Origin of the sequence: Kluyvera huaxiensis (genome assembly GCF_040149365.1) — a bacterium.
GTDB lineage: Bacteria > Pseudomonadota > Gammaproteobacteria > Enterobacterales > Enterobacteriaceae > Kluyvera > Kluyvera intermedia_A.
Genome location: NZ_JBEFLV010000003.1, coordinates 1 through 56,996, shown reverse-complemented (window position 1 = coordinate 56,996; position 56,996 = coordinate 1). Strand labels below are relative to the sequence as shown.

The following is a 56,996-nucleotide window of genomic DNA, read 5'->3' as shown; positions in this document are numbered from 1 at the left end:
TGAAGTCGCACCAAACCGCGCGCGCAATGAACGTCCATTCCGTCTGGCCGTTATTCAGCTCGGTACCTATGACGGCACCATTTATAACGCTCGTCAGGTCGTCGATAAAATTGGTCATCTGTGCGACTACATCCTGTTTGACTCCGCCTGGGTGGGATACGAACAGTTTATTCCGATGATGGCCGATTGCTCGCCGCTGCTGCTTGAGCTGAACGAAAATGACCCTGGTATCCTGGTCACTCAGTCAGTGCATAAACAGCAGGCCGGTTTCTCACAGACTTCGCAGATTCATAAAAAAGACAGCCATATTAAAGGCCAACAGCGTTACGTTCCGCATAAGCGTCTTAACAACGCCTTTATGATGCATGCCTCCACCAGCCCGTTCTATCCGCTGTTTGCGGCACTGGATATCAACGCCAAAATGCACGAAGGGCAAGCGGGTCGCAACATGTGGATGGACTGCGTCTCTAACGGTATCGAAGCACGTAAGCTGATTCTCGATAACTGCCACCATATTCGCCCATTTGTTCCTGAGCAGATTGACGGCAAATCATGGCAGTCGTTTGAAACCAAACAGATCGCCAACGACCTGCGCTTCTTCCACTTTGTACCGGGCGAACGCTGGCACGGCTTTGAAGGCTATGCCGAGCATCAGTACTTTGTCGACCCATGCAAACTGCTGCTGACCACCCCAGGCATTGATGGTAACGGTGAGTACGATACCTTCGGCGTACCGGCAACTATTCTGGCGAACTTCCTGCGTGAGCATGGCGTGGTCCCGGAAAAATGCGACCTGAACTCCATCCTGTTCCTGCTGACCCCGGCCGAAGATATGGCCAAACTGCAGCAACTGGTTGCCCTGCTGGTCCGTTTCGAAACGCTGCTAGAAGCGGATGCGCCGCTGAAAGAGGTTCTGCCATCACTCTACGGTCAGTACAAAGATCGCTATGCGGATTACACCCTGCGCCAGCTGTGCCAGGAGATGCATAACCTGTATGCCCGTCATAACGTGAAACAACTGCAAAAAGAGATGTTCCGCAAATCACACTTCCCACGCGTCAGCATGAACCCGCAGGATGCCAACTACGCCTATCTGCGCGGCGAAGTTGAGCTGGTTCCGCTGTCACAGGCGGAAGGTCGAATCGCCGCCGAAGGCGCTCTGCCATATCCTCCAGGAGTGCTGTGCGTAGTCCCTGGCGAAATCTGGGGCGATTCCGTACTGCGCTACTTCACCGCGCTGGAAGAAGGGATCAACCTGCTACCGGGCTTTGCGCCTGAGCTGCAGGGGGTTTATATCCAGGAGCATGATGGGCGCAAACAGGTGTGGTGCTACGTGATTCAGTCTCAGCTGCCGCAACCTGCGCTGCTGAAAGGGGAGAAATTATGAGCAAAGCCAACAATAAAATGGGTGTTGTTCAGCTCACCATCCTGACGATGGTGAACATGATGGGCTCCGGTATTATCATGCTGCCCACCAAACTGGCTGAAGTCGGCACCATTTCGATTATCTCCTGGCTCGTCACCGCCGTCGGTTCGATGGCGTTAGCCTGGGCCTTCGCCAAATGCGGGATGTTCAGTAAGAAATCTGGTGGTATGGGCGGTTATGCCGAGTATGCCTTTGGTAAGTCGGGCAACTTTATGGCCAACTATACCTACGGTGTTTCATTGCTGATTGCCAACGTGGCCATCGCCATCTCCGCCGTCGGTTACGGCACCGAGCTTTTCGGTGCCGCACTAAGTCCGGTGCAAATCGGGATCGCCACCATCTGCGTGCTGTGGATCTGTACCGTTGCTAACTTCGGCGGTGCGCGTATTACCGGTCAGATCAGCAGCATTACGGTATGGGGGGTAATCATTCCAGTAGTCGGCCTGTGCGTTATTGGCTGGTTCTGGTTCAGCCCAACCATGTACGCAGAGTCCTGGAACCCACATCACGTGCCGTTCTTCACTGCGGTAGGTTCATCCATTGCCATGACGCTGTGGGCCTTCCTTGGTCTGGAATCCGCTTGTGCTAACGCCGAAGTAGTTGAGAACCCAGAACGTAACGTACCTATCGCCGTACTGGGTGGGACCCTGGGGGCGGCGGTGATTTACATCATCTCCACCAACGTCATTGCCGGTATCGTACCAAACATGGATCTGGCGAACTCCACCGCGCCGTTTGGTCTTGCCTTCGCGCAGATGTTCACTCCGGAAGTCGGGAAAGTGATCATGGCGCTGATGGTGATGTCCTGCTGCGGTTCACTGCTCGGCTGGCAGTTCACCATTGCGCAGGTGTTTAAATCCTCTGCGGATGAAGGCTACTTCCCGAAAGTGTTCTCTCAGGTCAGTAAAGCCGATGCGCCGGTGAAAGGGATGCTAGTGATTGTGGTCATTCAGTCTGGGTTGTCATTAATGACCATCAGCCCATCGCTGAATAATCAGTTCAACGTGCTGGTTAACCTGGCGGTCGTGACCAACATCATTCCGTACATCCTGTCGATGGCGGCTCTGGTGATTATCCAGCGGATGGCGAATGTGCCAGCAGGCAAAGCCCGTATGGCCAACATCGTGGCATTCATTGGTGCGATGTATAGCTTCTACGCCCTGTTCTCTTCCGGCCAGGAAGCTATGTTGTACGGTTCAATCGTGACCTTCCTCGGCTGGACGCTGTACGGCCTGGTATCACCACGTTTTGAATTGAAAAACAAACACGGTTAAGACCTTCGCGGGTTGCTGGCAACGGCAACCCGCTTCCTTATTACTTCCCTTCTTAAGACAATCATCATGAGCAACCCAGAGCGCATCGTTTCCGATATCGACACTATGCTTGCCATTATTCAGCGCCACCATATCTGCCGTATCGCGCTTAACGACGAAAGCAGCCCGTATATCGTGCCGGTCAATTTCGGTTATCACTACCAGGACGGACGCTGGACGTTCTATTTTCACGGCGCGCGCTGCGGCAAAAAAATGCGCCTGTTACGCAAAAATCCGGCGATTAGCGTGGAGATCGATGGCGACCATCGTTTAATTCAGGCGGAAGATGCCTGCGATTATAGCTACGGCTACACCAGTATTACCGCTAAAGGGCGGGCGACCATTTTGCAGCAACCTGAAGAGATGAAACAGGGCCTCGACGCCATCATGCGCCAGGCCGTACCGGGAAAAATCTTCAACTACCGTGACGACATGATGAAAGCGGTTTGCGTAGTGCGTATCGACTGTGAGGAGTTAACCTGCCGCCGAAATCAGGCGGAATAGCGGGCCAGAACAATCTTCATGGGGAGAGAGCGAAATCTATGCCTGCCAGTATCCCCAACCCACCACTACCAATACATTTAACACCACGCTCAGCATAAACCAGGTACGGAACGGCTGTTTCTGGGTTTTGTGGCGGAACAACTGCTGAGCCACCAGTGCCCCGACCCAACCACCAACGATCCCGAACACCAGCAGCGTCATTTCAGGTACCCGCTGCCAGCTTTTACGGGCCGCAAATTTATCGATACCGTACACCAACAGGGTGGCGATATTGACCATCACCAGCCATGCCCAGAACGAATGAAAATGGAAATAGCTGGTTGCCGCTAAGAGGGCCAACAGGCCATAACAAAACGGGTTAAATCTCATCGCGCTATACATCCTTTGGTAATCGGCTCATTCCTGGATACACCGAAAGTGAGCCGTAAACGTCTTTCAGCCATAAAAAAATCCGTAATCCCGAAGGGACTACGGATTCTTGCATCACCGAACTTTCAGGAACCCCTTAATCGTTCGGCATTAAACCTTACGACACTTTCGCTATCAGGCGTTTTTCAGCACTTCGCTAACAATCTCTACCGCTTCTTTCTCGATCTGCTGACGATGTTCAGCGCCGAGGAAGCTTTCACAGTAGATTTTGTAGGCATCTTCGGTGCCAGACGGACGCGCGGCGAACCAGCCGTTGTCGGTCATCACTTTCAGACCACCAATCGATGCGCCGTTACCCGGTGCTGCCGTCAGACGTGCGGTGATAGGGTCGCCCGCCAGCGTGCTGGCGCTGACCATTTCTGGAGACAGTTTGGACAACGCCGCTTTCTGCGCGGAGGTTGCGCTCGCCTGCAGACGGTTGTAGCTCGGCGCACCAAAGCGTGCGGCCAGCTCATTGTAGTGCTCCTGAGGGTTCTTACCGGTGACAGCGGTAATTTCTGCCGCCAGCAGGCACATGATGATGCCGTCTTTATCGGTAGACCATGGCGTACCGTCAAAGCGCAGGAAAGAAGCCCCCGCGCTCTCTTCGCCGCCGAAGCCGAAGCTGCCGTCGAACAGACCGTCAACAAACCATTTAAAGCCAACCGGGACTTCCACCAGCTTACGGCCCAGATCGTTGACCACGCGGTCAATCATCGCGGAGGAGACGAGGGTCTTGCCGACCGCCACATCTTTGCCCCACTGCGGACGATGCTGGAACAGGTAGTTGATAGCCACTGCCAGATAATGGTTCGGGTTCATCAAACCAGCCGGAGTTACGATACCGTGACGGTCGTAATCCGGGTCGTTGGCAAACGCCAGGTCGAACTTATCACGCAGCGCCAGCAGGCCCGCCATCGCGCACTCGGAGGAACAGTCCATACGGATTGCGCCGTCTTTATCGAGGTGCATAAAGCGGAAAGTCTGGTCAACGTGATCGTTCACGATGGTCAGGTTCAGGTTGTAGTGTTTGGCAATACGTTTCCAGTATTCAATACCGGAGCCGCCCAGCGGATCGACGCCCAGCGTCAGGCCCGCTTTCTGGATAGCCGCCATATCGACGATATCCGCCAGCCCTTCAATAAACGGCTGCACCAGATCCACTTCCTGAACGTGGCCGGAAGCCAGCGCCGCAGCGTAGGAAATACGCTTCACGCCGTTAAGGTCGGCTGCCAGCAGCGCGTTGGCGCGATCTTCAACCACTTTGGTGACGTTGGTATCAGCCGGGCCACCATTTGGTGGGTTGTACTTGATACCGCCATCGTCCGGCGGGTTATGGGATGGCGTAATCACGATCCCATCAGCCAGCGGGCCGCCTTTTTTGTTATGCACAAGAATGGCATTGGAGATAGCCGGCGTCGGCGTAAAACCATTGTTTTCCTGCACAATGACATCAACCCCATTCGCCGCCAACACTTCAAGAACGGAAATAAACGCAGGCTCAGAAAGCGCGTGAGTATCTTTCCCGACGTAGCATGGGCCCGTAATTCCATTTTTCGCGCGCTCTTCAGCGATTGCCTGAGCAATGGCTAAAATATGCTTTTCGTTGAAGCTGTGACGACCTGCGCTCCCGCGGTGACCGGAAGTCCCGAATTTCACCGCATGTTCCGCATTGCCCACTTCCGGCTGCAGCACGTAGTACTGAGATGTCAGTTGAGCAACGTTGATCAAATCACTTTGCTGTGCAGGCTGACCCGCACGGGTATGGATTGCCATTGCCTGGTCCTTCTTATGCAAGGGTTAGATTGTCAGTATGAGATGGTACCGCAAACCTTTTCAATCAGTTCCACCGGGAACTGCATTGACTGCATGATATGTTCGACCATGCTGCATTTACGGCCTGTATTGGTGTTGGTAATGACCCAGTATGGCGTATCCGGCACCTGTTTAGGTTTCGTCTGGTTACCGTTTTTCAGCAGCGTCTGCTCATCGGCGGCGAAATAGACGCGGGTGCGACCATGGAGCGATTCGGTGGCTTCAGCAAAGGCTTTGTTGTCCAGCGAATAGAGCGTGGTCAGGATCAGCATAAAGCGGTTAACCGCTTTTTTCTGCTCGGCGTATTCGTCGGAGAGCAGCAGTTCACGCATCACGCGAACTTTGTCTTTCGTCGTTTTAACCGTTTTAACTTCAGCAACGGGAGCAGCAGCTGGCGCAGGGGCCGGTTCTGCTTTGACGACCGGCGCTGCGGCAACAGCAGGCTGTGAAGCGGCGGTGAATTTCAGCATACGCCGTAAAATGTCGGACGCGCTCTCACCAATGTGCAGAGTGTGAGCCGCAATATAGCGATAGAGCTCGTCATCAACTTCGATCGTTTTCATCTTAATCCGGTGCAATAATTTTTCTGAATACAATTCATTGGGATTATAAAGTCAAAACCCAACAGCGGGTAGCGCCAAACCAGGAACGCGGCAAAATTCGGATGAGTTCCTTACTTGCCCCTGAGCGTTAGAATGTCCAACATGATACCCTAACCCGACAACGCGAAAAAAAGAACTTTGCTATGAAATTGAATGTCCGAGCGCAATCTGCACAAAACCTGCACAATAATTCCCCCATCGTCCTCGTCCACGGCCTGTTTGGCAGTCTGGACAATCTCGGTATCCTGGCGCGCGACCTGATTGCTGACCACGATATTATCCAGGTTGATATGCGTAACCATGGACTGTCGCCGCGTTCTGAAGAGATGAACTACCCGGCCATGGCCCAGGATCTTCTCGATACGCTCGACGAGCATAATATTGAAACGGCGACGCTTATCGGCCACTCCATGGGCGGTAAAGCGGTGATGGCGCTGACCGCACTGGCACCGGAGCGTATCGACCGTCTGGTTGCGATTGATATTGCGCCGGTGGATTATCATGTTCGCCGTCATGATGAAATTTTTGCTGCGATCAATGCAGTGACCAACGCCGGTGTTGCCACGCGCCAGCAAGCGGCTACCGTCATGCGTGAATTCCTTCATGAAGAAGGGGTCATCCAGTTCCTGCTGAAATCCTTCGTTGACGGCGCCTGGCGCTTCAACGTGCCGGTGCTGTGGGAACAATACCCGCACATTGTTGGCTGGGAAACTATCCCCGCGTGGGATAAGCCTGCCCTGTTTATTCCCGGCGGCAATTCGCCGTACGTTACCGAAGCCTATCGAGACAGCCTTTTAGCCCAGTTCCCGCAGGCCAAAGCGCACGTTATTGCCGGTGCCGGTCACTGGGTGCATGCGGAAAAACCAGACGCTGTACTGCGCGCTATCCGCCGTTACCTCGCAGAGTGATTAAAAATGCATCGACCGCGCGCCAGAATGGCCGCGGTCGTTGGCGTGCGGGTTCCACTGATGTATGATTGCGCGCTGTCTGCGCTGGGCACTGCCCGGTAGCTTGTTTTCCCCGAAGTCACTCAGAATCATGGCAAAAGAACAAACGGACCGTACGACACTAGATTTGTTCGCAAATGAGCGTCGCCCGGGAAGACCAAAAACCAATCCGCTTTCGCGTGACGAACAGCTCCGCATCAATAAGCGCAATCAGCTAAAACGCGACAAGGTTCGCGGGCTTAAGCGTGTCGAACTGAAGCTGAATAACGAAGCCGTTGACGCGCTCAACGAGCTGGCGACTGCCCGTGATATGAGCCGCAGCGAACTCATCGAAGAGATGTTGATGAACCAGCTTGCGCTGCTGCACGGACAGGGGAAAGTCTGAAAAATCCCCCCAAAACACGCTTTCATGTAGCAGAGTGTGCAGTCCGGCACGATTGCTGTTTCCGCACACTGCGCTGTTCTGCTATGATTGCCCTTATCTGTGGGCAATAAGCCACCACCATATCATTAAGTTTCAAGAGGTTATTTTACTCATGGCAATCGTTGGCATCTTCTTCGGTAGCGATACCGGAAACACCGAAAATATCGCAAAAATGATTCAAAAACAGCTTGGTAAAGATGTCGCTGACGTGCATGACATCGCCAAGAGCAGCAAAGAAGATCTGGCTGCGTTCGATATCCTGCTGCTGGGTATCCCAACCTGGTACTACGGTGAAGCACAGTGCGATTGGGATGATTTCTTCCCAACGCTGGAAGAAGTAGATTTCAACGGTAAACTGGTTGCGCTGTTCGGCTGTGGCGACCAGGAAGATTACGCGGAATATTTCTGTGATGCCCTGGGCACCATTCGCGATATTATTGAACCACGTGGCGCAACCATCGTGGGTCACTGGCCAACCGCAGGCTACCATTTTGAAGCGTCTAAGGGACTTGCCGATGACGATCACTTCGTGGGTCTGGCGATTGACGAAGACCGTCAGCCAGAACTGACCGCGGAGCGCGTTGAGAAATGGGTTAAGCAGGTGGCTGAAGAACTGCACCTGGACGAAATCAAAAACGCCTAATCGCAATAATGAGGTGTAATTATCAAATTGCACCTCATTAATAGGTAAAAGCAATTAAAATAATAGCTACAAATTTTTAACTTTTTATCGCATACCTGTACAATATCTTCTGATTTAGCGCAGGTTCATCGCTCAGTTTGTCGGTGAAGCCTCGTTTTTGAAAGCTTAGCTTACCCGGGCCTTGCTGTTTTCATTTTGATAGGGCCATTCTATAATGAGACGCATTAATTCGGGTGCATTCTCTGTGAAACTTTCGCTGATGGAAGTTAATCGTTTAGCAACAGGACAGATTCCGCATGACTGACAATAATACCGCATTAAAGAAGGCTGGCCTGAAAGTCACACTTCCACGGTTAAAGATTCTGGAAGTTCTTCAGGAACCTCATAACCACCATGTCAGCGCGGAAGACTTATACAAACGCCTGATCGACATGGGTGAAGAGATCGGTTTAGCCACGGTTTACCGCGTACTGAACCAGTTTGATGACGCTGGCATTGTGACTCGCCATAATTTTGAAGGCGGCAAATCCGTATTCGAACTGACTCAGCAGCATCACCACGATCACCTGATCTGCCTCGACTGCGGCAAAGTTATCGAGTTCAGCGATGATTCGATTGAAGCGCGCCAGCGTGAAATCGCGACCAAGTACGGGATTCGCTTAACCAACCATAGCCTGTATCTTTACGGTCACTGCGCTGAAGGCGACTGCCGCGAAGATGAACACGCTCACGACGGCATCGAAAAATAACGACCGCCGCTCGTCAAAAAACCAGCCATTGTGTGCTGGTTTTTTTTTGCCTATCGGTCTGGTATCGACATAAAAAAACCGCTGCAAGCAGCGGTTTTCAGTTCTTAACACGACATTATTTTTGTGGCGTATTGTTGCTGCGAATTTCCTGCCAAATCTTATCGCACTTGCTGGCCACGGCCTGGTCGTTACCCGTTTTTCTCGCCAGAATACACTGCTGATAATCCAGCACGCGTACGCTTTCCTGGTTCGCGAACTGCTCGTGCTTCTTATCTTGTTTCAGCACGTTCAATACGCTCTGGCAGGCCTGGATTTTATCCGGATTACCTTCCGCCGTATTGATACAGGCGCTATAGGCATCTTTCAGTTTGGTGTCTTCTTTCGGCGCAGGTGACTGCGCACAAGCGGTAAGGCCGACAGCCATTAAGGCAACAATAATCAATTTTTTCATGCGATGAACCTCTTAGCGGCGGCAGAGGTTTCCCCCTGCCGCGTCATGCATCAGAAAATAGTGAACGGTGCGATAACCATGAATTTCACGTCACGCTCGTCCTGGAAGATGTTGCCGTAACCACCGCCCCAGCTTGGAATGTCGGAGTGGTTGTCATACTGGGTGAAGTGCAGTTTGAACAGAGTCCCTTTCGCGCGGCCATCCTGTACGGTGTAAGCCACATCGAGGCTGTAAGCAGACTCTTTGATTTTGTTGTTTTTGTCGTAGTAAGCATCTGGGTTCATCTGCCAGGTCGATGGCTTAGCATCCCATGCGTAGACGTAAGACGCGCCCACTGCCCAGCCCGGGAGATCCCAGTTTTTCAGGTCATACATCGAACCGAAGAACACCGCTTTTTCGCCGTTGGCGTTGAAGTCAGAGCGGTTATCCCACCAGATATCCAGACGACCGTTGGAGGAAGCGTAGGTTGGCGTCATACGCTGCAGGAAGAAGCCCTGCTGACCTTCAGCTTTAACCCAGGTCCCTTCCAGGCGGAAGTCGAAGACCTCTTTCAGCTTGTAGCCGAAGGTTAACGCTTGCAGCCACGCGGTGCCGTCGTAAATATCGTTCACACCGTGATCGCTCACTTTGTCACGGGTACCGTAGAACTGATAGCTGGTGGTCAGAGGGCCGCCAGGGATATCGAATTTGTAGCTACCTTTGGCGAAGTACTGATCAACATAGCCTTCTGCCTGACCAAATGCCGCTTCCAGCACCAGGTCATTTTTGAAATCGTATTTAGCGCCGATGGAGTGCAGGTAGTCGACCTTGGTCTTCTTATCGTTCTGATAGAAGTTATCCATTTCCAGATGCCAAGGTGCCTTGTACTCATTGGTCCACATGTAGGAGAAGCTCAGTGCACCGTTGTCGCCGTAGTCGAAGTTCGCCCCGGCTTCAGCGCCCTGGTAAGTACCAGGCATAAAGCTCCAGTGTGGTGCCAGCAGAGTTTGACCGGTTGGCTGAATGTAACCGGCACGTGCCCAGGTTGGCCCAAGCTTGAATTTAGCTGCCGCTTTATACAGGCTGATACCAGACTTATCACCGCTGTAATCTTCGCTATAACCTTTGTTTTTTGAAGAGAACGCGATTTCGTTCGGGTGACCACTTTCGCTGCTTTCGTTCATTTCAATCGCGGTAAATGCAGCGATATCAAGACCGAACATATCGGCGGCATAGCCAGACTGGAAGTCGAGATTGGCGTTCCAGGTGGAGTGAGAAAGGTTGGTTTTATATTTATCGTGATCGGTAACATCTTTACGGTCACGCTCACGCTGCCAGTAATAGATGCCGCCAGTTAATGATGAGTCGTCAATGAACCCTTCAGCTTTTGCATCCGGTGCCATTGTAAAGCCCGACAGTGCTGTCACACCGGCGATAGCCAGCGCCAGCGTACTACGTTTGCCACTAAACGTACGCATAGTTAAATCCTCTTTGACTTTTAAAATGCCGCCGCAAAGCAGAGGCAAAAAAATAAAAACTTTAAAAAAAATGAACTTCTGGAAAAAGGTGTTTCGCTACACCGATAGACTATTTTTCGCGACGCGAATTATCAATCCTTTTCCGCAACAAGAGTGCAGGATTATGACAAAGCGCACATATTTGGTTTCAATGTGTAACGGAGTGCGTTATTAACATTTCCCGTCACCAACCCTTATGGGGCCTGGATGAAATGTTAATGAGACCGTTTACATTATGTTTTTCCGGATGAATTACAATCATCATGCAAATGCATTAGAAGTGGCGTGATTGCATTAATTCGCTACGCGAAAATATTATTAGGCGATTCAGGGATAAAAAAAACGCCGCTCAGAGGCGGCGTTTTGGTAGGGCAAATGACCGTTTAGCCAACCCAGGTATCACGTAAACCGACGGTGCGGTTAAATACCAGCTTGTCTGCGGTGCTGTAGCGGCTGTCGAGACAGAAGTAACCCTCACGCTCAAACTGATACGCTTTACCGGCCTCAGCGGCCTGCAGAGATGGCTCACCGTAGCCCTGAGTGATAACCAGTGATTCCGGATTCATCACCGACAGGAAGTCTTCTGCGGCACCTGGATTCGGGACGCTGAACAGGCGATCGTACAGACGGATTTCAATCGGCAACGCGTGTGCAGCGCTGACCCAATGAATTACGCCCTTCACTTTACGGCCATCGGCCGGATCTTTGCTCAGGGTATCCGCATCGTAGGTACAGAAAATCGTGGTGATATTGCCTTCGGCATCTTTCTCCACGCGTTCTGCTTTCACCACGTAGGCGTTACGCAGGCGAACTTCTTTACCCATCACCAGACGCTTGTACTGTTTGTTCGCTTCTTCACGGAAGTCGGCGCGGTCGATCCAGATCTCTGCGCTGAACGGCACTTCACGGCTACCCATTTCCGGTTTGTTCGGATGGTTAGGCATAGAGACCATTTCGCTCTCGCCCTGCGGATAGTTTTCGATGACCAGTTTAACTGGATCGATAACCGCCATCGCGCGTGGTGCGTTTTCGTTCAGATCTTCGCGAATGCAGGATTCCAGAGAAGCCATCTCAATGGTGTTGTCCTGTTTGGTCACGCCGATGCGTTTGCAGAATTCACGAATAGCAGCTGCGGTGTAACCACGACGACGCAGACCGGAAATCGTCGGCATACGTGGGTCATCCCAACCTTCAACGTGCTTCTCAGTCACCAGTTGGTTCAGCTTACGCTTAGACATCACGGTGTATTCCAGATTCAGGCGCGAGAATTCGTACTGGCGCGGGTGAACCGCAATAGTGATGTTGTCGAGAACCCAGTCATACAAGCGACGGTTATCCTGGAACTCAAGAGTACACAGTGAATGCGTAATCCCTTCCAGCGCATCGCTAATGCAGTGGGTGAAGTCGTACATCGGGTAGATGCACCACTTGGTGCCGGTCTGGTGGTGATCGGCAAATTTAATACGATACAGCACCGGATCGCGCATCACGACAAAGGATGATGCCATGTCGATTTTGGCACGCAGACAGGCTTTACCTTCTTCGAAGCCACCGGTACGCATTTTTTCGAACAGCGCCAGGTTCTCTTCTACGCTGCGATCGCGGAACGGGCTATTTTTACCCGGTGCGGTCAGCGAGCCGCGGTATTCGCGGATCTGTTCCGGCGTCAGTTCATCGACGTACGCCAGACCTTTGTTGATAAGTTCTACCGCATAGGCGTGCAGTTGATCGAAATAATCAGAGGAGTAGCGAACGTTGCCTGACCAGTGAAAACCTAACCACTCGACGTCGTTTTTGATGGACTCAACGTATTCGATGTCTTCTTTAACCGGGTTGGTGTCATCGAAACGCAGGTTGCACTGGCCCTGATAGTCTTGCGCAATACCGAAGTTCAGGCAGATAGATTTCGCATGGCCGATGTGCAGATAGCCATTTGGCTCTGGCGGAAAACGAGTATGCACCGTAGTGTGCTTACCGGTAGCCAGATCTTCGTCAATGATCTGACGAATAAAGTTTGTCGGGCGGGCTTCAGCCTCACTCATCGTAGATTCCTCAAAGCGTAAACAACGTATAACGGCATATGATCTTATAAGCCGGACGGACTGACAACCTTTAGTTACGCAAAAAATGTCGCAAACGAAAATATTGGGGCAAATTGCTGCAAAAAAAAGCGGCGGAGGATTTCCCCCGCCGCTTAAGGCATTAATCAACTTTACTCAGGAGCGATTATTTACCTTTAATCTCATACAGTGGCGTTTGACCGGCAACTACATGACCTTCGGCTTTAATTACCAGACCGCCGAAATCATCGCTGTTGCTGCAAACAACCGGGCTAATCATTGAACGCGCGTTAGCGTTGAGGAACTCCAGATCCATTTCCAGGATTGGCTGACCCGCAACCACTTCCGCACCCTCTTCAACCAGACGTTTGAAGCCTTTACCTTCCAGCACGACGGTATCGATACCCATGTGGACAACGATCTCCGCACCTTTGTCAGTTTCCAGACAGAACGCGTGGTTGGTGTTAAAGATTTTCACGATGGTACCCGCTGCCGGTGAAACAACGGTTTTATCCGTTGGTTTAACCGCTACGCCGTCGCCTACCGCTTTGCTAGCGAACGCTTCGTCAGGAACCTGTTCCAGAGCAACGATGTCACCAGTGATTGGTGAAACCAGCGTTTCAACGGTGGCCGCGTTAGCCACAGCCTGCGGTTTTACCGCGGCCGCTGCTGCCGGTGCGCTTTCTGCCGCTGCTGCTGCAACCGGGCCACGAGCAACGACTTTCTTCATTGCGTCGCCGATAGATTCAGCTTTCGCACCCACGATGACCTGAATGGTCTGTTTGTTCAGTTTCACCACACCGGAAGCGCCCAGACGTTTACACATCGCATCGCTCACCTTGGCAGAATCACCCACGGTCAGACGCAGACGGGTAATACATGCATCAATCGCTTTCAGGTTATCAGTACCGCCAACCGCTGCAATGTAGCTGGTTGCCAGCTGGTTCAGACCTTCTTCGGTGTTGCTGTTCGCTTCTTCAGTCACGACGTTGTCGTCTTTGTCTTCGCGGCCAGGCGTTTTCAGGTTAAACATGCGAATAACCACGCTGAACAGCACGAAGTAGATAACGAAGAACGCCAGACCCATCACTACCAGCATCCAGACGTTCTTACTTGCTGCCGGCAGGCTGTACATCAACACGTAGTCGATAGCACCTGCGGAGAAGGAGAAGCCTGCGTGGATACCCAGCAGCGTGGCGATGAACAGGCTTACACCGGTCAGAATCGCGTGCAGGAGGTACAGCAGCGGAGCCAGGAACATGAACAGGAATTCCAGCGGCTCGGTAACACCGGTCAGGAACGCGGTGACGGCAACGGACAGCAGCATACCGCCAACCATTGGGCGACGATCTTTCGGTGCGGCGAAGTACATCGCCAGCGCTGCACCCGGCAGACCAAACATCATGATTGGGAAGAAGCCGGACATGAACATACCCGCAGTGCCGTCACCCGCATAGAAGCGGTTGATGTCACCGTGGAAGACTGCGCCAGCGGCGTTGGTGAACTCACCAATCTGGAACCAGGCGATGGTGTTCAGCACCTGATGCAGACCGGTTGGGATCAGCAGACGGTTAATGAAACCGAAGATGCCGGAACCCAGCGCGCCTGCGCCGACGATCCATTCACCACCAGCATGGATTGCGTTCTGCACCGGAGGCCATACGTAGCCGAAAATTGCAGCCAGCACCAGACAGAAGAAGCCAGTCGCGATTGGAACAAAGCGTTTGCCGCCGAAGAAGCTCAGGAAGTCAGGCAGTTTGATGCCCGCCCAACGGTTATACGCTGCACCGCCGACCAGACCAGTAATGATACCCGCCAGCACACCCATGTTAATCGCTGGGTTGATGGTAACCATGGCTTTCGTCAGGACGAAATAACCCACTGCACCCGCCAATGCTGCAGAACCCGCGTTGTCTTTCGACCAGCTGGATGCCACACCAATCGCGAAGATCAGCGCCAGGTTATCAAAGATTGATCCACCCGCCTGCGCGATGAATGGAACGTTCAGTAAATCTGGCTGACCAAATCGCAGCAACAGCGCCGCCACCGGCAGCACGGCGATAGGGAGCTGTAACGCCCTACCCAGTCGCTGGAAAAAACCTAAAATATTCATCTTATTCCCCCTACGAGACCCCGATACGGCTCATTTAAGCCATTTTTTTATTGTACAAAAAAGCATGTAACTGCGATGTCTTGTAAACTGCATTCACAACTCTTATGGATGATGAGTGTGTGGAAGTTTAATTCGTATCGCAAATTAAACACGTGTTTTTTGTGACTATTGTCACCAAAAATTGTCAACACCACTCCCTTTCACTGGCTAACTATGAAAACTTATTTTATCATTCAAAAAATCAAAACGGATCGCTCCCTGTCGATGTAAACAGGTTACGCTTAGAGCATGCATGGAGATGCCATCCGCCAACATCTTACATTTTACATATTGAGGTGAAGAATGAGACTGATTCCTCTCGTTAACGCTGAGCAAGTCGGCAAATGGGCAGCTCGCCATATCGTTAACCGTATCAACGCATTTAAACCTACCGCGGACCGTCCGTTCGTGCTGGGCCTGCCAACCGGCGGTACTCCGCTGGCGACCTATAAAGTTTTAGTTGAAATGCATAAAGCGGGCCAGGTTAGTTTCCAGCACGTTGTCACTTTCAATATGGACGAATATGTAGGCCTGGCGAAAGAGCATCCAGAAAGCTATCACAGCTTTATGCACCGTAACTTCTTCGATCATATCGACATCCCAGCAGAAAACATCAACCTGCTGAACGGCAATGCACCGGACGTCGATGCAGAATGTCGTCGTTACGAAGAAAAAATCCGTTCATACGGCAAAATTCACCTGTTCATGGGTGGCGTGGGCAACGACGGTCATATCGCGTTTAACGAACCAGCTTCTTCCCTCTCTTCCCGTACCCGTATCAAAACCTTGACGCACGAAACCCGCGTGGCGAACTCTCGCTTCTTTGACGGCGACGTAGCAATGGTACCAAAATATGCGCTGACCGTAGGCGTAGGTACGCTTCTGGATGCGGAAGAAGTGATGATCCTGGTTCAGGGCGCGCCGAAAGCGCTGGCTCTGCAGCAGGCGGTTGAAGGTAACGTCAACCACATGTGGACCATTACCTGTCTGCAGCTGCATCCGAAATCACTGATCGTCTGCGATGAACCTTCCACCATGGAGTTGAAGGTCAAGACCCTGAAGTATTTCAACGAGCTCGAAGCGGAAAATATCAAAGGTCTGTAATTGTCTTACCGTCCCGTGGTTCGCCGCGGGACAACATTTTTGAACACCGGGGGTCGTAATGTATGCATTAACCCATGGCCGGATTTATACCGGTCACGAAATTCTGGATGACCATGCGATTATCGTCGCCAATGGCCTTATTGAACGTATTTGCCCACTGGCTGATGTACCAGCGAACGTCGAACAGCGTTCCGTTAATGGCGCCATACTCGCCCCTGGCTTTATCGACGTCCAGCTTAACGGCTGCGGCGGCGTGCAGTTCAACGATACCGCCGAAGCGGTGACCGTTGAAACGCTGGAGATTATGCAGAAAGCCAACGAGAAATCAGGCTGCACCAGCTTCCTGCCAACGCTTATCACCACCAGCGACGACCTGATGAAACAGGGCGTACGCGTGATGCGCGAATATCTGGCTAAATATCCTCATCAGGCGCTCGGTCTGCACCTTGAAGGCCCGTGGCTGAACATCGTGAAAAAAGGGACGCACAACCCAGGTTTCGTGCGTAAACCTGACGCCGAACTGGTGCAATTCCTGTGCGATAACGCTGACGTTATCACCAAAGTCACACTGGCACCGGAAATGGTCGATCCCGCCGTGATTACCCAACTGGCCAATGCCGGTATCGTGGTTTCGGCAGGCCACTCCAACGCGACGGCCAAAGAAGCGCGTATCGGTTTCCGCGCGGGTATCTCATTTGCGACGCACCTGTTTAACGCCATGCCGTATATGTCCGGCCGTGAACCAGGCCTGACCGGCGCTATCCTGGATGCGAACGAAATATACTGCGGCATCATCGCCGACGGTCTGCACGTTGACTACATCAATATCCGTAACGCCAAGCGCTTAAAAGGCGATAAACTGTGCCTCGTCACCGATGCAACTGCACCGGCGGGTGCCAATATTGAGCAGTTCATTTTTGCTGGTAAAACAATATACTACCGCAATGGACTCTGTGTTGATGAAAACGGGACATTGAGCGGTTCGTCCCTGACCATGATTGAAGGGGTACGTAACCTGGTCAATCACGCCAATATTGCGCTGGACGAAGTGCTGCGCATGGCGACCCTCTACCCTGCTCGCGCGATTGGCGTCGACAAACAGCTGGGCAGCATCGCACCGGGCAAAGTGGCGAACCTCACTGCGTTCACCCACGATTTTAAAATCATCAAGACCATCGTTAATGGCAACGAGGTCGTTACTGAGTAAGAGAAAGTATGACATCAGGCGGACAAGCTCAAATTGGTAATGTTGACCTCGTAAAACAGTTAAACAGCGCGGCCGTTTACCGCCTGATTGACCAGCATGGGCCAATCTCGCGTATTCAGATTGCCGAGCAGAGCCAGCTTGCTCCCGCCAGCGTGACCAAAATCACGCGTCAGCTTATTGAGCGCGGACTGATCAAAGAAGTCGATCAGCAGGCCTCCACCGGGGGCCGCCGCGCAATATCTATTATCACCGAAACCCGCAATTTCCACGCCATCGGCATTCGTCTTGGCCGTCATGACACGACCCTCACGCTGTACGATCTGAGCAGTAAAGTGGTGGCTGAAGAGCACTATCCTCTGCCCGAGCGCACTCAGGAGACGCTGGAACATGCGCTGCTTAACACCATTGCGACGTTTATTGAATCGTGCCAGCGCAAAATCCGCGAGCTGATTGCCATCTCGGTAATCCTGCCGGGACTCGTCGATCCTGAAAGCGGCGTAATCCGCTATATGCCGCACATCCCGGTCGAAAACTGGCGTTTGGTTGAAGCGCTGGAAAAACAGTTTAAAGTCACCTGTTTTGTCGGTCATGATATCCGTAGTCTGGCGCTAGCCGAGCACTATTTTGGGGCGAGTCATGACTGCGAAGACTCCATTTTGGTGCGCGTACACCGCGGAACAGGTGCCGGGATCATCTCCAATGGGCGTATTTTTATCGGTCGTAACGGTAACGTCGGCGAAATCGGCCATATCCAGGTTGACCCGCTCGGCGAGCGCTGTCACTGCGGTAATTTTGGCTGCCTGGAAACCGTCGCCGCCAACGCGGCTATCGAGCAACGCGTTCGTCATCTGCTGGAGCAGGGCTATCATAGCCGGTTAACGCTGGACGATTGCCATATCAAAACCATCTGCAAGGCCGCCAATAAAGGCGATCCGCTGGCGACTGAAGTGATCGAACACGTTGGGCGTCATCTGGGAAAAACCATCGCTATCGCCATTAACCTGTTCAACCCGCAGAAAGTAGTGATTGCCGGGGAAATTATTGAGGCCGACCGCGTGCTGCTGCCCGCGATCGAAGGTTGCATTAACACTCAGGTTTTGAAGGCGTTCCGTAAAAATCTACCGGTCGTACGTTCGACTCTCGACCATCGCTCGGCGATTGGCGCTTTTGCGCTGGTAAAACGGGCGATGCTAAACGGCTCTTTGCTGCAGCATTTGCTGGAAGGCTAGTCGTAAGAGGTAATGCCGGGGATAACGTGTATAATTACGCCTCTTTAAAACAAACGCCAGGAAGTCCATGACCATTCAGAATGTAATCTGTGATATTGACGGCGTGCTGATGCACGACAACGAAGCCGTGCCGGGCGCGGCAGAATTCGTCGCGCGCATACTGGATAAAGGTATGCCGTTTCTGTGTCTGACCAACTATCCTTCACAGACGGGTCAGGATTTGGCGAACCGTTTCGCCACCGCAGGCATCGACGTCCCGGACAGCGTGTTTTACACCTCCGCCATGGCAACCGCCGATTTCCTGCGTCGCCAGGAAGGGAAAAAAGCCTATGTTGTCGGTGAAGGCGCGCTGATCCATGAGTTATATAAAGCCGGATTTACCATTACCGATGTCAACCCAGACTTCGTTATCGTTGGCGAAACCCGCTCCTTTAACTGGGATATGATGCACAAGGCCGCATTCTTCGTGGCCAATGGCGCACGCTTCATCGCCACGAACCCGGATACGCATGGCCGTGGGTATTACCCGGCCTGTGGTGCACTTTGCGCAGGCATCGAAAAAATCTCTGGCCGGAAACCATTCGTCGTGGGCAAACCAAGTCCGTGGATTATCCGCGCCGCGCTCAACAAGATGCAGGCTCACTCGGAACAAACGGTTATCGTGGGCGATAATCTTCGCACCGATATTCTGGCTGGCTTCCAGGCCGGGCTGGAAACGATTCTGGTCCTCTCCGGCGTCTCCACCGTCGATGACATCGACAATATGCCGTTCAGGCCATCATGGATTTACCCGTCGGTCGCCGAAATCGAGATAATCTAATTATCCTGCCGTGGTCATCTGCCACGGTAATACCGATGCCCAGCCGGGCATCGGCCCGATTGACCTGACTCCCTTCCCTCTTTTCTTCATGTGTTTCTTTAGCTGTCACGCACGTTACCCTGCAATGCCTGACGACTTCGCTATCCATTCACACCTGAAAAAATTAAATCGTCAAAAAAATCGCAATAAAAATGATGACTCATCAATAATAGAGATATTTGTATACGTATTTTTTAGTATTCATTAACCCCTGTTGCATTATTTCTCCCAGAGGCCGAAAAAGCCTTGCACCCATCGCCCCTTTACGGCATTTTTTTAGTTATGCACAGGCACCGCGATAGCGCAGCGCCGCACAATAAAACAGCACAACACCACAGGGTTAACGGAGAAGTCTATGTGTTCTATTTTCGGTGTACTGGATATTAAAACTGACGCGGGCGAGCTGCGTAAAAAAGCGCTTGAGCTCTCCCGCCTTATGCGCCACCGTGGCCCAGACTGGTCCGGTATCTACGCTTGCGATAAAGCCATTCTTGCACATGAACGCTTGTCGATTGTTGACGTCAACGCCGGCGCTCAGCCGCTGTATAACGAAAAGAAAACGCACGCCCTGGCGGTCAACGGTGAAATTTACAACCATCAAGCGCTGCGCGCCGAATTCGCTGACCGCTATCAGTTCCAGACCGGTTCTGACTGTGAAGTGATCCTCGCCCTGTATCAGGAAAAAGGTCCGGACTTCCTCGACGAGCTAGAGGGTATGTTCGCCTTCGTACTGTATGACAGCGAAAAAGACGCTTATCTGATTGGCCGTGACCATATCGGTATTATTCCGCTGTATATGGGCCATGATGAATTCGGTAACTTCTACGTCGCCTCTGAGATGAAAGCGCTGACGCCGGTCTGTCGCACCATTCAGGAGTTCCCTGCCGGTAGCTACCTGTGGAGCAAAGACGGCGAAATTCGCCAGTATTATCAGCGCGATTGGTTCGACTATGACGCGGTGAAAGACAACGTTACCGACAAAAACGAACTGCGTCAGGCGCTGGAAGAGTCGGTGAAAAGCCATCTGATGTCCGACGTACCTTACGGCGTCCTGCTGTCCGGCGGCCTGGATTCTTCCGTTATTTCGGCTATCACCAAGAAATTCGCCGCGCGCCGCGTGGAAGATCAGGAACGTTCAGAAGCCTGGTGGCCTCAGCTGCACTCCTTCGCCGTTGGCCTTGAGGGTTCTCCTGACCTGAAAGCAGCTCGGGAAGTGGCAAACCACCTCGGCACCGTGCACCATGAAATTCACTTCACCGTGCAGGAAGGTCTGGACGCGATTCGCGATGTTATCTACCACATTGAAACCTACGATGTGACGACTATTCGCGCCTCCACGCCGATGTATCTGATGTCACGTAAAATCAAAGCGATGGGCATCAAGATGGTGCTGTCCGGCGAAGGTTCTGACGAAGTATTTGGCGGCTACCTGTACTTCCATAAAGCGCCAAACGCCAAAGAGCTGCATGAAGAGACCGTACGTAAGCTGCAGGCGCTGCACATGTACGACTGCGCGCGTGCAAACAAAGCGATGTCCGCCTGGGGTGTGGAAGCACGAGTACCGTTCCTGGATAAGAAATTCCTCGACGTAGCGATGCGCATCAACCCGCAGGATAAAATGTGCGGCAACGGTAAAATGGAAAAACACGTGCTGCGTGAGTGCTTCGAATCTTATCTGCCAGCAAGCGTGGCGTGGCGCCAGAAAGAGCAGTTCTCTGATGGTGTTGGCTACAGCTGGATTGATACGCTGAAAGAAGTCGCGGCGAAACAGGTTACTGACCAACAGCTGGAGACGGCGCACTTCCGCTTCCAGTACAACACACCGACCTCAAAAGAAGGCTACCTGTACCGCGAAATCTTTGAAGAACTGTTCCCGGTACCAAGCGCCGCAGAGTGTGTCCCTGGTGGCCCGTCCGTGGCATGCTCTTCAGCAAAAGCAATTGAGTGGGATGAAGCGTTCAAAACCATGGACGACCCTTCAGGCCGTGCGGTAGGCGTGCACCAGTCTGCATATTAGTCAGCGTGATGCTTAAATAGAAAAGCCCTCTGATGGTGACATCAGGGGGCTTTTGTTTTTTGGCGAGGGTGAGGGTCTACTCCCCACGCCCCTTCTTCGCTGCCAGCGAACGCAATAGCACACCCAGCGTGGTGCCATTATGCAGCATCGCACTCGCGCCCGGCGACAGCCAGCCCAGTGCGGCCGCCAGCATAATGGCGCTATTAATCCACTCGGTCAGCTTGATGTTGCTGTTCACCAGCTTCATCGCTTCCGTTGATAGCTGGCGGGCGGTGATAACGCCGTGCAGATTATCCTGCAACAGCACCGCATCAGCCGCCTGCTGCGCCAGCTCGGTGCTTTGGTTCATCGCTAAACCCACATCCGCCTGAGTCAGCACCGGCGCATCGTTAATGCCGTCGCCGACAAACAGAACTTTATGCCCCGCAGCCTGCAGCGCCTGCACCACCTCAACCTTACTTTCCGGCGTGGCTTCCGCTACATAGCGGTCGATACCCACGCGCTCTGCCAGTTGGCAGGCTTTCTCTGCCCGATCGCCGGTCAACAGAACGACCTGACGAATACCCGACGCTTTCAGTTGAGCAATGACCTCAGAAGCCTCATCACGCAGATGATCCTGCAGACCAATCATCCCCACCAATTGATCGTCGAAACCGATAAACAGTAGGTGGCGCCCCTTCGCTTCCAGCTCGTTGATTTCATCCTCATACGGTGAGAAATCAATATCGTAATGACAGTCGAGGAAGTGGCGGCTACCGATCACCATCTGATGATCTTCCAGCGCGCATAGCAGGCCGTGGGCGATAACGTATTCCACTTCACCATGCGGAATATGCGGCAGCTCATGATGCTCTGCCGCTGCGACCACCGCATGAGCCAGCGGATGGTTGCTGTGCTCTTCCACCGAAGCAGCAATCGCCAGCAGACGCTTAGCCTGCACCAGTTGGTCGTTGAAGCTGATAACGTCGGTGACCTGCATCTGGTCGTGGGTCAGTGTGCCGGTTTTATCAAATACCACCGTATCGACGTCTGCCAGCTTCTCAATCGCCCTGCCGCCTTTGAGCAGTAGTCCGCTCTGCGCCGCACGATACATAATAGATTTAAAGGCGATAGGCGTACTGAGCTTCAACGCGCAGGAGTAGTCAACGAGGAATACCGATGCCAGGCGCTCCCAGTTGCGGGTCATCGCGAACACAGCGGCACCGACGCCCAGCGTAATCGCCACGCGGCGGTCGGCCATTTGCTGCGTGACCTGCTGCGTTTCGCTACGCTGGGTCAGAGAATCACGGATAAAACGGCGGATGTGCGCAGTGGAAGAAGATTCGCCCACCTGCTCGGCGGTTATCGCCACGTTCCCTTCCTGGATTTGCGTTCCCGCATAAACCCATGAACCCGCTTCGCGACGCACCGGCACGCTTTCACCGGTCATCGACGCCTGATTGACCTGAGCCACGCCGCGCAATACGGTACCGTCAGCCGGAATATTGTCTCCCGGACCAAGCAGCATCACGTCGCCAGCCACCAGCTCGCTGCTGTTGATCTCAACGCTTTCACCCGCCCGTTCTACCCACACCGGGTGTTCGCGCGGCTGCATCAGATCGGCTAACAACGCATCGGAATGACGGCTGGTCTCCTGCTCCATGTATTCGCCCAGCGTCAGCAACGATTGGGTCAGCATGGCGGTGCGGTTATCGCCCCGCAGCATCGACAGACTGAGAGCCAGCGCATCCAGCACTTCAACCTTGAGTTGGCCCTGGCTTAAGGTATGCGCCCCTTCCAGGATAGTCGGTGCCGTCAGCAGCGCCGCCGGCAGACGCGCCCAGCGGTCAGGTAAAACCTGCGTCAGCGCCAGACCTGCGAGATTGAGCAGGTTGTCACCGCCGCAATACTCGGTTTCAAACTCAATGTCGTCCGCCGCCTGCCAGTCAAGCTCACTCACCGCCGCCACGATATCCGCCGCTGAGGTCCGCGCACGATCCCATTCAATCACCGCGCTGCGCGCTGAAGGACGAATACGTACGCCGCTAACGCCGGGAAAGGTGAGGATCTGCTGTTTCAGCCATCCTGCGGCATCAGGGTAATCTTTCAGCGCCGATACCCGCAGGCGTACGCGTCCTGGGATCTGGTGAACGATAACCACACGTTCGCCTACAGCACTCACGCGATATCATCCTTATTCTGGCTGCGGTAGTAATCGACCTCTGCCTGTAAGTCCGCAACGCGTTCCTTCAATTCTTCCATTTCGCCCCGTACGGTTCCCCAGGCTTTACTCGCCGTATTGGTGATCCCTTGCTGCACGTTACGATTGGTCAACAGATAGGTGATAGCAGCCCCCGCGACCAGGCCGGTAATCAGATGCGTACGGCTATTGGTGGCCGTTGGCATTTGTACCGGCATCGCCGCTGGATTCGGTTCCCACATCCCGGTGTACGGGTTATACAGGTACTCAGGCTGATTCATTTTTTCCTCGCTTAGCTATCGCATCCATCAGATAAAGTGAAGCGGCGCCTACCCCGATAATGGTCAGGACGGACTCCAGCGGACGGGCTTTATTGGCATCCGCAATCGCCATCACCGTGCCGCTGATAAGGCTGGCTTTTGCCGTCTCCTTTATCACCGTACAGGCCGCTTCGTTCAGCGTTTGTTCGCTCTGTTGATAACGCTGCCACTCGCGCAGACAAGCTGCACTTCCGCCGACAAGCGCACCGGCAACGGCGGCGCGGCTTACCCGGCTATTTCTGTCACGGCTGTTGTTCATCCGCTACGCCCTCATCGTCAAATGGCATGGCGGTAGGCTGACGATGACGCTCAACGGACTCCTGGAAGCCGTCTTTCCCCGCTTTCATGGTGTCGCGGAAGATAGCCGCGCTGGAGGTGGCGGTGTCTTTAATGGCTTCAGAACCGTTTTTCACACCATCTTTCACTTTACTGGATCCCGCTTTCAGCATGTCGCCTGCACCGGCCAGCGTCTGCATCAACATGCCGCGCACGGAGTCATTGGTCAGCAGCAGCGTGACGGCAGCGCCGACCATTGCCCCTTTCCAGAACTCTTTATCGTCCATCCCCACGGTGCTAATGATGTTCTTCAGCAGGCCTGCCTGATCGCCCATCGCGCCATCGACCACATGCTGTGCATACTGGCTCCAGTCAACGCCCGACGCGGCAGCATGATGGTGCTGGTGATGTGGGTGATGCGGTTGAGCAAACTGCGGAGGCACGGCGCCCTGCGGGAAGCCCATCGGAGGGAAACCCATCGCCATTTGCGGTGGCATCTGCATTTGCGGCTGCGGAGGAACCTGCGGCTGTGCAGGCATCTGTCCATTTTGCGGCCAGGCCATGCCCTGCGGCATTGGCGGGTACGGATACCACGGATAGCCGTATGGCGGGTAGTAGCCTGCTGGTGGTACCGGCTGCGCGTTGGTGTCATTAGTGCTCATGATGACTGCCCTTATTCATTTAGTGAGAGGGATCGAGAATGGCGGCGAGTTGCTCCAGCGCTTGTTGCGCTTGTTCGCCGTCATGACCAAACAGTTGATTTAAAATCTGCGGGCGAATAGCTGCCGCATCGTATTCGAGGATGATGGAGCCGCTATCGCTATTGATCTGATAACGCCGAAGGTACCCTTCAGGGTGGCAATAAGCATCAAGCTGTTTGAGCTTGCCCTGGCTCAGGCTGGCAATCAGCTTGTTAGAAAAACGCAGGCGTAAACGCCCGGGTATATGGTGTGCCACTTCAACAAAGCGGCGCAGCGTCAGTAAGTCGCCAAAAGATTCGGCAGGCATATCAGTTAATACCCAGAGATTTATAAGTGGTATTAATCAAATCACAGATGTAGAGCACCAGACAGCGCTAATCGACCTTCTTTTGCGGTGTATCAAAAGCCAGGGCGCGATTCTTTTTTGCACTGAGTGCGGTGAGCGCTGGACACAGCCGTAATGCAAATATAAATTACTCTCATTACTACTACATAAGTAAAACATGAGGCGGCTATGACTCCTTACCTGCACCAGACCCCCAATCGCATTCGCATCCGTTCCAGCTGGATCCAGCGCCATCCGCAGGAAGTTTCGCGACTTATCGAAACCCTACGCGCCCGCGACGGTATCCAGGAGATCGTCCACCGCTTATATGCCGGATCGGTAGCCATCAATTTCGACTCCTCACGCGTTTCATCAAGCGAGCTATTGACGCAGTTGGAACAGGCGCAGTGGCTGAGCAGCCAAAAAGATAAAAGCTATATAGAGAACACATTACGCGTTGGTGCCGGTCATTTATTGAAAACGCTGGCTTTTGGTGCATTAAAGCGTACAGTCGGTGGCCCGGTTGTTTCTATCGTAAGCGTATTAACTCGATAACCCTTCATAATATATGGGTACTTTAACCGCACTGAATAACGGTAAATAACCAATAATTGCCGATTATTGCGCCATGCTGTTCGCAACCTAACCAAACAGTCACATTCCAGTGAATTTCATTGAAAAAGGTGTTGACGGTATTGGGCTCAATACGCATAATGCGCCCCGCAACGCCGATAAGGTAACGCGAAAAAAAGATGGCTACGTAGCTCAGTTGGTTAGAGCACATCACTCATAATGATGGGGTCACAGGTTCGAATCCCGTCGTAGCCACCATCTTTTTTGCGGGAGTGGCGAAATTGGTAGACGCACCAGATTTAGGTTCTGGCGCCGCAAGGTGTGCGAGTTCAAGTCTCGCCTCCCGCACCATTCACCCGTAAGCGTTGCACGGATGGGGTATCGCCAAGCGGTAAGGCACCGGTTTTTGATACCGGCATTCCCTGGTTCGAATCCAGGTACCCCAGCCATATTTTCTTCGATATTTGCGGATTACCGCGACGGTATTGGGGTATCGCCAAGCGGTAAGGCACCGGTTTTTGATACCGGCATTCCCTGGTTCGAATCCAGGTACCCCAGCCATCGAAGAATATGCTAGTATCGGCTACGTAGCTCAGTTGGTTAGAGCACATCACTCATAATGATGGGGTCACAGGTTCGAATCCCGTCGTAGCCACCAAATTCAGAGTTTCTCGATCTAATCGATAAATTCGAAAAAAAATTGTTGGGGTATCGCCAAGCGGTAAGGCTCTGGTTTCTGATACCAGCATTCCGAGGTTCGAATCCTCGTACCCCAGCCATTTTCAAAAAGTCGTTTGCTTTAGCAAACGCACCCGTTGGGGTATCGCCAAGCGGTAAGGCTCTGGTTTCTGATACCAGCATTCCGAGGTTCGAATCCTCGTACCCCAGCCATTTTCGAAAAGCTCGCTTCGGCGAGCTTTTTTTGTTTTTGTACCCGTCGAATAATCCCGCCCGTTCTTCTCTGCGACTGATATCCCCATTTCCCGGGGTCACTTTGCTCGCCCGGGATTGTCTTTGGTTTACACCCCTAATGCGTACTTCAGCGCCTGGCGTTTCAACACGCCCGCACGCTGCGCCGCCATCAGACCGACATTACGCAGCACGCGTAGTGGTGCCAGATCGTTACTGAACCCGGCATAGAACAGATCCATTCCGCTTTGCATCAGTAAATTATCCACCCGACGACGCGCTTGATAGCGTTGCAGCACCGGCAGACTGGCCCAGTTTTCTCCAACGCTACGCGCGTTCGCCAACACATCCAACAGCGCATCCACGTCACGGTAGCCCAGATTGACGCCCTGCCCCGCCAGCGGGTGAATGGTGTGCGCAGCATCGCCGACCAACACCAGCCCCGACTGCACGTACTGCTGGGCATGACGACGAGTCAGAGGAAAGGCACCGGAAGCCACCGGCGTGACATCCCCTAATCGTGCCGGGAAATGAGCCGCAATTTCTCGCTTGAGCTGCGGCATCGGGAGCGACTGTAACTGGCGAATTCGCGCGGGAGTGTCATACCACACCAGCGATGCCCAATGATCAAACAGCGGCAGGAAGGCACGCGGGCCGGTTGGCGAAAACTGCTGCCAGGTGCTGTCTCCTGGGTCGTTTTCAGACTTGACGGTTATCAACATACAGGATTGCGGATACTGCCAACCGTGAATACCAATGCCCGCGAGTTGCCGTACCTGCGACATTGCGCCATCAGCGCCCACCACCAGCTTCGCGTGAATGTCGCTCGCGTCGGCCAGATGCAGGAGCTGTCCCTCATCTTGCTGATGCATCGACTCAAGCGATGTCCCGTGGTGCAGTGTCACCTGTGGATGTGCCTCCAGCGCCTGCCACAATGCCAACTGCAGCACGTTATTTTCGACCATATAACCAAGGTTGGGCAGTTTCAGCTCGCTGGCATCAAACACCACGTGCGCATTCTGCCACTCCCAGGTTTCCAGTCGACGCCACGGGTGCGCGCGCATAGCCAGCACCGCGTCCCAGACGCCCAGGCTACGTAATAAGGAGACAGAAGAGGCGCTGATGGCTGAAATCCGCACATCAGGCTGCGAGGACGGGTCAAAGGCCGGCGGGGCATTTTTTTCCAGCACCGCGACCGTAAAACCATTCTGCGCCAGCCCCAACGCTAGCGCCGCGCCGACCATTCCGCCGCCAACGACGGCAACATCTGCGTGTAGAATTGTCATCATTTATTATCCTTAAACCTGAATCCCTCCAGTTTACCGGACTTTTACGGACTTGAGGCGAATAACCGTCACTCTGGTCACAACCCCACCAAAGCATTACAATACGCGCCCTGCAATGTTGGCGAATAATAATTAAGCAAGAGCAAGTCGATGACAAAAAAACTCCATATTAAAACCTGGGGCTGTCAGATGAACGAATACGATTCATCCAAGATGGCCGATCTGCTGGATGCCACCCACGGCTATCAGCTGACTGAAAATGCCGATGAAGCCGACGTGCTGCTGCTGAACACCTGTTCGATTCGCGAGAAGGCGCAGGAAAAAGTATTCCACCAGCTGGGGCGCTGGAAGCTCATTAAGGCGAAAAGACCGGACGTCATCATCGGCATCGGCGGCTGCGTGGCTTCTCAGGAAGGCAAACTGATCCGCCAGCGCGCCCATTACGTAGATATCATTTTTGGCCCGCAAACCCTGCACCGCCTGCCGGAAATGATCGACACCATTCGGGGCATGCGCGATCGCCGTAAGCCCATCATCGACGTCAGCTTCCCGGAAATTGAAAAATTCGATCGCCTGCCTGAGCCACGTGCCGATGGCCCAACCGCCTTCGTTTCTATCATGGAAGGCTGCAATAAATACTGTACTTACTGCGTGGTGCCGTACACTCGTGGGGAAGAAGTCAGCCGTCCCTGCGACGATATCCTGTTTGAAATCGCCCAACTAGCTGCACAAGGTGTGCGCGAAGTAAACCTGCTCGGGCAGAACGTCAACGCCTGGCGCGGTGCAAACTACGACGGCACCGCCGGTTCATTTGCCGAACTGCTGCGTTTAGTCGCCGCGATTGACGGTATTGACCGAGTGCGTTTCACCACCAGCCACCCCATCGAGTTTACCGACGATATTATTGAGGTTTATCGCGATACGCCGGAGCTGGTCAGCTTCCTGCACCTGCCGATTCAAAGCGGTTCTGACCGTGTCCTGAATCTGATGGGCCGTACCCACACCGCGCTGGAGTATAAATCGATTATCCGCAAGCTGCGTGAAGCGCGCCCGGACATTCAGATTAGCTCTGACTTTATCGTCGGCTTCCCGGGTGAAACTAACCAGGACTTTGAGCAGACCATGAAGCTGATTGGCGAGGTCAACTTTGACGTGAGCTTCAGCTTTATCTTCTCGGCCCGCCCTGGCACCCCGGCAGCCGATATGGTTGACGATGTACCGGAAGAAGATAAGAAACAGCGTCTGTACATTTTGCAGGAGCGTATCAATCAACAGGCAATGGCCTGGAGCCGCCGTATGCTGGGCACCGTGCAGCGTATTCTGGTTGAAGGCACCTCGCGTAAAAGCATTATGGAGCTGACCGGCCGTACCGAAAATAACCGCGTGGTAAATTTCGAAGGCACCCCGGATATGATTGGTAAATTCGTCGATGTCGAAATCATGGACGTCTACACCAACTCGCTGCGCGGCAAACTGGTGCGCACCGAGGAAGAGATGGGTCTGCGCATTGTGGAATCGCCGGAGTCGGTGATTGCCCGAACCCGCAAAGAAAGCGACCTTGGCGTCGGGATTTATCAGCCTTAATCTCATGGCCCGTCTGCTCTGGCGGGCCTTGTATTTCCTTCTGCCATCCCCATATTTATTGCAATGCTTGCGCCTTTTTACAACGGCGTGAATAATTCCTTTATCAGCCGGTAACTGCTTGTCTTCCGGCAACTCATGCATAAGAGGAACAGTTTGAACATAGACACTCGCGAAATTACCCTAGAGCCAGTCGACAATGCCCGTCTGCTGAGCCTGTGTGGCCCGTTTGATGACAATATCAAACAACTGGAGCGACGACTGGGCATCGAAATCAACCGCCGCGATAACCATTTCAAACTGACGGGACGCGCCATCTGCGTGACCGCCGCTGCCGATATTCTGCGTAGCCTGTATGTTGATACCGCGCCAATGCGCGGCCAAATTCAGGATATTGAGCCAGAACAGATTCATCTGGCTATCAAAGAAGCGCGCGTGCTGGAACAGAGCGCAGATAGCGTTCCGGAGTACGGCAAGGCGATTAATATCAAAACCAAGCGTGGGGTTATTAAGCCGCGTACGCCAAACCAGGCACAGTATATTGCCCATATTCTTGACCACGACATCACTTTCGGCGTTGGCCCGGCGGGTACCGGTAAGACTTACCTTGCCGTGGCGGCCGCGGTCGATGCCCTGGAACGTCAGGAGATTCGCCGTATTCTGCTGACCCGTCCGGCGGTTGAAGCCGGTGAAAAGCTCGGCTTCCTGCCAGGCGACCTGAGTCAGAAAGTTGACCCGTATCTGCGCCCGCTGTATGACGCCCTGTTCGAAATGCTTGGCTTTGAAAAAGTTGAGAAGCTGATGGAGCGCAATGTCATTGAAGTGGCTCCGCTGGCCTATATGCGCGGCCGTACGCTGAACGACGCGTTTATTATTCTTGATGAAAGCCAGAACACCACCATCGAACAGATGAAGATGTTCCTGACGCGCATTGGCTTTAACTCAAAAGCAGTCATCACCGGTGACATCACCCAGATTGACCTGCCGCGCAGCACTAAATCCGGCCTTCGCCACGCTATTGAAGTGCTGGCTGAAGTCGATGAAATTAGCTTTAACTTCTTCCACAGCGAAGACGTGGTGCGCCACCCGGTGGTTGCCCGTATCGTTAACGCCTATGAGGCGTGGGAAGAAGCCGATCAAAAACGTAAAGCCGAGCAGGCCGCGGAACGTAAACGCGAAGCTCAGGCGCAGGAGCAGAAATGAGTCAGGTGATCCTCGATCTCCAGTTGGCCTGTGAAGACAACACCGGTCTGCCAGAAGAAAGTCAGTTCCAGAAGTGGCTTGATGCCGTGGTTCCACAGTTCCAGGAAGAGTCAGAAGTGACCATTCGCCTGGTCGATACGGCGGAAAGCCACGAACTGAACCTCACCTATCGCGGTAAAGACAAACCGACCAACGTGCTGTCGTTCCCGTTTGAAGCGCCTCCGGGCATTGAGCTACCGCTGCTGGGCGATCTGATCATTTGCCGTCAGGTGGTTGAACAGGAAGCCGTCGAACAGGACAAGCCGCTGGAGGCCCACTGGGCGCATATGGTCGTCCATGGAAGCCTGCATTTACTGGGCTATGATCATATCGAAGATGAAGAAGCAGAAGAGATGGAAAGCCTCGAGACAGAGATAATGCTTGCTCTGGGCTATGAGGATCCGTACATTTCCGAGAAAGAATAAAGCGTCGGGCTGCGGCCCGATTCTTTTACGTGCCGTCCGGCGCTGAATTTACGCGTGACGAGCGATAATTAAACCAACATGAGAACCCAAACGACGCCATGAGCGACGACAATTCACACAGTAGTGACACAGTAAACAGCAAAAAGGGATTCTTCTCCCTCTTACTCAGCCAGCTTTTCCACGGTGAACCGAAAAACCGTGACGATCTCCTGGCGCTGATCCGTGATTCCGGGCAGAACGAGCTTATCGATGAAGATACGCGCGATATGCTTGAAGGGGTAATGGATATCGCCGACCAGCGCGTCCGCGATATTATGATCCCGCGCTCTCAAATGATCACCCTGAAACGCAACCAGACCCTGGACGAATGTCTCGATGTCATCATTGAGTCCGCCCACTCGCGTTTCCCGGTTATCAGCGAGGACAAAGATCACATTGAAGGGATTCTGATGGCGAAAGACCTGCTGCCGTTTATGCGCAGCGATTCCGAAGCCTTCAGCATGGATAAAGTGTTACGCACCGCGGTTGTCGTACCGGAAAGCAAACGGGTTGACCGAATGCTCAAGGAATTCCGCTCCCAGCGCTACCATATGGCCATCGTTATCGATGAATTTGGCGGCGTTTCTGGTCTGGTGACGATTGAAGATATTCTTGAACTTATCGTCGGGGAAATTGAAGACGAGTATGACGAAGAGGACGATATCGACTTCCGTCAGCTCAGCCGTCACACCTGGACTGTGCGCGCGCTGGCGTCGATTGAAGACTTCAACGAAGCGTTCAGCACCCACTTCAGCGATGAAGAGGTCGATACCATCGGCGGTCTGGTGATGCAGGCCTTCGGGCATCTGCCTGCGCGCGGTGAGACTATCGACATTGATGGTTACCAGTTTAAGGTGGCCATGGCCGATAGCCGTCGTATTATTCAGGTTCACGTTAAAATTCCGGACGATTCCCCTCAACCGAAACTGGATGAATAATCTCCATGGCATTTGCCTCACTGCTTGAACGCCAGCGCATTCGTCTGCTGCTGGCGCTACTTTTCGGAGCCAGCGGAACGCTGGCTTTTTCTCCTTATGACATCTGGCCGGCGGCGATAGTCTCGCTGTTAGGTTTGCAGGCGCTGACGCTAAACCGTCGCCCGGTGCAAGCTGCGGCCATTGGTTATGCCTGGGGCTTTGGTCTTTTTGGCAGCGGCATCAACTGGGTTTACGTCAGCATCGCGCAGTTTGGCGGCATGCCGGGCCCGGTCAATGTGTTCCTCGTGGTGCTGCTGGCCGCCTATCTCTCGCTGTACACTGGCCTGTTTGCGGGCATTTTGTCGCGTTTATGGCCGAAAACCAACTGGCTCCGCGTGGCGATTGCCGCCCCCGTCGTCTGGCAACTCACCGAGTTCCTGCGCGGCTGGGTGCTCACCGGCTTCCCGTGGCTACAGTTCGGCTATAGCCAGATAGATGGTCCGCTGAAAGGTCTGGCGCCGGTGATGGGCGTCGGGGCGATAAACTTCCTGCTGATGGCGGTGAGCGGCCTACTGGCGCTGGCGCTGGTCACTCGTAACTGGCGTCCGCTGGTGGTTGGCGCGGTGCTATTTGCACTCCCCTTCCCGCTACGCTACATCCAGTGGTATACGCTACAAACCGATAAAACCACTCAGGTTTCCATGGTACAGGGCGACATTCCACAGGCGTTGAAGTGGGATGAAAATCAGCTGCTCAATACGCTCAAAGTCTACCTCGACGCTACCGAACAGGTGATGGGCAAGTCTGAGCTTATCATCTGGCCAGAGTCGGCCATTCCCGATCTGGAAATTAACCAGCAGCGTTTCCTCAGCATGATGGATGATTTACTGCGGGCCAAAAACAGCACGCTGATTACCGGCATCGTCGACTCGCGTCTGAACCAGCAGAACCGTTACGACACCTACAACACCATCATTGCGCTCGGTAAAGACAGTCCGTACAGCTATGAGTCACGTAATCGCTATAACAAAAACCATCTGGTGCCGTTTGGCGAATTCGTACCGCTGGAGTCGATTCTGCGTCCGTTAGCGCCGTTCTTTGACCTGCCGATGTCGTCATTCAGCCGTGGGCCTTATGTTCAACCACAGCTTCAGGCGCATAACCTGAAACTGACGGCGGCCATCTGCTACGAGATTATTCTCGGACAGCAGGTGCGCGACAACTTCCGCCCGGACACTAACTTCCTGCTGACCATCTCCAACGATGCTTGGTTCGGTAAATCCATCGGCCCATGGCAGCATTTCCAGATGGCGCGTATGCGTGCGCTGGAGCTGGCTCGCCCGCTGCTGCGCAGCACCAACAACGGTATTACCGCCGTGATTGGCCCGCGCGGTGAAATCCAGGCGATGATCCCTCAGTTCACCCGTCAGGTACTGACCGCGAAGGTCACGCCAACCACCGGTTTAACGCCTTACGCGCGGACCGGCGATTGGACGCTGTGGACAATTACCGTACTGTTCGGTTTTGGCGCACTGGTGATGAGCCTGCGTCAGCGCCGCCGTTAATCTCTTAGTACTCTTGCGCTTGCCCGGCTAAATTCATTCACGTTTGTAGCCGGGTAAGTGCCGCATTTCCCGCATTTATCCTTCTCTGATACTCCGTTCTGGCACGCCACTTGCTTAATATAATCAAGAGGCTGCATCTCACTTATTAGCGCAACCCGGTTGCACCACAAAAACACATCGGTAGCACCATAATCGTGCAAACGGTGTTTTTTGCCTCAAAGCGGTGCGGCGCACTTCGCAAAAATAAACAATAACGCAGCAAAATCTTTACATTAAGCCAAACTAAATGCTAACAAACACACATAACGCTGCTGACAAAAAGTGCAGCCTATAACAACACGACAATCACAATGGGTATCAATGCATCATTGCCGATGCAGAGGATAAAGGAGTTGGAAATGCAATTACGTAAATTGGCCGCCGCCATGCTGGTTCTGGGTGTGAGCGCGGGTCTGGCGCATGCAGAAGACGCAAAACCTGCAGCCGATGCCGCACAGCAGCAATCGACTCTGGATAAAATCGCGAAAAACGGCGTCATCGTCGTCGGCCATCGTGAATCTTCCGTACCGTTTTCCTATTATGACAACCAGCAAAAAGTGGTCGGTTATTCTCAGGACTACTCCAACGCCATCGTTGACGCTATCAAGAAAAAGCTGAACAACCCGAAACTGGATGTGAAGCTGATTCCTATCACTTCTCAGAACCGTATTCCCCTGCTGCAAAACGGCACCTTCGATTTTGAATGTGGTTCCACCACCAACAACCTCGAACGCCAGAAACAGGCCGCTTTCTCTGACACTATCTTCGTAGTCGGTACCCGTCTGTTAGTGAAAAAAGGCGGCGCGATTAAAGACTTCGCAGACCTGAAAGATAAAGCAGTCGTTGTCACCTCCGGTACCACCTCAGAAATTCTGCTGCATAAGCTGAACGACGAGCAAAAAATGAATATGCGCATCATCAGCGCCAAAGACCACGGCGACTCCTTCCGTACTCTGGAAAGCGGTCGTGCGGTGGCCTTTATGATGGATGATGCCCTGCTGGCGGGTGAACGTGCGAAAGCCAAGAAACCGGACAACTGGGAGATCGTCGGCAAGCCGCAGTCCCAGGAAGCCTACGGCTGTATGCTGCGTAAAGATGACCCAGACTTCAAAAAGCTGATGGACGATACCATCGCTCAGGCACAGACCTCAGGCGAAGCGGCGAAGTGGTTTGATAAGTGGTTCAAAAACCCAATCCCACCGAAAAACCTGAATATGAACTTCGAGCTGTCTGAAGAGATGAAAGCGCTGTTCAAAACGCCAAATGACAAAGCACTTAACTAATTAAAACAACAGGGCGGAATAATCTGCCCTCTCGATTGTAGTTCAGCACGGACAGACTATAAGTCAGGTGGTCGTTCCCCACCTGGCCTGAATACCGCAAAAACGCTGTTCAACAATCTTCGAGGGTAGCAGGAATCCTGCTACCCTTTTTTTTCTGGAGTCCATTTATGTCCATAGACTGGAACTGGGGTATCTTTTTACAACAGGCCCCATTCGGCAACACCACCTATCTCGGCTGGCTCTGGAGCGGTTTCCAGGTCACCGTGGCGCTTTCTATTACCGCATGGATTATCGCTTTCCTCGTCGGTTCACTGTTTGGCATTCTGCGTACCGTGCCCAATCGTTTTTTATCGATGCTTGGCACCCTGTATGTAGAGCTGTTTCGTAACGTCCCGCTGATCGTGCAGTTCTTTACCTGGTACCTTGTGGTGCCGGAACTGCTGCCGGAAAACCTCGGGATGTGGTTTAAATCTGAGTTAGATCCGAACATTCAGTTCTTCCTCTCCTCGATGATCTGTCTGGGTCTGTTCACCGCCGCCCGCGTTTGTGAGCAGGTACGAGCGGCTATTCAGTCGCTGCCGCGCGGGCAGAAAAATGCCGCGCTGGCGATGGGCCTAACCCTGCCGCAAGCTTACCGCTACGTGCTGCTGCCGAACGCCTACCGCGTCATCGTGCCGCCAATGACCTCTGAGATGATGAACCTGGTGAAAAACTCGGCCATCGCCTCAACTATTGGTCTGGTCGATATGGCCGCTCAGGCAGGTAAACTGCTGGATTACTCCGCGCACGCCTGGGAATCCTTTACGGCGATCACTGTCGCCTACGTATTGATTAACGCCGTAATTATGCTGGTGATGGCGGTGGTGGAACGTAAAATCCGCCTGCCGGGCAATCTGGGGGGTAAATAATGTACGAATTTGACTGGAGTTCTATCGTCCCGTCGATGCCCTACCTGCTGGCAGGTCTGGTTATCACGCTCAAAATTACCGTGACGGCAATTATCATTGGTATCGTCTGGGGGACAATCCTGGCGGTAATGCGTTTGTCTACGTTTAAACCGGTCGCCTGGTTTGCCAAGGCCTACGTCAACATCTTCCGCTCAGTGCCGCTGGTAATGGTGCTGCTGTGGTTTTATCTGATTGTGCCGGGTTTTCTGCAAAACGTACTGGGGCTGTCGCCAAAAAGCGATATTCGCCTGATCTCGGCAATGGTGGCGTTTTCGATGTTTGAGGCCGCCTACTACTCGGAGATTATCCGCGCCGGTATTCAGAGCATCTCCCGCGGGCAGTCTAGCGCCGCGCTGGCGCTGGGGATGACCCACTGGCAGTCGATGAAGCTCATCATTCTGCCGCAGGCTTTCCGGGCGATGGTGCCGCTGCTGCTCACTCAGGGCATCGTATTGTTCCAGGATACCTCATTGGTGTACGTCCTGAGCCTCGCGGACTTCTTCCGTACCGCCTCAACCATTGGCGAGCGTGATGGTACCCAGGTGGAAATGATCCTGTTTGCTGGTTTTGTTTACTTTGTGATTAGCCTTAGTGCCTCGCTGCTGGTCAGCTACTTGAAGAAAAGGACCGTGTAATGATTACCCTGAAAAATGTTTCTAAATGGTATGGCCACTTTCAGGTGCTGACCGACTGCTCCACGGAAGTGAAAAAAGGCGAAGTGGTGGTGGTGTGCGGGCCGTCCGGCTCTGGGAAATCAACCCTGATTAAAACCGTGAACGGCCTCGAGCCGGTCCAGCAAGGTGAAATTCTGGTCAACGGCACCCAGGTAAACGACAAGAAAACGGATCTCGCTAAGCTGCGTTCTCACGTCGGCATGGTGTTCCAGCATTTCGAACTGTTCCCGCATCTGTCGATTATCGAAAACCTGACGCTGGCGCAGGTCAAAGTGCTCAAGCGCGACAAAGCCGCCGCCCGTGATAAAGGCTTAAAGCTGCTTGATCGCGTGGGTCTTTCCGCTCATGCCAATAAATTCCCAGCCCAGCTCTCCGGTGGACAGCAGCAGCGTGTGGCGATCGCCCGTGCGCTGTGCATGGATCCGGTAGCGATGCTGTTTGACGAACCGACTTCTGCGCTCGATCCTGAGATGATCAACGAAGTGCTGGACGTGATGGTAGAACTGGCCCACGAAGGGATGACGATGATGGTGGTGACTCACGAAATGGGCTTTGCCCGTAAAGTGGCTAACCGGGTTATCTTTATGGACGAAGGCAAGATCGTCGAAGATGCTGAAAAAGAGGCCTTCTTCGCTAATCCGAAATCCGACCGCGCCAAAGATTTCCTCGCCAAAATTCTGCACTAATCCTTCCCGCGCGCACTCAGCAGAGTGCGCGCAGCAACACTGCCGGAGGGTATCCGGCACAGCCGATTACGGTTCGAATGGCCGTCTCTGGAACTGGTCATGACCGCATTTTGGACAACGTGGCAACACATCCGGCGTGTACACCGCCAGATGGTAATGGCATTTCTCACACACCAGGTTGCCTAAGCCAACTACCTCACCGCTGTGGTACACGCCATGATGATTAAGATCCTGGAACACCTCACGCCACTCCAGCTGGGTTTTATCGGTAATATCCGCCAGCTCCTGCCAGATACTCTCTTTAATCACCCGCAGGAATACGCTGTCCGATTCATCTTCCTGACTTTCGCCGTAGCTCATGGCGAACTCTTCTAAATCGCGACGCACGGCGCGTAAAAGCTCGTCGATTTCCGTGCGCGTTAACTCGCTGGTTTGCGCCACCTTCGCTCTTGCCTGCGAGACCAGCGCGTCAATATCGCGTTCACCATTACGCAGACGTTCGGTCAGCGTGCCGACCAGTTCACGGTAAATTTGAGCAACCTTGTTCATTGTTTCCTCTCCCAGCCAGTTAACCTATTCTAATAGTAGCCGTTATTTCCTTTTCGCTTTGCCAGCTTCACCACAGAGTTCACAAAATGCGCCTGGAGCTTTTCACCCGTGGAATGTGCGAAAGGCTGTTTTGACGGCAGCGTTTGGGCTATGCTATGCGGATCTGAAATACCACATCTATTGGCTACATCTGTAGCTGCATTGAAAACAGGATCACTGGCTGCCATGCAAGAGCAATACCGCCCGGAAGAGATAGAATCGAAAGTCCAGCTTCACTGGGATGAGAAGCGCACATTTGAAGTTACTGAAGACGAGAGCAAAGAGAAGTATTACTGCCTGTCGATGCTTCCCTATCCTTCTGGTCGACTACACATGGGCCACGTCCGTAACTACACCATCGGCGATGTGATTGCTCGCTACCAGCGTATGCTGGGCAAAAACGTCCTGCAGCCAATCGGCTGGGATGCATTCGGCCTGCCGGCTGAAGGTGCGGCGGTAAAAAACAACACCGCCCCGGCGCCGTGGACGTACGACAATATCGAATACATGAAAAACCAGCTCAAAATGCTGGGCTTTGGTTATGACTGGAGCCGCGAGCTGGCGACCTGTACCCCGGAATACTATCGTTGGGAACAGAAATTCTTCACCGAGCTGTATAAAAAAGGCCTGGTGTACAAGAAAACCTCTGCGGTGAACTGGTGCCCGAACGACCAGACCGTACTGGCTAACGAACAGGTTATCGACGGCTGCTGCTGGCGCTGTGACACCAAAGTCGAGCGTAAAGAGATCCCACAGTGGTTCATCAAAATAACCGCTTACGCTGACGAACTGCTGAGTGATCTGGATAATCTGGACCACTGGCCTGACACCGTAAAAACGATGCAGCGCAACTGGATTGGTCGTTCTGAAGGCGTGGAAATCTCCTTCGACGTGAACAACTACGCGGACAAACTGACCGTGTACACCACCCGTCCGGACACCTTCATGGGCTGTACATACCTGGCCGTTGCCGCGGGTCATCCGCTGGCACAGCAGGCTGCGGCAAACAACCCAACGCTGGCGACATTCATCGATGAATGCCGCAACACCAAAGTGGCCGAAGCCGATATGGCGACCATGGAGAAAAAAGGCGTCGATACCGGCTTTAAAGCGATTCACCCGCTGACCGGCGAAGCGATCCCAGTATGGGCCGCTAACTTCGTTCTGATGGAATACGGCACTGGCGCAGTCATGGCCGTTCCGGGTCACGATCAGCGCGACTACGAGTTCGCGACCAAATACGGTCTGAACATCAAGCCGGTTATTCTGACAGCCGATGGTTCTAAACCAGACCTCTCCGAGCAAGCGTTGACCGAAAAAGGCACCCTGTTTAACTCCGGTGAGTTCGACGGCCTGAGCTTTGAAGCTGGTTTTAATGCCGTTGCCGATAAACTGGTCGCCATGGGCGTAGGCCAGCGTAAAGTGAACTATCGTCTGCGCGACTGGGGTGTTTCCCGTCAGCGTTACTGGGGCGCGCCTATCCCAATGGTCACTCTGGAAGACGGCACTGTACTGCCAACCCCAGAAGATCAGCTGCCGGTTATTCTGCCGGAAGACGTGGTCATGGACGGAATCACCAGCCCAATCAAAGCAGACCCAGAGTGGGCGAAAACTACCGTTAACGGTATGCCTGCCCTGCGTGAAACTGACACCTTCGATACCTTCATGGAATCTTCATGGTACTACGCGCGCTACACCTGCCCGCAGTATCAGGAAGGCATGCTGGATTCGAAAGCCGCCAACTACTGGCTGCCGGTTGATATCTACATTGGCGGGATCGAACACGCCATCATGCACCTGCTTTACTTCCGCTTCTTCCACAAACTGATGCGCGATGCAGGCCTGGTCAATTCTGACGAACCGGCTAAACAGCTGCTGTGTCAGGGTATGGTTCTGGCCGATGCCTTCTACTACGTGGGCGTAAACGGTGAACGTAACTGGGTTTCTCCGGTTGATGCCATCGTTGAGCGTGACGAAAAAGGCCGTATCGTGAAGGCGAAGGACGCTCAAGGTCATGAACTGGTTTATACCGGCATGAGCAAGATGTCCAAATCGAAAAACAACGGTATCGACCCGCAGGTCATGGTTGAACGTTACGGTGCGGATACCGTCCGTCTGTTCATGATGTTCGCTTCCCCGGCTGATATGACCCTGGAATGGCAGGAATCCGGCGTTGAAGGGGCAAACCGCTTCCTGAAGCGTGTCTGGAAGCTGATCTACGAACACACTTCTCGTGGCCCGGTTGCCGCTCTGAACGTCGATGCGCTGAGTGAAGATCAGCAGGCGCTGCGCCGCGATGTGCACAAAACTATCGCTAAAGTGACCGATGATATCGGTCGTCGTCAAACCTTCAACACCGCTATCGCGGCAGTGATGGAGCTGATGAACAAGCTGGCGAAAGCACCACAGGAAGACGAGCAGGATCGTGCGCTGCTGCAGGAAGCTCTGCTGGCCGTCGTACGTATGCTCAACCCGTTCACCCCACACGCCTGCTTTACTCTGTGGCAGGAACTGGGCGGTGAAGGCGACATCGATAACGCACCGTGGCCAGTGGCTGACGAAAAAGCGATGGTGGAAAACACTACGCTGGTCGTCGTGCAGGTTAACGGTAAAGTTCGCGGTAAGATAACCGTCGCGGTTGATGCAACTGAAGAACAAGTCCGTGAACGTGCAGGCCAGGAACACCTGGTGGCAAAATACCTTGAGGGCGTGACCCTACGTAAAGTTATCTACGTACCGGGCAAGCTGCTTAACCTGGTCGTTGGCTAAGCGCGGGAGGAAGCGTGCGATTTCTGACAACATTGTTGCTATCTGTGGCGGTGCTGGTCACCGCCGGATGCGGCTGGCATCTGCGTAGTACCACGCAGGTCCCGGACGAAATGAAAACATTGATCCTTCAAAGCAGCGATCCGTACGGCCCATATAGCCGCGCGGTACGTGAACAGCTGAGAAGCAATAACATAACGGTGCTTGATCAGAGCACGCTGCGTCAGGACGTTCCTTCTCTACGTCTGGGGGCCGTTAACCTGCATCAGGATACCGCTTCCGTATTCCAGAACGGTCAGACGGCGGAATACCAGATGGTCATGACGGTAAATGCGACGGTGTTGATCCCGGGTCAGGATATCTTCCCGATCTCCACCAAAGTGTATCGTTCGTTCTTTGACAACCCGCAACAGGCGCTGGCAAAAGACAACGAACAAAGCCTGATCGTCCAGGAAATGTACCAGAAGGCCGCTGAGCAGCTGATTCGTAAGCTGCCAAGCGTACACATCGCTGATGTAAAAGAGAGCGCAGAAAATTCGGCTGCTAAGCCGAATAACGGTTCTCGTGTATCAACGACTCTGGGTAACTGATGATTCGGTTGTACCCAGAACAACTCCGCGCGCAGCTCTCTGAAGGGCTGCGCGCGGCGTATCTCCTGCTTGGTAATGACCCCCTCTTCCTTCAGGAAAGCCAGGACGCAATACGGCACGCCGCTGTCAGCGAAGGCTTTATCGAGCATCATACTTTCACGCTTGATGCCAGCACCGACTGGCATGAGCTATTTTCACTGTGTCAGGCGATGAGCCTGTTTGCCAGTCGTCAGACGTTGCTTTTGTTATTGCCGGAAAACGGCCCCAATGCGGCTATCAACGAACAGCTGGCCACCCTGGTGAGCCTGCTGCATGACGATCTGTTGCTGATTGTACGCGGCAACAAGCTCACTAAAGCCCAGGAAAATGCCGCATGGCTAACCGCGCTCGCCGCTCGCGCAGTGCAAGTTAACTGCCAGACGCCAGAACAAGCACAGCTACCGCGCTGGCTGGCTAATCGCGCCAAACAGCATAATCTCCAGCTTGACGAACCCGCCAGCCAACTGCTGTGTTACTGCTATGAAGGTAATCTGCTGGCGTTGGCGCAGGCGCTGGAGCGTCTGTCGCTATTGTGGCCGGATGGAAAGCTGACGCTGCCTCGCGTTGAACAGGCGGTTAACGACGCCGCGCACTTTACGCCATTCCACTGGGTCGATGCCCTGCTGGCTGGGAAAAGTAAACGCGCGCTGCATATTTTGCAGCAGCTTCGGCTCGAAGGCAGTGAACCAGTTATTTTGCTGCGCACGTTACAACGTGAACTGCTGCTGCTGGTGACGTTGAAACGTCAGAGCGCGCAGACCCCGCTGCGCACCCTGTTTGATAAGCATCGCGTCTGGCAAAATCGCCGGGCGATGGTTGGCGAGGCCGTCAACCGCCTGAGTGGCCCTCAGCTACGCCAGGCGGTCACCTTGCTGAGCAACGCGGAGCTTACGTTAAAGCAGGATTACGGTCAGTCGGTATGGACTGAACTGGAAAGTTTGTCGCTACTGCTTTGTCATAAAGCGCTAGCCGACGTTTTTATCGATGGATGATATGTCAAAACTACAGGCGCTTTTCGGCGGGACGTTCGATCCCATCCATTATGGCCACCTGAAGCCGGTGGAGATTCTGGCCAATCAAATTGGCCTCTCCAGGGTGATTATTATGCCCAACAACGTGCCGCCACACCGTCCGCAGCCGGAAGCAACCAGCGAACAGCGCAAGCTGATGGTCGAACTGGCCATCGCCGATAAGCCGTTGTTTGTGTTAGATGAGCGTGAACTGCGCCGCGACACCCCTTCCTTTACGGCGGATACCTTGCAGCAGTGGCGCCAGGAACAGGGAGCCGACAAACCGCTGGCCTTTATTATCGGCCAGGATTCGTTACTGACTTTTCCGAGCTGGCATCGCTACGAGACCATCCTTTCTAACGCGCATTTGCTAGTCACCCGGCGTCCGGGTTATCCGCTCACGATGGCGCAGGAAGAGCATCAGCAATGGTTAGACCAACATCTCACCAGTAATATTGAAGATTTGCATAACCAACCCGCAGGCAAAATCTACCTCGCGGAAACGCCGTGGTTCGACGTTTCGGCAACGCTAATTCGTGAACGGCTGGAACATAATGAGTCATGCGAAGAGATGATGCCAGAAGCGGTGCTGACCTACATCATGCAGCAAGGGCTGTACCACCACGGCGCGTAGCGCGATATCAAGGGGAATCGCACCATGAAACTATGGCTAGTGCGTCATGGCGAAACCGAAGCCAACGTCGCCGGACTTTACAGCGGCCACGCCCCTACTCCATTGACTGAACAAGGCAAAATGCAGGCGCATCGCCTGGGTAACATGCTAAACCAGGTGCCGTTTGACCGAGTACTGTGCAGCGAGCTCGAACGCACGCAGCATACCGCTCGTCTGCTTCTGGGCGAACGGCAAATCCCGCTTGCGCCACATTCGCTGTTAAACGAGATGTTCTTCGGCGACTGGGAAATGCGCCACCACCGCGACCTGCAGGTCGAAGATAAAGCCAATTATGACGCCTGGTGCGCCGATTGGCAGCATGCGGCGCCTACCAACGGCGAAAGTTTCCCCGCATTTTCCCAACGCGTGAAAGCCTTTGCCGACGAACTTGCAGGTTACAGCGACACCAATCTGCTTATCGTCAGCCACCAGGGTGTACTCAGCCTGCTGACCGCCCTGCTGTTGGGGATGCCAACCGCCAGCATGTGGCATTTTCGCATCGATCATGGCGCGTGGAGCGTCATTGATATCACCGCGCAGTTTGCCACGCTACGGGTGCTCAATAGTCGAGCTATCTGGTCGCCGGACGAAGGATAAAACGGATTTCTGCGCCTGAGACCCGCCAATCCATTGACACGCATGAATAGACTGTTATTCTCCGCAGCCTGAAACATCCCCCTCCAGCACTTGTGGACAGAAATTGTTTTACAAAAATGGCGATGCAATCGGCATAAAGGAATGGGATGATAGCCCGCCAGAACGCCACCTGGTGTTTTTTGTCCCGACATTAATTTCAGTTCGGGTATACTGTTGGGCTGTTTTATATTGTTTATCTTCACACCCCAGGGGGAACACTTGCAGGGTAAAGAACTCCAGGATTTTGTTGTCGACAAAATTGATGATTTGAAAGGTCAGGACATCGTCACCATCGATGTTCACGGTAAATCCAGCATCACCGATTGCATGATTATCTGCACCGGTACCTCCAGCCGCCACGTTATGTCTATTGCCGATCATGTGGTGCAGGAATCGCGCGCTGCCGGTCTGCTGCCGATGGGTGTTGAAGGCGAAAACGTTGCCGACTGGATTGTCGTCGATTTAGGCGATGTCATCGTCCACGTGATGCAGGAAGAAAGCCGCCGCCTGTATGAACTGGAAAAGCTCTGGAGTTAAGTTGTGAAGCTGCAGTTGGTCGCCGTCGGCACCAAAATGCCGGATTGGGTACAAACCGGTTTTACCGAATACCTTCGTCGTTTTCCGAAAGATATGCCGTTCGAACTGGTGGAAATTCCCGCCGGTAAGCGCGGCAAGAATGCGGACATCAAACGTATTCTGGATAAAGAAGGCGAGATGATGATCGCCGCCGCAGGAAAAAACCGTATCGTCACGCTGGATATCCCTGGAAAACCCTGGGATACACCTCAGCTTGCTCGCGAGCTGGAACGCTGGAAGCAGGACGGACGTGACGTCAGCTTGCTGATTGGTGGTCCTGAAGGTCTTTCTCCGGCATGCAAAGCCGCAGCAGAACAAAGTTGGTCTCTCTCCACATTGACGTTGCCTCACCCGCTGGTGCGCGTGCTGGTCGCGGAAAGCCTGTATCGGGCATGGAGTATTACCACCAACCACCCTTACCACCGCGAGTAATGATGACCAGGGTAGATTAAGCAGCGAATGAAACTACAGAATTCTTTTCGCGACTATACGGCAGAGTCCGCGCTCTTTGTGCGCCGGGCGGTGGTCGCTTTTTTGGGAATTTTGCTGCTGACCGGCGTGCTGATTGCCAACCTCTACAATTTGCAGATCGTTCGCTTTACTGACTACCAGACGCGTTCTAACGAAAACCGCATTAAACTGGTGCCTATCGCCCCCAGTCGCGGCATTATTTACGATCGCAACGGCACCCCGCTGGCGCTTAACCGCACCATTTACCAGCTGGAGATCATGCCGGAAAAAGTCGACAGCGTGCAGCAGACCATTGACGGCCTGCGCGACGTCGTCGATCTCTCTGACGACGATATTGCCGCCTTTAAAAAAGAGCGCGCCCGTTCGCATCGCTTCACCTCTATTCCCCTGAAAACCAACCTAACGGAAGTGCAGGTGGCGCGTTTTGCCGTCAACCAGTACCGCTTCCCGGGCGTCGAAGTTAAAGGGTATAAGCGTCGCTTCTATCCGTATGGTTCCGCCCTCACCCACGTTATCGGCTATGTCTCAAAAATTAACGATAAAGACGTCGACAGACTGGATAAAGACGGCAAACTAGCCAACTACGCGGCCACTCACGATATTGGCAAACTCGGTATCGAGCGCTATTACGAAGATATGCTCCACGGGCAGACGGGCTACGAAGAGGTTGAAGTTAACAACCGCGGGCGCGTTATCCGTCAGTTGAAAGAGGTGCCGCCGCAGGCCGGGCATGACATCTATCTGACACTCGATCTGAAACTTCAGCAGTATATTGAAACGCTGCTAGCGGGCAGCCGTGCAGCCGTGGTCGTAACTGACCCACGTAATGGTAGCATTCTGGCGCTGGTTTCGATGCCAAGCTACGACCCGAACCTGTTTGTGGATGGTATCTCCAGCAAAGATTACAGCGGTCTGTTGAATGACCCGAACACACCGCTGGTGAACCGTGCTACGCAGGGGGTTTACCCGCCGGCGTCCACGGTGAAACCGTACGTGGCCGTTTCCGCGATGAGCGCGGGTGTCATCAACCGTAACACCAGCCTGTTTGACCCAGGTTGGTGGCAGCTTCCTGGTTCAGAAAAACGCTACCGCGACTGGAAAAAATGGGGCCACGGCCACCTGAACGTCACTAAAGCGCTGGAAGAATCTGCGGATACCTTCTTCTACCAGGTCGCCTACGACATGGGTATCGACCGTCTATCCGAATGGATGAGCAAGTTTGGCTACGGTGACTACACGGGCGTTGACCTTGCGGAGGAACGCTCAGGTAACATGCCAACCCGTGACTGGAAGCTAAAGCGCTTTAAAAAGCCGTGGTATCAGGGTGATACCATTCCGGTCGGTATCGGCCAGGGTTACTGGACGGCAACGCCTATTCAGATGAGCAAAGCGCTGATGATTCTGATTAACGACGGCGTAATTAAAACCCCTCATCTGCTGGCGAGTACCGTGGAAGAAGGGAAAAAAGTGCCATGGGCACAGCCGCAAGAACCACCGATTGGCGATATTCACTCCGGCTACTGGGAAATTGCTAAAGACGGGATGTACGGCGTTGCCAACCGTGGCAACGGTACCGCACATAAATACTTTGCCAGCGCGCCGTATAAAATCGCGGCTAAGTCGGGTACTGCGCAGGTCTTTGGCCTGAAGGCTAACGAAACGTATAACGCCCACCGTATTGCTGAGCGTCTGCGTGACCATAAATTGATGACCGCATTTGCGCCGTATAACGATCCGCAGGTGGCGGTAGCTATTATTTTAGAGAACGGCGGCGCAGGCCCAGCGGTCGGTACCATCATGCGTCAGATCCTTGACCACATCATGCTGGGCGACAATAACACCGAATTGCCGACAGAAAACCCAGCGGCCACCGCGTCGGAGGACCAATAACTATGACGGATAATCCGAACAAAAGAACGTTCTGGAATAAAATCCATATCGACCCGGCCATGCTGCTGATCCTGCTGGCGCTGCTGACCTACAGCGCGCTGGTTATCTGGAGCGCCAGTGGTCAGGATATGGGGATGATGGAGCGTAAAATCGGCCAGATCGCCATGGGGCTGGTGATTATGGTGGTAATGGCGCAGATCCCGCCGCGCGTTTACGAAGGTTGGGCGCCGTGGCTGTACATCATCTGTATTATTCTGCTGGTCGCCGTTGACGCCTTTGGTGCTATTTCGAAAGGCGCACAGCGCTGGCTCGACCTCGGTATTGTCCGCTTCCAGCCGTCAGAAATTGCGAAGATTGCCGTCCCGCTGATGGTGGCGCGCTTTATCAACCGCGATGTCTGCCCGCCTTCGTTAAAGAATACCGGTATCGCCCTGGTGCTGATTTTCATGCCAACCTTGCTGGTTGCCGCGCAGCCTGACCTCGGGACCTCTATTCTTGTCGCCCTCTCCGGCCTGTTCGTGCTGTTCCTCGCGGGTCTGAGCTGGCGTTTAATTCTGGTTGCCGTGCTGCTGGTGGCCGCCTTTATCCCGATTCTGTGGTTCTTCCTGATGCACGATTATCAGCGTCAACGAGTGATGATGCTGCTCGATCCGGAATCAGACCCGCTCGGCGCGGGCTATCACATTATTCAGTCAAAAATCGCCATCGGCTCCGGTGGCCTTCGCGGAAAAGGCTGGCTGCATGGAACGCAATCGCAGCTGGAGTTCTTACCTGAACGCCACACCGACTTCATCTTTGCGGTGCTTGCGGAAGAGTTGGGGCTTATCGGCATTCTGATCCTGCTGGCGCTCTACGTGCTGTTGATTATGCGCGGCCTGTGGATAGCAGCCCAAGCGCAAACCACGTTTGGACGAGTAATGGCAGGTGGTTTAATGCTGATTTTATTCGTTTATGTCTTCGTAAATATTGGTATGGTAAGTGGCATCTTGCCGGTGGTTGGCGTTCCGCTACCGCTGGTCAGCTACGGGGGGTCTGCCCTGATCGTACTGATGGCCGGGTTCGGTATCGTGATGTCGATACATACCCACAGAAAAATGTTGTCAAAAAGCGTCTAAGGGGTGCTCAATGCGTAAGCAATGGCTTGGGATCTGCATAGCGGCAGGGCTGCTGGCGGCTTGTTCGAGTGATGATGTTCAGCAACAAACCGTTTCCGCGCCACAACCTGCGGTATGTAATGGTCCAGTAGTCGAAATCAGCGGGGCCGATCCACGCTTTGAACCCCTGAATGCGACCGCCAATCAGGATTACGAGCGCGATGGAAAAAAATACAAGATCGTGCAGGATCCGTCTAAATTCAGCCAGGCCGGTTTTGCCGCGATTTATGATGCCGAGCCGGGCAGCAACCTGACGGCCAGCGGTGAAGCATTCGATCCGAATCAGCTTACCGCTGCGCACCCGACGCTGCCAATCCCAAGCTATGCGCGTATTACCAACCTGGCCAATGGCCGGATGATCGTGGTACGTATCAACGATCGCGGCCCGTACGGCAACGATCGCGTGATCTCACTCTCGCGTGCAGCGGCGGATCGCCTCAATAACTCGAACAATACCAAAGTCCGCATCGACCCAATTATTGTCGCCCAGGATGGTTCCCTTTCCGGTCCTGGCATGGCCTGTACTACCGTAGCTAAGCAGACTTATGCTCTGCCGGACCGCCCTGATCTTGGCGGCGGCATGGGCAGCGCCTCCTCCGCACCCGTTGCCTCTGCTCCGCAAGGTGATGTACGGGCGATCAGCAATGATACGCTCACCGCCGCCAACGGTGACGGGGCCCCGGTGAAAAGCGGTGGTTTTCTTGGCGCGCCAACTCCGCTGAATAGCGGCGTGCTGGAAGAGACCGCACCGGCAGTAGCCGCACCAGCCCAAACCGCCGCCCCTGTTACCGCACCGGTAAGCGCGAAGCCAGCAGCAGCCGTTGCTGCGCCAGCCGCCACCGGCGATTACGTGGTTCAGGTTGGCGCTGTCAGCGACCAAACGCGTGCCCAGCAGTATCAGCAGCGTTTGAGTCAGCAATTTTCAGCACCGGGCCGCGTGACACAAAACGGCGCCGTCTGGCGTATTCAGCTTGGTCCATTTGCCAGCAAAGGCGAGGCCAGCACCATACAGCAACGTTTGCAGAGCGAAGCACAGCTGCAGTCGTTTATTACACGCGCCAACTAAAACGCCCAGAGGCGTCCGAATTTTCGTATATGTAAAAGTCATTAACAAAGTCATATGCGATGTCGGATGCCTGTCTGAAGGGCATTTGTTATAGTAAGGCACTTTTTAACTCCATCACGGACGTCGTTGTTCTGACCATGAAGACCTCTTTTCTCGCTCGCTTACTTATTCCGGCGCTTTCAGTAGCAGCCCTGGCTTCCGCTGCTCACGCCGATGACCTGAACATCAAAACTATGATCCCAGGCGTTCCGCAGATTGACGCGGAATCCTACATTCTTATCGATTACAACTCCGGCAAAGTGCTGGCGGAGCAGAACGCGGATTCCCGTCGCGATCCTGCCAGTCTGACCAAAATGATGACCAGCTACGTCATCGGTCAGGCAATGAGAGCGGGTAAATTCAAAGAATCCGACCTGGTCACCATCGGTAATGACGCTTGGGCGACCGGTAATCCGGTCTTCAAAGGCTCTTCCCTGATGTTCCTGAAACCAGGAATGCAGGTGCCGGTATCGCAGTTGATCCGTGGGATTAACCTGCAGTCGGGCAACGATGCCTGCGTGGCGATGGCCGATTACGTCGCCGGCAGCCAGGACTCCTTCGTGGGCCTGATGAACAACTACGTGACTCAGTTAGGTCTGAAAAACACCCACTTCCAGACCGTTCATGGCCTGGATGCTGATGGTCAGTACAGCTCAGCGCGCGATATGGCGCTGATCGGTCAGGCGCTTATCCGCGACGTGCCGAATGAGTACACCATCTACAAAGAAAAAGAGTTCACCTTTAACGGCATCCGTCAGATGAACCGTAACGGTCTGCTGTGGGACAACAGCCTGAACGTTGACGGCATCAAAACAGGTCATACCGATAAAGCAGGTTACAACCTGGTCGCCTCTGCAACCGAAGGCCAGATGCGCCTCGTTTCCGCGGTGATGGGTGGTCGCACCTATAAAGGTCGCGAAACCGAGAGCAAAAAGCTGCTGACCTGGGGCTTCCGTTTCTTTGAAACCGTCAACCCAATCAAAGCTGGCAAAGAGTTCGCGTCTGAACCCGCCTGGTTCGGTAACACCGATCGCGCTTCCCTGGGTGTAGATAAAGACGCTTACCTGACCATCCCACGTGGCCGCATGAAGGACCTGAAAGCCAGCTATGTGCTGACCAACAGCGAACTGCACGCACCGCTGCAGAAAAATCAGGTTGTCGGCACCATTAACTTCCAGCTCGACGGTAAAGTTATCGATCAGCGTCCACTGGTCGTGCTGCAGGAAATTCCTGAAGGTAACTTCTTCGGCAATATCATTGATTACATTAAATTAATGTTCCACCATTGGTTTGGTTAAAAATCACCCACTTGAAAGTGTGATTTCCATCCCCATATAATATGCATAGCAAAAGCAACTCCCGCCCTGGTCGCGGGAGTTGTTCTTTTTTAACACTGGAGCTGACATGAAAACCAAACTGAACGAACTGCTTGAATTCCCTACACCATTTACTTACAAAGTGATGGGTCTGGCGAAACCTGAGCTGGTTGACCTGGTGGTTGAAGTGGTACAGCGCCATGCGCCAGGTGATTACTCTCCGCAGATAAAACCAAGCAGCAAAGGCAACTACCACTCGGTGTCCATTACCATCAATGCTACCCACATTGATCAGGTTGAGACGCTGTACGAAGAGCTGGGCAATATCGAAATCGTCCGTATGGTGCTGTAATCGCATCACCGTTACCCGGCATCGCCGGGTAACGCCTCCCTCCCCCGCGCTGTGATATACTCTGCATCCATTATTTCCCCTCCCTGCGGAGACGCTGTTTTGGACTTGAATACCCTTCTCATCCGTCAACTGGGTCTGCAACCCTACGAGCCTGTCTCGCAGGCCATGCACGACTTCACCGATAATCGCGATGAAAACACGCTGGACGAAATCTGGCTGGTTGAGCATCAACCCGTCTTTACCCAGGGGCAGGCAGGTAAAGCTGAGCATGTGCTGGTGCCTGGTGATATCCCAGTAGTTCAAAGCGATCGTGGTGGTCAAGTTACCTACCACGGACCGGGTCAGCAGGTGATGTATGTCCTGCTCAATCTTAAGCGCCGTAAACTGGGCGTTCGTGAATTGGTCACACTGCTTGAGCAGACCGTCGTTAATACGCTGGCAGAACTGGGTATCGAAGCGCACCCCCGTGCCGATGCACCGGGTGTTTACGTAGGAGAAAAGAAAATCTGTTCTCTGGGGCTGCGTATCCGTAAGGGCTGCTCGTTCCACGGGCTGGCACTGAATATCGCCATGGACTTATCGCCATTCTTGCGAATTAACCCTTGTGGTTATGCGGGTATGGAGATGACCCAGGTTTCACAATGGGTTGCAGATGCCAAACCCGATAATATATCCGTAATTCTGGTTTCTCAGTTTTTAGCCCTGCTGAACAATCCCCCACACAAATATATTTCAGAATAATATATTATACATTATGGCCTAATATTTATTGGGCCAACCAACCCCACACATCATTACGATTTATCGCAACGTAAAGTTTTGTGTTTTTTCTGTGCGTAAACCCACCAAAACCGTATCTGGATCTCATTTTAATGAAAAAAAATAACTAATTACATACACCACATGAATACATTGATTTAGTTAATACATTGAGTATTCGAGAAAAATTATTGTTTTCACCTTGCGCATTTTATCTCACCAGAATAATAATGATAATGAAATCATCAACTATCATTCATGGCATGAATGAATATGGAGTGAGTAGTGTGGATTATAACGATAAGCCAGAAAATAAAATTAATCTAAACGTCAATAATGATGCGCCACAAATCTTCCGTACCCTGCGTAATATAGACCTCAATTTATTGACCATATTTGAAGCGGTATACGTCCATAAAGGCATCGTCAATGCCGCAAAAGTTCTGAATCTCACGCCGTCGGCTATCAGCCAATCGATCCAAAAGCTCAGGCTGCTGTTTCCCGACCCGTTGTTCATCCGTAAAGGTCAGGGCGTCACGCCAACAGCCTATGCGACCCATCTGCATGAATATATTAGCCAGGGGCTGGAATCTATCCTGGGAGCTTTAGATCTCAACGGCAGCTACGACAAACAACGGGTGATTACCATTGGCACCGCGGCGTCGGTCGGGGCGATAGTGATGCCTGTCATCTACCAGGTGGTCAAAAAAACCTACCCGCAGGTGCTGCTGCGTAATGTTGCCGTCACCGATGCTAATACCCAGCTTAGCCAGTTCCAGACCGACTTAATTATCGATAACCACGAACATAACAACCCTCGTACTCTGGGGCGCCATCCGCTATTCAGCGACAAGCTGGTGCTGGTGTGTCGTAACGACCACCCGGCCCATGATGCAGAACCCTCTGTCGATACGCTAATGCAGTATGAACACACCCTGCTGACAATGGACGGCGCTGGTCAGAACGACCTGTACAAGCGCATTCGCGATATGTTGCCTGACCGCCAGGTCAGCGTAAGCAGTTACAATCTGTTCACTATCGCGTCACTGATCGCTTCAAGCGATCTGATTGGCATCATGCCGTTACGCTTTTACCATATCTTCAAGCAGTGCTGGCCGTTGCGCGCGCTGGACTTCGCGCCATTGCAGCAAGAACAGGTTGATTTTTCATTGCATTACAACAAACTCAGCCTGCGTGACCCGGTAATGCAAAACATTATCAACGTCATTCATGAGGCATTCTGAGCCTCCAGTCCCAGCGACTCCGTCGCCGGCAAAAAAAGCATTATTCAACAACTATTTTACAATTTGCCGGCCTGTTAGGCTGCTTTATGCCCCATTTCAATGGTATACTGCCTGTCATTAATTCAAAAATAGTTGATAAATACAACAATACCTTGAATTGAAAAGCTTTCCCTCGATACTCGGAACTGGAAGACGCATGCTATGAGTAAACCCATTGTGATGGAACGCGGTGTTAAGTACCGTGATGCCGATAAAATGGCCCTTATCCCGGTAAAAAACGTCGTCACAGAGCGTGAAGCCCTGTTACGAAAACCGGAGTGGATGAAAATCAAACTTCCGGCAGACTCCTCCCGTATCCAGGGTATTAAAGCCGCCATGCGTAAAAATGGCCTGCACTCCGTCTGTGAAGAAGCATCCTGTCCTAACCTGGCGGAATGCTTCAACCACGGAACTGCGACCTTTATGATCCTCGGCGCCATCTGTACGCGCCGTTGCCCATTCTGCGACGTCGCCCACGGCCGCCCGGTAACACCGGACGCCAACGAACCGCAGAAACTGGCACAGACGATTGCCGACATGGCTCTGCGCTATGTGGTGATTACCTCGGTGGATCGTGACGATCTGCGCGATGGCGGTGCCCAGCATTTTGCAGACTGCATCTCAGCAATTCGCGAGAAGAGCCCAACCATCAAAATTGAAACGTTGGTGCCGGACTTCCGTGGCCGTATGGATCGCGCACTCGAGATCCTGACCGCCACGCCGCCAGACGTATTCAACCACAACCTGGAAAACGTACCGCGTATCTACCGTAACGTTCGCCCAGGCGCTGATTACAACTGGTCGCTGAAGCTGCTGGAGCGTTTTAAAGAAGCGCATCCGGATATCCCGACCAAGTCGGGTTTGATGGTTGGTCTGGGTGAAACCAATGCCGAAATCATCGAAGTAATGCGTGACCTGCGCCGCCACGGCGTCACCATGTTGACGCTCGGCCAGTATCTGCAGCCAAGCCGTCACCACCTGCCGGTACAACGCTATGTTAGCCCGGACGAATTTGAAGAAATGAAAGCCGAAGCGATGGCGATGGGCTTTACCCACGCAGCCTGCGGCCCGTTCGTTCGTTCGTCATACCACGCGGATCTCCAGGCCAAAGGCATGGAAGTGAAGTAAGGTTCGTCAGCGAAATAAAAAAAGCCGCTCTCTTACCGAAAGCGGCTTTTTTATCATCCAGCGCGACACAAACTGTTGCAATAAAATACCATTAGCGATGATTTCCCCCATGAAAAAGGGCCACAACGTCATACGCTGTAGCCCCTTTCGCAGGAGTTGACTCTGCGCATGAGATGCACACTTTCTGCAACTCACGTTAAACGCTGCCCTGCTTACTCTTTATGAGAGAGCTTCTCTGCCGGAGTCTCATCTGCGCTTTTCTGCGCGCTGGTTTCATCGTCATTCATGGCTTTCTTAAAGCCTTTGATTGCTGAACCCAGATCTCCACCCAAAGTCCGTAATTTTTTGGTACCAAACACCAGAACAATCAGTGCTGCCACTACCAGCAGTTTGGTAATACTAATCTCACCCATAGATACCTTCTTCTCAAAAACAGGCTGCAAAATGCGCCACATCACTGTGGTCTATTAACGGTCATCTGGCGCGTGCACACAATAGCAATCTGTAACAAGGTGAATCAAGCATTGTTTAAAAAAACGTCACGTTAATTGCGGTAGCGCAAAGCGCCGGTTCTGCAGCACGGGAAGCTGCTGTCGGACGGTTAAAAGATGTTCGCGCTGGACCTCACAAACGATCAATTGCGGTAATTGGGTCGCCCCTGCCAGGGTGACGCCAAGAGGGTCGATAATCCGACTTTGCCCAATATTACGGCTCCCACACTCCCCACTTGCCACCAGATAACAGGTTGTGTCCAGGGCGCGAGCGGCCAATAGCGTTGACCAATGGTGCTCCTTCAGCGGGCCACGGACCCAGGCGGCGGGAAGTACCAAAATTTCCGCCCCCTGCAATGCCAGGGCTAGCGCCATATCGGGAAAACGCAGGTCGTAGCAAGTCATCAATCCGACCTGGAAACCAGCGACCTCAATCAGCGGCGGCAACGTTTTTCCGGCATCAACGCGTTTCGATTCCTGAATAGAGAAAGCGTCATAGAGATGTAATTTATGATAGTGGGCAATCACCTCCCCTGCACGCAGGACCACCAGCGTGTTGTTTGCCCGCCCCTGCCCCGATGGCGTATGAATAGTCAGTACCGTGGTGAGCGTATCATTGCGGCTCTGAGCTTTTAGTTGCTGCATAAAACCGCCATCAAATGGCTGAGCCGATTTAACCGACAGGTCCGGATCGCTATCATCGCGTGCCAATAGCGCTTCAGGCAACACCAGTAGCGCGGCCCCCTGTTCAGCCGCAGATTGCATCAACCTCACGCAGGTTTGTGCATTCATTTGCCACTCCGGCGTCACGACGAACTGTCCCGCTGCAACCCGCATCTTCACCTCCACCTTTTGCTAATATATCAACATCATGAATAATGATGAGTCTTCAGCTCACCATTCTGATGACAGCAACCCGTAATTTATTGAGTATATAGGCATATTGACCCTTTCGACGTTAAACTCAGGGCATTGTTAATAAATGGCAGGAACCAGGAATGATGCAACTTTTATTAGCCGTATTTATCGGCGGGGGCACCGGGAGCGTAGCCCGTTGGCTGCTGAGCCTAAAGCTTAACCCCATGCACCATGCACTTCCGCTGGGCACGCTAACAGCAAACCTGATTGGCGCATTTATCATTGGCGCGGGGCTAGCCTGGTTTAACCGCTTGCCGCAAGTTGACCCAATCTGGAAGCTGCTTATCACGACCGGTTTTTGTGGCGGGTTAACAACCTTCTCGACGTTTTCCTCTGAGGTGGTCTTTTTGTTGCAGGCGGGGAGGTTTAGCTGGGCACTGCTGAATGTCGCCGTGAACCTGCTGGGCTCGTTCGCCATGACGGCGCTCGCATTCTGGCTGTTCAGTACCAGCCGCTAGAAAAAGAATAAAAAAACCCGCGATTAAGCGGGTTTTGAATTCTGACTGCTATTGTCGCTTACAGAGCGGTTACGTTAGCAGCAGAAGGGCCTTTGGCACCGTTAGTGATTTCGAACTCTACACGCTGACCTTCAGCCAGAGTTTTGAAACCGTTGGTCTGGATTGCAGAGAAATGTACGAATACATCTTTGCTACCATCTTCCGGAGTAATGAAACCGAATCCTTTGGACTCATTAAACCACTTAACGTTACCTTTAATCTTAGACATCAAAATTACCTTTATATGAAAAAACGACACTAATCTGTGTCAGTTAACAGTACAACAATTGTGATGCGTTTTGTCCAGCCCAAGTTTGTTAAAAAGTGATAAATGTCGCTAACTTTTATTCGCAGGTTGACTTTGTCGTTATTTTAGCTACAAGCCCCATTTTTAGAACTGGAAACGCAGCCAGGCGAAGTAGACATTACCGTTATTGTAAGTACCCGGAATGTAGGTCATCTGGAACGTTGCCGGGCCATAGCCAATTGATGCCATCGGCAGCAGAACCGGAACGGGAATGTAATTCCAGTTATCCCGCGCCGTTACCCCTACGGTATACCCCAGACCCCAATGGAAATTATCGTCCTCCAGTGGTCTCCAGGTGGCTTCCCAACCGTAGCCGCCGATAGGCTCCCATTTGTTAAAGGAATCCTTGAACGCCATCAAGTAGATACCGTGCCAATTCCCTTTGTCATCCCAGCGAGATACGCCGAAGCCAGCGCCCCATGGACGTTCGTTATATTTGTCAGTTTTATCTTTATCGTAAGCAAATCGCGCATGCCAGGTAATCACCGGCACATACAGATCGTAACTCTGCGGCGCTTCCCAGGTTTGCACAACGTTGTTGCTCAACGTGTTGTAACCGTCTTTGAGTGTCTGGGTAAAAGAGGCATCGGCAGGCTGAACCGCCCCTGACAGCCCTACCGCAGCAATCAGCAGTGAGGGAAATTTATTAAGTTTAAACACGATACCCTCCCCCAATGAATCATCTATTAAAATAGTCCATTAAGATCTCACCTTACGGTATCGATGCTCTACACTTTTCCTTGCCTTTAATTATAAATTAGAATATTCCTAGGCAAACTACCAAACCTGAAAAATACCTTACAAAAAACAATGTTTTGTTAACATTGGAATGTTAAACACCTAAAAAATATTATGGACGCAGATTTTATTGTTATAATAATAGCCAAGAAGTATTTCGCGTTAAAATTACGAATATTATAAAAACCATCATTTGAAAATAAAAAAACCTTATACTCATATATTAATAATATATTTTTAGGGAAGGTGCGAATAAGCGGGGAAATTCTTCTCGGCTGACTCAGTCATTTCATTTCTTCATGTTTGAGCCGATTTTTTCTCCCGTAAATGCCTTGA

Annotated in this window: 56 protein-coding genes and 7 tRNA genes (1 of these 63 running past the window's edge); 45 read left to right on the top strand and 18 right to left on the bottom strand. The window is 53.0% G+C overall.

The features are described 5' to 3' along the window. The 3 genes from speF to ABOC97_RS04230 all read left to right on the top strand — a co-directional run. Positions 1-1,387, top strand: partial view of an ornithine decarboxylase SpeF gene (gene speF, locus ABOC97_RS04240; protein WP_349594453.1) — the 3' portion only. Its footprint begins 809 nt before the window's first position; 1,387 of the gene's 2,196 nt are visible here — the last part of the coding sequence; its start codon lies beyond the left edge, outside the window; its stop codon occupies positions 1,385-1,387. Then, positions 1,384-2,700: a putrescine-ornithine antiporter gene (potE, locus tag ABOC97_RS04235; RefSeq protein WP_349594450.1), complete on the top strand. Its 1,317-nt coding sequence runs from the start codon at positions 1,384-1,386 to the stop codon at positions 2,698-2,700. Before speF ends, potE begins: the two co-directional genes overlap by 4 nt. A 66-nt stretch (positions 2,701-2,766) precedes the next feature. Next, a complete protein-coding gene (locus ABOC97_RS04230) occupies positions 2,767-3,243 on the top strand; it encodes a pyridoxamine 5'-phosphate oxidase family protein (RefSeq protein ID WP_349594447.1) in 477 nt (158 codons plus the stop codon). A 36-nt stretch (positions 3,244-3,279) separates the two neighbouring features. On the opposite strand, the gene ABOC97_RS04225 is transcribed toward ABOC97_RS04230, so the two are convergent. From ABOC97_RS04225 to seqA, 3 genes are all read right to left on the bottom strand, one after another. Beyond that, entirely contained in the window at positions 3,280-3,612 is a 333-nt protein-coding gene (locus ABOC97_RS04225; RefSeq protein ID WP_349594444.1) for a DUF1294 domain-containing protein, read from the bottom strand. A gap of 174 nt (positions 3,613-3,786) precedes the next feature. After that, positions 3,787-5,427, bottom strand: a complete 1,641-nt coding sequence (gene pgm / locus ABOC97_RS04220) for a phosphoglucomutase (alpha-D-glucose-1,6-bisphosphate-dependent) (protein ID WP_349594441.1) — start codon at positions 5,425-5,427, stop codon at positions 3,787-3,789. A 32-nt stretch (positions 5,428-5,459) separates the two neighbouring features. Beyond that, complete coding sequence (gene seqA / locus ABOC97_RS04215; protein ID WP_349594438.1) at positions 5,460-6,029, bottom strand: replication initiation negative regulator SeqA; 570 nt, start codon at positions 6,027-6,029, stop codon at positions 5,460-5,462. 182 nt (positions 6,030-6,211) lie between these two features. On the opposite strand from seqA, the gene ybfF reads away from it, so the two are divergent. From ybfF to fur, 4 genes are all read left to right on the top strand, one after another. Then, on the top strand, positions 6,212-6,976 hold the full coding sequence (ybfF, locus tag ABOC97_RS04210; RefSeq protein ID WP_349594435.1) for an esterase: 765 nt from the start codon (positions 6,212-6,214) through the stop codon (positions 6,974-6,976). Between the two features lie 130 nt (positions 6,977-7,106). Next, positions 7,107-7,400, top strand: coding sequence for a LexA regulated protein (ybfE, locus tag ABOC97_RS04205; RefSeq protein WP_234503617.1), 294 nt, complete (start codon positions 7,107-7,109; stop codon positions 7,398-7,400). 151 nt (positions 7,401-7,551) lie between these two features. After that, complete coding sequence (fldA, locus tag ABOC97_RS04200; RefSeq protein ID WP_234503619.1) at positions 7,552-8,082, top strand: flavodoxin FldA; 531 nt, start codon at positions 7,552-7,554, stop codon at positions 8,080-8,082. 296 nt (positions 8,083-8,378) lie between these two features. Continuing rightward, complete coding sequence (fur, locus tag ABOC97_RS04195) at positions 8,379-8,831, top strand: ferric iron uptake transcriptional regulator (RefSeq protein WP_061283437.1); 453 nt, start codon at positions 8,379-8,381, stop codon at positions 8,829-8,831. A 115-nt stretch (positions 8,832-8,946) separates the two neighbouring features. Here fur and ABOC97_RS04190 read toward each other — a convergent pair whose 3' ends face one another. The 4 genes from ABOC97_RS04190 to nagE form a co-directional block, all read right to left on the bottom strand. Beyond that, on the bottom strand, positions 8,947-9,282 hold the full coding sequence (locus ABOC97_RS04190) for a ChiQ/YbfN family lipoprotein (RefSeq protein ID WP_349594430.1): 336 nt from the start codon (positions 9,280-9,282) through the stop codon (positions 8,947-8,949). A gap of 50 nt (positions 9,283-9,332) precedes the next feature. After that, on the bottom strand, positions 9,333-10,739 hold the full coding sequence (chiP, locus tag ABOC97_RS04185) for a chitoporin ChiP (RefSeq protein WP_234503622.1): 1,407 nt from the start codon (positions 10,737-10,739) through the stop codon (positions 9,333-9,335). Between the two features lie 422 nt (positions 10,740-11,161). Beyond that, positions 11,162-12,820, bottom strand: coding sequence for a glutamine--tRNA ligase (gene glnS / locus ABOC97_RS04175; protein ID WP_349594427.1), 1,659 nt, complete (start codon positions 12,818-12,820; stop codon positions 11,162-11,164). 184 nt (positions 12,821-13,004) lie between these two features. Then, positions 13,005-14,951 carry a PTS N-acetyl glucosamine transporter subunit IIABC gene (gene nagE / locus ABOC97_RS04170; protein WP_349594424.1) on the bottom strand — a complete coding sequence of 649 codons (1,947 nt, stop codon included), beginning with the start codon at positions 14,949-14,951 and terminating at the stop codon, positions 13,005-13,007. A 342-nt stretch (positions 14,952-15,293) separates the two neighbouring features. Here nagE and nagB point away from each other — a divergent pair, with 342 nt between their 5' ends. From nagB to asnB, 5 genes are all read left to right on the top strand, one after another. Continuing rightward, the gene (gene nagB / locus ABOC97_RS04165; RefSeq protein ID WP_349594422.1) at positions 15,294-16,094 is read left to right on the top strand and encodes a glucosamine-6-phosphate deaminase; all 801 of its coding nucleotides are present in this window, start codon (positions 15,294-15,296) and stop codon (positions 16,092-16,094) included. A gap of 58 nt (positions 16,095-16,152) precedes the next feature. Further along, entirely contained in the window at positions 16,153-17,301 is a 1,149-nt protein-coding gene (gene nagA, locus ABOC97_RS04160) for an N-acetylglucosamine-6-phosphate deacetylase (RefSeq protein ID WP_349594419.1), read from the top strand. 8 nt (positions 17,302-17,309) lie between these two features. Next, complete coding sequence (gene nagC / locus ABOC97_RS04155; protein ID WP_349594417.1) at positions 17,310-18,530, top strand: DNA-binding transcriptional regulator NagC; 1,221 nt, start codon at positions 17,310-17,312, stop codon at positions 18,528-18,530. A gap of 67 nt (positions 18,531-18,597) precedes the next feature. Then, on the top strand, positions 18,598-19,350 hold the full coding sequence (locus ABOC97_RS04150; protein WP_349594414.1) for an HAD-IIA family hydrolase: 753 nt from the start codon (positions 18,598-18,600) through the stop codon (positions 19,348-19,350). A 394-nt stretch (positions 19,351-19,744) separates the two neighbouring features. Next, entirely contained in the window at positions 19,745-21,406 is a 1,662-nt protein-coding gene (asnB, locus tag ABOC97_RS04145; protein ID WP_349594412.1) for an asparagine synthase B, read from the top strand. Positions 21,407-21,482: 76 nt separating this feature from the next. On the opposite strand, the gene ABOC97_RS04140 is transcribed toward asnB, so the two are convergent. From ABOC97_RS04140 to ABOC97_RS04120, 5 genes are read right to left on the bottom strand one after another with little or no spacing between them, the layout of a single operon-like run. Further along, positions 21,483-23,567, bottom strand: a complete 2,085-nt coding sequence (locus ABOC97_RS04140; protein WP_349594409.1) for a heavy metal translocating P-type ATPase — start codon at positions 23,565-23,567, stop codon at positions 21,483-21,485. Beyond that, the gene (locus ABOC97_RS04135; protein WP_349594406.1) at positions 23,564-23,866 is read right to left on the bottom strand and encodes a YtxH domain-containing protein; all 303 of its coding nucleotides are present in this window, start codon (positions 23,864-23,866) and stop codon (positions 23,564-23,566) included. Before ABOC97_RS04135 ends, ABOC97_RS04140 begins: the two co-directional genes overlap by 4 nt. Then, positions 23,853-24,164, bottom strand: coding sequence for a hypothetical protein (locus tag ABOC97_RS04130; RefSeq protein WP_234503646.1), 312 nt, complete (start codon positions 24,162-24,164; stop codon positions 23,853-23,855). The genes ABOC97_RS04135 and ABOC97_RS04130 overlap by 14 nt, the downstream gene beginning before the upstream one ends. After that, positions 24,148-24,843 carry a hypothetical protein gene (locus ABOC97_RS04125; RefSeq protein WP_349594403.1) on the bottom strand — a complete coding sequence of 232 codons (696 nt, stop codon included), beginning with the start codon at positions 24,841-24,843 and terminating at the stop codon, positions 24,148-24,150. Before ABOC97_RS04125 ends, ABOC97_RS04130 begins: the two co-directional genes overlap by 17 nt. A gap of 19 nt (positions 24,844-24,862) precedes the next feature. Next, entirely contained in the window at positions 24,863-25,189 is a 327-nt protein-coding gene (locus ABOC97_RS04120) for an HMA2 domain-containing protein (protein WP_349594400.1), read from the bottom strand. 207 nt (positions 25,190-25,396) lie between these two features. Between ABOC97_RS04120 and ABOC97_RS04115 the strand changes: the two genes are divergently transcribed. From ABOC97_RS04115 to ABOC97_RS04080, 8 genes are all read left to right on the top strand, one after another. Further along, a complete protein-coding gene (locus ABOC97_RS04115; RefSeq protein ID WP_234503652.1) occupies positions 25,397-25,762 on the top strand; it encodes a hypothetical protein in 366 nt (121 codons plus the stop codon). A 199-nt stretch (positions 25,763-25,961) separates the two neighbouring features. After that, positions 25,962-26,038 (top strand) — tRNA-Met (locus ABOC97_RS04110). Positions 26,039-26,046: 8 nt separating this feature from the next. Further along, positions 26,047-26,131, top strand: a tRNA-Leu gene (locus ABOC97_RS04105). Positions 26,132-26,154: 23 nt separating this feature from the next. Then, positions 26,155-26,229 (top strand) — tRNA-Gln (locus ABOC97_RS04100). Between the two features lie 37 nt (positions 26,230-26,266). Further along, a tRNA-Gln gene (locus tag ABOC97_RS04095) sits at positions 26,267-26,341 on the top strand. A 20-nt stretch (positions 26,342-26,361) separates the two neighbouring features. Next, a tRNA-Met gene (locus ABOC97_RS04090) sits at positions 26,362-26,438 on the top strand. A 46-nt stretch (positions 26,439-26,484) separates the two neighbouring features. Beyond that, a tRNA-Gln gene (locus ABOC97_RS04085) sits at positions 26,485-26,559 on the top strand. A 37-nt stretch (positions 26,560-26,596) separates the two neighbouring features. Continuing rightward, a tRNA-Gln gene (locus ABOC97_RS04080) sits at positions 26,597-26,671 on the top strand. A gap of 128 nt (positions 26,672-26,799) precedes the next feature. Here the strand turns inward: ABOC97_RS04080 and ubiF are convergent. Continuing rightward, complete coding sequence (ubiF, locus tag ABOC97_RS04075; protein ID WP_349594933.1) at positions 26,800-27,975, bottom strand: 3-demethoxyubiquinol 3-hydroxylase; 1,176 nt, start codon at positions 27,973-27,975, stop codon at positions 26,800-26,802. 150 nt (positions 27,976-28,125) lie between these two features. Between ubiF and miaB the strand changes: the two genes are divergently transcribed. The 9 genes from miaB to ABOC97_RS04030 all read left to right on the top strand — a co-directional run bounded on the left by miaB (position 28,126) and on the right by ABOC97_RS04030 (position 37,373). Continuing rightward, entirely contained in the window at positions 28,126-29,559 is a 1,434-nt protein-coding gene (gene miaB, locus ABOC97_RS04070; protein ID WP_349594397.1) for a tRNA (N6-isopentenyl adenosine(37)-C2)-methylthiotransferase MiaB, read from the top strand. A 153-nt stretch (positions 29,560-29,712) separates the two neighbouring features. Continuing rightward, a complete protein-coding gene (locus ABOC97_RS04065) occupies positions 29,713-30,759 on the top strand; it encodes a PhoH family protein (protein WP_234503656.1) in 1,047 nt (348 codons plus the stop codon). Continuing rightward, on the top strand, positions 30,756-31,223 hold the full coding sequence (ybeY, locus tag ABOC97_RS04060; protein ID WP_234503657.1) for an rRNA maturation RNase YbeY: 468 nt from the start codon (positions 30,756-30,758) through the stop codon (positions 31,221-31,223). The genes ABOC97_RS04065 and ybeY overlap by 4 nt, the downstream gene beginning before the upstream one ends. Before the next feature lie 98 nt (positions 31,224-31,321). Continuing rightward, positions 31,322-32,200: a CNNM family magnesium/cobalt transport protein CorC gene (corC, locus tag ABOC97_RS04055; RefSeq protein WP_052284875.1), complete on the top strand. Its 879-nt coding sequence runs from the start codon at positions 31,322-31,324 to the stop codon at positions 32,198-32,200. 5 nt (positions 32,201-32,205) lie between these two features. Beyond that, a complete protein-coding gene (gene lnt / locus ABOC97_RS04050; protein WP_349594392.1) occupies positions 32,206-33,744 on the top strand; it encodes an apolipoprotein N-acyltransferase in 1,539 nt (512 codons plus the stop codon). A gap of 398 nt (positions 33,745-34,142) precedes the next feature. Beyond that, positions 34,143-35,066 carry an amino acid ABC transporter substrate-binding protein gene (locus ABOC97_RS04045; protein ID WP_349594389.1) on the top strand — a complete coding sequence of 308 codons (924 nt, stop codon included), beginning with the start codon at positions 34,143-34,145 and terminating at the stop codon, positions 35,064-35,066. A 167-nt stretch (positions 35,067-35,233) separates the two neighbouring features. Then, entirely contained in the window at positions 35,234-35,974 is a 741-nt protein-coding gene (locus tag ABOC97_RS04040) for an amino acid ABC transporter permease (RefSeq protein WP_234503660.1), read from the top strand. After that, a complete protein-coding gene (gltK, locus tag ABOC97_RS04035) occupies positions 35,974-36,648 on the top strand; it encodes a glutamate/aspartate ABC transporter permease GltK (protein ID WP_349594386.1) in 675 nt (224 codons plus the stop codon). Before ABOC97_RS04040 ends, gltK begins: the two co-directional genes overlap by 1 nt. Beyond that, a complete protein-coding gene (locus tag ABOC97_RS04030) occupies positions 36,648-37,373 on the top strand; it encodes an amino acid ABC transporter ATP-binding protein (RefSeq protein ID WP_349594384.1) in 726 nt (241 codons plus the stop codon). Before gltK ends, ABOC97_RS04030 begins: the two co-directional genes overlap by 1 nt. A gap of 66 nt (positions 37,374-37,439) precedes the next feature. On the opposite strand, the gene ABOC97_RS04025 is transcribed toward ABOC97_RS04030, so the two are convergent. Further along, the gene (locus tag ABOC97_RS04025) at positions 37,440-37,922 is read right to left on the bottom strand and encodes a zinc ribbon-containing protein (protein ID WP_349594381.1); all 483 of its coding nucleotides are present in this window, start codon (positions 37,920-37,922) and stop codon (positions 37,440-37,442) included. Positions 37,923-38,147: 225 nt separating this feature from the next. Between ABOC97_RS04025 and leuS the strand changes: the two genes are divergently transcribed. The 15 genes from leuS to lipA all read left to right on the top strand — a co-directional run bounded on the left by leuS (position 38,148) and on the right by lipA (position 53,709). Next, positions 38,148-40,730, top strand: coding sequence for a leucine--tRNA ligase (gene leuS / locus ABOC97_RS04020; RefSeq protein ID WP_349594378.1), 2,583 nt, complete (start codon positions 38,148-38,150; stop codon positions 40,728-40,730). A gap of 14 nt (positions 40,731-40,744) precedes the next feature. After that, positions 40,745-41,317 (top strand): LPS assembly lipoprotein LptE, encoded by a 573-nt coding sequence (gene lptE, locus ABOC97_RS04015; RefSeq protein ID WP_234503666.1) that lies wholly within the window; start codon positions 40,745-40,747, stop codon positions 41,315-41,317. Next, on the top strand, positions 41,317-42,348 hold the full coding sequence (gene holA, locus ABOC97_RS04010) for a DNA polymerase III subunit delta (RefSeq protein WP_349594374.1): 1,032 nt from the start codon (positions 41,317-41,319) through the stop codon (positions 42,346-42,348). The genes lptE and holA overlap by 1 nt, the downstream gene beginning before the upstream one ends. Then, entirely contained in the window at positions 42,341-43,000 is a 660-nt protein-coding gene (gene nadD / locus ABOC97_RS04005; protein WP_234503671.1) for a nicotinate-nucleotide adenylyltransferase, read from the top strand. Before holA ends, nadD begins: the two co-directional genes overlap by 8 nt. A 24-nt stretch (positions 43,001-43,024) precedes the next feature. After that, the gene (locus ABOC97_RS04000) at positions 43,025-43,636 is read left to right on the top strand and encodes an adenosylcobalamin/alpha-ribazole phosphatase (RefSeq protein WP_349594371.1); all 612 of its coding nucleotides are present in this window, start codon (positions 43,025-43,027) and stop codon (positions 43,634-43,636) included. A gap of 258 nt (positions 43,637-43,894) precedes the next feature. Beyond that, complete coding sequence (gene rsfS / locus ABOC97_RS03995; protein ID WP_234503677.1) at positions 43,895-44,212, top strand: ribosome silencing factor; 318 nt, start codon at positions 43,895-43,897, stop codon at positions 44,210-44,212. 3 nt (positions 44,213-44,215) lie between these two features. Further along, entirely contained in the window at positions 44,216-44,683 is a 468-nt protein-coding gene (gene rlmH, locus ABOC97_RS03990) for a 23S rRNA (pseudouridine(1915)-N(3))-methyltransferase RlmH (protein WP_349594367.1), read from the top strand. 27 nt (positions 44,684-44,710) lie between these two features. Then, on the top strand, positions 44,711-46,612 hold the full coding sequence (gene mrdA / locus ABOC97_RS03985) for a peptidoglycan DD-transpeptidase MrdA (RefSeq protein WP_234503680.1): 1,902 nt from the start codon (positions 44,711-44,713) through the stop codon (positions 46,610-46,612). 2 nt (positions 46,613-46,614) lie between these two features. After that, a complete protein-coding gene (gene mrdB, locus ABOC97_RS03980) occupies positions 46,615-47,727 on the top strand; it encodes a peptidoglycan glycosyltransferase MrdB (protein ID WP_234503685.1) in 1,113 nt (370 codons plus the stop codon). Positions 47,728-47,737: 10 nt separating this feature from the next. Then, positions 47,738-48,832 (top strand): endolytic peptidoglycan transglycosylase RlpA, encoded by a 1,095-nt coding sequence (rlpA, locus tag ABOC97_RS03975; protein ID WP_349594362.1) that lies wholly within the window; start codon positions 47,738-47,740, stop codon positions 48,830-48,832. A 137-nt stretch (positions 48,833-48,969) separates the two neighbouring features. Next, positions 48,970-50,169: a D-alanyl-D-alanine carboxypeptidase DacA gene (gene dacA, locus ABOC97_RS03970; RefSeq protein WP_234503692.1), complete on the top strand. Its 1,200-nt coding sequence runs from the start codon at positions 48,970-48,972 to the stop codon at positions 50,167-50,169. 106 nt (positions 50,170-50,275) lie between these two features. Beyond that, the gene (gene ybeD, locus ABOC97_RS03965) at positions 50,276-50,539 is read left to right on the top strand and encodes a DUF493 family protein YbeD (RefSeq protein WP_234503695.1); all 264 of its coding nucleotides are present in this window, start codon (positions 50,276-50,278) and stop codon (positions 50,537-50,539) included. A gap of 99 nt (positions 50,540-50,638) precedes the next feature. Then, entirely contained in the window at positions 50,639-51,280 is a 642-nt protein-coding gene (gene lipB / locus ABOC97_RS03960; protein WP_349594358.1) for a lipoyl(octanoyl) transferase LipB, read from the top strand. Between the two features lie 305 nt (positions 51,281-51,585). Then, positions 51,586-52,542: a YbeF family transcriptional regulator gene (locus ABOC97_RS03955; RefSeq protein ID WP_349594355.1), complete on the top strand. Its 957-nt coding sequence runs from the start codon at positions 51,586-51,588 to the stop codon at positions 52,540-52,542. Positions 52,543-52,743: 201 nt separating this feature from the next. Continuing rightward, complete coding sequence (lipA, locus tag ABOC97_RS03950) at positions 52,744-53,709, top strand: lipoyl synthase (protein WP_234501854.1); 966 nt, start codon at positions 52,744-52,746, stop codon at positions 53,707-53,709. Positions 53,710-53,921: 212 nt separating this feature from the next. Here the strand turns inward: lipA and tatE are convergent, their stop codons facing one another. Next, complete coding sequence (tatE, locus tag ABOC97_RS03945) at positions 53,922-54,122, bottom strand: twin-arginine translocase subunit TatE (protein ID WP_234501853.1); 201 nt, start codon at positions 54,120-54,122, stop codon at positions 53,922-53,924. A 126-nt stretch (positions 54,123-54,248) separates the two neighbouring features. After that, complete coding sequence (locus tag ABOC97_RS03940) at positions 54,249-55,037, bottom strand: deaminated glutathione amidase (RefSeq protein WP_349594351.1); 789 nt, start codon at positions 55,035-55,037, stop codon at positions 54,249-54,251. Positions 55,038-55,198: 161 nt separating this feature from the next. On the opposite strand from ABOC97_RS03940, the gene crcB reads away from it, so the two are divergent. Beyond that, on the top strand, positions 55,199-55,576 hold the full coding sequence (crcB, locus tag ABOC97_RS03935; RefSeq protein ID WP_234501851.1) for a fluoride efflux transporter CrcB: 378 nt from the start codon (positions 55,199-55,201) through the stop codon (positions 55,574-55,576). 58 nt (positions 55,577-55,634) lie between these two features. On the opposite strand, the gene cspE is transcribed toward crcB, so the two are convergent. Beyond that, entirely contained in the window at positions 55,635-55,844 is a 210-nt protein-coding gene (gene cspE, locus ABOC97_RS03930) for a transcription antiterminator/RNA stability regulator CspE (protein ID WP_000034826.1), read from the bottom strand. A gap of 162 nt (positions 55,845-56,006) precedes the next feature. Beyond that, on the bottom strand, positions 56,007-56,555 hold the full coding sequence (gene pagP / locus ABOC97_RS03925) for a lipid IV(A) palmitoyltransferase PagP (RefSeq protein WP_349594930.1): 549 nt from the start codon (positions 56,553-56,555) through the stop codon (positions 56,007-56,009). Positions 56,556-56,996: the final 441 nt, after the last annotated feature.

What these genes read in the sequence shown, in the direction of transcription:
- ABOC97_RS04130 (WP_234503646.1), bottom strand. Translation starts at nt 24,164, where the DNA reads ATGAACAACAGCCGTGACAGAAATAGCCGGGTAAGCCGCGCCGCCGTT.
- ABOC97_RS04115 (WP_234503652.1), top strand. Translation starts at nt 25,397, where the DNA reads ATGACTCCTTACCTGCACCAGACCCCCAATCGCATTCGCATCCGTTCC.
- leuS (WP_349594378.1), top strand. Translation starts at nt 38,148, where the DNA reads ATGCAAGAGCAATACCGCCCGGAAGAGATAGAATCGAAAGTCCAGCTT.
- chiP (WP_234503622.1), bottom strand. Translation starts at nt 10,739, where the DNA reads ATGCGTACGTTTAGTGGCAAACGTAGTACGCTGGCGCTGGCTATCGCC.
- miaB (WP_349594397.1), top strand. Translation starts at nt 28,126, where the DNA reads ATGACAAAAAAACTCCATATTAAAACCTGGGGCTGTCAGATGAACGAA.
- ABOC97_RS04135 (WP_349594406.1), bottom strand. Translation starts at nt 23,866, where the DNA reads ATGAATCAGCCTGAGTACCTGTATAACCCGTACACCGGGATGTGGGAA.
- ABOC97_RS04030 (WP_349594384.1), top strand. Translation starts at nt 36,648, where the DNA reads ATGATTACCCTGAAAAATGTTTCTAAATGGTATGGCCACTTTCAGGTG.
- fldA (WP_234503619.1), top strand. Translation starts at nt 7,552, where the DNA reads ATGGCAATCGTTGGCATCTTCTTCGGTAGCGATACCGGAAACACCGAA.
- gltK (WP_349594386.1), top strand. Translation starts at nt 35,974, where the DNA reads ATGTACGAATTTGACTGGAGTTCTATCGTCCCGTCGATGCCCTACCTG.
- nagC (WP_349594417.1), top strand. Translation starts at nt 17,310, where the DNA reads ATGACATCAGGCGGACAAGCTCAAATTGGTAATGTTGACCTCGTAAAA.
- nadD (WP_234503671.1), top strand. Translation starts at nt 42,341, where the DNA reads ATGGATGATATGTCAAAACTACAGGCGCTTTTCGGCGGGACGTTCGAT.
- ABOC97_RS04225 (WP_349594444.1), bottom strand. Translation starts at nt 3,612, where the DNA reads ATGAGATTTAACCCGTTTTGTTATGGCCTGTTGGCCCTCTTAGCGGCA.
- ybfF (WP_349594435.1), top strand. Translation starts at nt 6,212, where the DNA reads ATGAAATTGAATGTCCGAGCGCAATCTGCACAAAACCTGCACAATAAT.
- mrdA (WP_234503680.1), top strand. Translation starts at nt 44,711, where the DNA reads ATGAAACTACAGAATTCTTTTCGCGACTATACGGCAGAGTCCGCGCTC.
- potE (WP_349594450.1), top strand. Translation starts at nt 1,384, where the DNA reads ATGAGCAAAGCCAACAATAAAATGGGTGTTGTTCAGCTCACCATCCTG.
- dacA (WP_234503692.1), top strand. Translation starts at nt 48,970, where the DNA reads ATGAAGACCTCTTTTCTCGCTCGCTTACTTATTCCGGCGCTTTCAGTA.
- holA (WP_349594374.1), top strand. Translation starts at nt 41,317, where the DNA reads ATGATTCGGTTGTACCCAGAACAACTCCGCGCGCAGCTCTCTGAAGGG.
- ABOC97_RS04190 (WP_349594430.1), bottom strand. Translation starts at nt 9,282, where the DNA reads ATGAAAAAATTGATTATTGTTGCCTTAATGGCTGTCGGCCTTACCGCT.
- ubiF (WP_349594933.1), bottom strand. Translation starts at nt 27,975, where the DNA reads ATGACAATTCTACACGCAGATGTTGCCGTCGTTGGCGGCGGAATGGTC.
- tatE (WP_234501853.1), bottom strand. Translation starts at nt 54,122, where the DNA reads ATGGGTGAGATTAGTATTACCAAACTGCTGGTAGTGGCAGCACTGATT.
- nagE (WP_349594424.1), bottom strand. Translation starts at nt 14,951, where the DNA reads ATGAATATTTTAGGTTTTTTCCAGCGACTGGGTAGGGCGTTACAGCTC.
- ABOC97_RS04025 (WP_349594381.1), bottom strand. Translation starts at nt 37,922, where the DNA reads ATGAACAAGGTTGCTCAAATTTACCGTGAACTGGTCGGCACGCTGACC.
- lipA (WP_234501854.1), top strand. Translation starts at nt 52,744, where the DNA reads ATGAGTAAACCCATTGTGATGGAACGCGGTGTTAAGTACCGTGATGCC.
- ABOC97_RS04000 (WP_349594371.1), top strand. Translation starts at nt 43,025, where the DNA reads ATGAAACTATGGCTAGTGCGTCATGGCGAAACCGAAGCCAACGTCGCC.
- ABOC97_RS04125 (WP_349594403.1), bottom strand. Translation starts at nt 24,843, where the DNA reads ATGAGCACTAATGACACCAACGCGCAGCCGGTACCACCAGCAGGCTAC.
- ABOC97_RS04150 (WP_349594414.1), top strand. Translation starts at nt 18,598, where the DNA reads ATGACCATTCAGAATGTAATCTGTGATATTGACGGCGTGCTGATGCAC.
- rlpA (WP_349594362.1), top strand. Translation starts at nt 47,738, where the DNA reads ATGCGTAAGCAATGGCTTGGGATCTGCATAGCGGCAGGGCTGCTGGCG.
- ybeD (WP_234503695.1), top strand. Translation starts at nt 50,276, where the DNA reads ATGAAAACCAAACTGAACGAACTGCTTGAATTCCCTACACCATTTACT.
- seqA (WP_349594438.1), bottom strand. Translation starts at nt 6,029, where the DNA reads ATGAAAACGATCGAAGTTGATGACGAGCTCTATCGCTATATTGCGGCT.
- crcB (WP_234501851.1), top strand. Translation starts at nt 55,199, where the DNA reads ATGATGCAACTTTTATTAGCCGTATTTATCGGCGGGGGCACCGGGAGC.
- asnB (WP_349594412.1), top strand. Translation starts at nt 19,745, where the DNA reads ATGTGTTCTATTTTCGGTGTACTGGATATTAAAACTGACGCGGGCGAG.
- ABOC97_RS03940 (WP_349594351.1), bottom strand. Translation starts at nt 55,037, where the DNA reads ATGCGGGTTGCAGCGGGACAGTTCGTCGTGACGCCGGAGTGGCAAATG.
- mrdB (WP_234503685.1), top strand. Translation starts at nt 46,615, where the DNA reads ATGACGGATAATCCGAACAAAAGAACGTTCTGGAATAAAATCCATATC.
- corC (WP_052284875.1), top strand. Translation starts at nt 31,322, where the DNA reads ATGAGCGACGACAATTCACACAGTAGTGACACAGTAAACAGCAAAAAG.
- pgm (WP_349594441.1), bottom strand. Translation starts at nt 5,427, where the DNA reads ATGGCAATCCATACCCGTGCGGGTCAGCCTGCACAGCAAAGTGATTTG.
- ybfE (WP_234503617.1), top strand. Translation starts at nt 7,107, where the DNA reads ATGGCAAAAGAACAAACGGACCGTACGACACTAGATTTGTTCGCAAAT.
- ABOC97_RS04045 (WP_349594389.1), top strand. Translation starts at nt 34,143, where the DNA reads ATGCAATTACGTAAATTGGCCGCCGCCATGCTGGTTCTGGGTGTGAGC.
- ABOC97_RS04040 (WP_234503660.1), top strand. Translation starts at nt 35,234, where the DNA reads ATGTCCATAGACTGGAACTGGGGTATCTTTTTACAACAGGCCCCATTC.
- ybeY (WP_234503657.1), top strand. Translation starts at nt 30,756, where the DNA reads ATGAGTCAGGTGATCCTCGATCTCCAGTTGGCCTGTGAAGACAACACC.
- cspE (WP_000034826.1), bottom strand. Translation starts at nt 55,844, where the DNA reads ATGTCTAAGATTAAAGGTAACGTTAAGTGGTTTAATGAGTCCAAAGGA.
- ABOC97_RS04230 (WP_349594447.1), top strand. Translation starts at nt 2,767, where the DNA reads ATGAGCAACCCAGAGCGCATCGTTTCCGATATCGACACTATGCTTGCC.
- lnt (WP_349594392.1), top strand. Translation starts at nt 32,206, where the DNA reads ATGGCATTTGCCTCACTGCTTGAACGCCAGCGCATTCGTCTGCTGCTG.
- nagB (WP_349594422.1), top strand. Translation starts at nt 15,294, where the DNA reads ATGAGACTGATTCCTCTCGTTAACGCTGAGCAAGTCGGCAAATGGGCA.
- nagA (WP_349594419.1), top strand. Translation starts at nt 16,153, where the DNA reads ATGTATGCATTAACCCATGGCCGGATTTATACCGGTCACGAAATTCTG.
- fur (WP_061283437.1), top strand. Translation starts at nt 8,379, where the DNA reads ATGACTGACAATAATACCGCATTAAAGAAGGCTGGCCTGAAAGTCACA.
- ABOC97_RS04120 (WP_349594400.1), bottom strand. Translation starts at nt 25,189, where the DNA reads ATGCCTGCCGAATCTTTTGGCGACTTACTGACGCTGCGCCGCTTTGTT.
- glnS (WP_349594427.1), bottom strand. Translation starts at nt 12,820, where the DNA reads ATGAGTGAGGCTGAAGCCCGCCCGACAAACTTTATTCGTCAGATCATT.